This is a genomic window from Microbacterium sp. B19(2022), assembly GCF_012030385.1.
Classification (GTDB): Bacteria; Actinomycetota; Actinomycetes; order Actinomycetales; family Microbacteriaceae; genus Microbacterium; species Microbacterium oxydans_B.
The window spans coordinates 1-57,671 of sequence record NZ_JAAUVO010000017.1 but is presented as its reverse complement, the minus strand read 5'-3'; the positions used below and the strand labels follow the sequence as shown (position 1 = coordinate 57,671).

45 protein-coding genes, 1 pseudogene and 1 riboswitch (1 of these 47 running past the window's edge) are annotated in these 57,671 nt (G+C 69.6%); of the genes and pseudogenes, 28 read left to right on the top strand and 18 right to left on the bottom strand.

Annotation, left to right across the window (positions count from 1 at the left end; genetic code table 11):
• The 6 genes from hpaE to HCX50_RS15080 form a co-directional block, all read left to right on the top strand.
• Positions 1-448: the end of a 5-carboxymethyl-2-hydroxymuconate semialdehyde dehydrogenase gene (hpaE, locus tag HCX50_RS15105; RefSeq protein WP_091034674.1), read on the top strand. The gene continues 1,049 nt to the left of window position 1, outside the view; 448 of the gene's 1,497 nt are visible here — the last part of the coding sequence; the start codon falls outside the window, past its left edge; its stop codon occupies positions 446-448.
• A gap of 33 nt (positions 449-481) precedes the next feature.
• Positions 482-1,645, top strand: a complete 1,164-nt coding sequence (gene hpaD, locus HCX50_RS15100) for a 3,4-dihydroxyphenylacetate 2,3-dioxygenase (protein WP_167634930.1) — start codon at positions 482-484, stop codon at positions 1,643-1,645.
• Between the two features lie 9 nt (positions 1,646-1,654).
• The gene (locus tag HCX50_RS15095) at positions 1,655-2,440 is read left to right on the top strand and encodes a fumarylacetoacetate hydrolase family protein (RefSeq protein ID WP_091034677.1); all 786 of its coding nucleotides are present in this window, start codon (positions 1,655-1,657) and stop codon (positions 2,438-2,440) included.
• Positions 2,425-3,225 (top strand): HpcH/HpaI aldolase family protein, encoded by an 801-nt coding sequence (locus HCX50_RS15090; RefSeq protein ID WP_091034679.1) that lies wholly within the window; start codon positions 2,425-2,427, stop codon positions 3,223-3,225. Before HCX50_RS15095 ends, HCX50_RS15090 begins: the two co-directional genes overlap by 16 nt.
• 62 nt (positions 3,226-3,287) lie before the next feature.
• On the top strand, positions 3,288-4,007 hold the full coding sequence (locus HCX50_RS15085; RefSeq protein WP_167634929.1) for a DUF6882 domain-containing protein: 720 nt from the start codon (positions 3,288-3,290) through the stop codon (positions 4,005-4,007).
• A 57-nt stretch (positions 4,008-4,064) separates the two neighbouring features.
• The gene (locus HCX50_RS15080; protein WP_167634928.1) at positions 4,065-4,634 is read left to right on the top strand and encodes a hypothetical protein; all 570 of its coding nucleotides are present in this window, start codon (positions 4,065-4,067) and stop codon (positions 4,632-4,634) included.
• Positions 4,635-4,722: 88 nt separating this feature from the next.
• On the opposite strand, the gene HCX50_RS15075 is transcribed toward HCX50_RS15080, so the two are convergent.
• Together HCX50_RS15075 and glyA are read right to left on the bottom strand one after the other, a co-directional pair.
• On the bottom strand, positions 4,723-5,601 hold the full coding sequence (locus tag HCX50_RS15075) for a bifunctional methylenetetrahydrofolate dehydrogenase/methenyltetrahydrofolate cyclohydrolase (RefSeq protein WP_167634927.1): 879 nt from the start codon (positions 5,599-5,601) through the stop codon (positions 4,723-4,725).
• On the bottom strand, positions 5,598-6,872 hold the full coding sequence (glyA, locus tag HCX50_RS15070; RefSeq protein WP_167634926.1) for a serine hydroxymethyltransferase: 1,275 nt from the start codon (positions 6,870-6,872) through the stop codon (positions 5,598-5,600). Before glyA ends, HCX50_RS15075 begins: the two co-directional genes overlap by 4 nt.
• A 40-nt stretch (positions 6,873-6,912) precedes the next feature.
• A riboswitch (ZMP/ZTP riboswitch) is annotated at positions 6,913-6,997 on the bottom strand.
• A gap of 106 nt (positions 6,998-7,103) precedes the next feature.
• Here glyA and HCX50_RS15065 point away from each other — a divergent pair.
• From HCX50_RS15065 to HCX50_RS15040, 6 genes are all read left to right on the top strand, one after another.
• Positions 7,104-8,615, top strand: a complete 1,512-nt coding sequence (locus HCX50_RS15065) for a family 20 glycosylhydrolase (RefSeq protein WP_167634925.1) — start codon at positions 7,104-7,106, stop codon at positions 8,613-8,615.
• Positions 8,612-9,784, top strand: a complete 1,173-nt coding sequence (locus HCX50_RS15060; RefSeq protein ID WP_167634924.1) for an N-acetylglucosamine-6-phosphate deacetylase — start codon at positions 8,612-8,614, stop codon at positions 9,782-9,784. Before HCX50_RS15065 ends, HCX50_RS15060 begins: the two co-directional genes overlap by 4 nt.
• 684 nt (positions 9,785-10,468) lie before the next feature.
• On the top strand, positions 10,469-12,580 hold the full coding sequence (locus HCX50_RS15055) for a sigma-70 family RNA polymerase sigma factor (RefSeq protein ID WP_167634923.1): 2,112 nt from the start codon (positions 10,469-10,471) through the stop codon (positions 12,578-12,580).
• 9 nt (positions 12,581-12,589) lie between these two features.
• Positions 12,590-12,961, top strand: a complete 372-nt coding sequence (locus HCX50_RS15050) for a YrdB family protein (protein WP_091034699.1) — start codon at positions 12,590-12,592, stop codon at positions 12,959-12,961.
• A gap of 22 nt (positions 12,962-12,983) precedes the next feature.
• Positions 12,984-14,348 carry an FAD-binding oxidoreductase gene (locus HCX50_RS15045; protein WP_167634922.1) on the top strand — a complete coding sequence of 455 codons (1,365 nt, stop codon included), beginning with the start codon at positions 12,984-12,986 and terminating at the stop codon, positions 14,346-14,348.
• Complete coding sequence (locus tag HCX50_RS15040; protein ID WP_091034704.1) at positions 14,341-14,748, top strand: NUDIX hydrolase; 408 nt, start codon at positions 14,341-14,343, stop codon at positions 14,746-14,748. The genes HCX50_RS15045 and HCX50_RS15040 overlap by 8 nt, the downstream gene beginning before the upstream one ends.
• 16 nt (positions 14,749-14,764) lie before the next feature.
• Here HCX50_RS15040 and nagB read toward each other — a convergent pair whose 3' ends face one another.
• From nagB to HCX50_RS15015, 5 genes are all read right to left on the bottom strand, one after another.
• A complete protein-coding gene (gene nagB, locus HCX50_RS15035) occupies positions 14,765-15,544 on the bottom strand; it encodes a glucosamine-6-phosphate deaminase (RefSeq protein WP_091034706.1) in 780 nt (259 codons plus the stop codon).
• Positions 15,537-16,502, bottom strand: a complete 966-nt coding sequence (locus HCX50_RS15030) for an ROK family protein (RefSeq protein WP_205829272.1) — start codon at positions 16,500-16,502, stop codon at positions 15,537-15,539. Before HCX50_RS15030 ends, nagB begins: the two co-directional genes overlap by 8 nt.
• Before the next feature lie 43 nt (positions 16,503-16,545).
• Positions 16,546-17,733, bottom strand: a complete 1,188-nt coding sequence (locus HCX50_RS15025) for an ROK family transcriptional regulator (RefSeq protein WP_167634921.1) — start codon at positions 17,731-17,733, stop codon at positions 16,546-16,548.
• Positions 17,734-17,812: 79 nt separating this feature from the next.
• On the bottom strand, positions 17,813-21,076 hold the full coding sequence (locus tag HCX50_RS15020) for a family 20 glycosylhydrolase (RefSeq protein ID WP_167634920.1): 3,264 nt from the start codon (positions 21,074-21,076) through the stop codon (positions 17,813-17,815).
• A complete protein-coding gene (locus HCX50_RS15015; protein WP_167634919.1) occupies positions 21,067-22,284 on the bottom strand; it encodes an alanine racemase in 1,218 nt (405 codons plus the stop codon). The genes HCX50_RS15020 and HCX50_RS15015 overlap by 10 nt, the downstream gene beginning before the upstream one ends.
• A 26-nt stretch (positions 22,285-22,310) precedes the next feature.
• On the opposite strand from HCX50_RS15015, the gene HCX50_RS15010 reads away from it, so the two are divergent.
• Together HCX50_RS15010 and HCX50_RS15005 are read left to right on the top strand one after the other, a co-directional pair.
• The gene (locus tag HCX50_RS15010) at positions 22,311-22,715 is read left to right on the top strand and encodes a RidA family protein (RefSeq protein ID WP_091034715.1); all 405 of its coding nucleotides are present in this window, start codon (positions 22,311-22,313) and stop codon (positions 22,713-22,715) included.
• Positions 22,716-22,819: 104 nt separating this feature from the next.
• Positions 22,820-24,310 carry a L,D-transpeptidase gene (locus HCX50_RS15005; RefSeq protein WP_337749832.1) on the top strand — a complete coding sequence of 497 codons (1,491 nt, stop codon included), beginning with the start codon at positions 22,820-22,822 and terminating at the stop codon, positions 24,308-24,310.
• A 63-nt stretch (positions 24,311-24,373) separates the two neighbouring features.
• Here the strand turns inward: HCX50_RS15005 and HCX50_RS15000 are convergent, their stop codons facing one another.
• Positions 24,374-26,593, bottom strand: a complete 2,220-nt coding sequence (locus tag HCX50_RS15000; RefSeq protein WP_167634917.1) for an NADP-dependent isocitrate dehydrogenase — start codon at positions 26,591-26,593, stop codon at positions 24,374-24,376.
• 176 nt (positions 26,594-26,769) lie between these two features.
• On the opposite strand from HCX50_RS15000, the gene HCX50_RS14995 reads away from it, so the two are divergent.
• The 7 genes from HCX50_RS14995 (at position 26,770) to HCX50_RS14965 (ending at position 35,464) form a co-directional block, all read left to right on the top strand.
• On the top strand, positions 26,770-27,228 hold the full coding sequence (locus HCX50_RS14995) for a GNAT family N-acetyltransferase (RefSeq protein WP_091034723.1): 459 nt from the start codon (positions 26,770-26,772) through the stop codon (positions 27,226-27,228).
• Positions 27,229-27,433: 205 nt separating this feature from the next.
• Complete coding sequence (locus HCX50_RS14990; protein WP_167634916.1) at positions 27,434-28,447, top strand: LacI family DNA-binding transcriptional regulator; 1,014 nt, start codon at positions 27,434-27,436, stop codon at positions 28,445-28,447.
• 128 nt (positions 28,448-28,575) lie between these two features.
• On the top strand, positions 28,576-29,883 hold the full coding sequence (locus HCX50_RS14985; protein ID WP_167634915.1) for an ABC transporter substrate-binding protein: 1,308 nt from the start codon (positions 28,576-28,578) through the stop codon (positions 29,881-29,883).
• A gap of 58 nt (positions 29,884-29,941) precedes the next feature.
• A complete protein-coding gene (locus HCX50_RS14980) occupies positions 29,942-30,907 on the top strand; it encodes a carbohydrate ABC transporter permease (protein ID WP_091034730.1) in 966 nt (321 codons plus the stop codon).
• On the top strand, positions 30,907-31,794 hold the full coding sequence (locus HCX50_RS14975; RefSeq protein WP_091035857.1) for a carbohydrate ABC transporter permease: 888 nt from the start codon (positions 30,907-30,909) through the stop codon (positions 31,792-31,794). Before HCX50_RS14980 ends, HCX50_RS14975 begins: the two co-directional genes overlap by 1 nt.
• A complete protein-coding gene (gene yicI / locus HCX50_RS14970) occupies positions 31,794-34,028 on the top strand; it encodes an alpha-xylosidase (RefSeq protein WP_167634914.1) in 2,235 nt (744 codons plus the stop codon). Before HCX50_RS14975 ends, yicI begins: the two co-directional genes overlap by 1 nt.
• Positions 34,025-35,464, top strand: coding sequence for a GH1 family beta-glucosidase (locus HCX50_RS14965; protein WP_167634913.1), 1,440 nt, complete (start codon positions 34,025-34,027; stop codon positions 35,462-35,464). The genes yicI and HCX50_RS14965 overlap by 4 nt, the downstream gene beginning before the upstream one ends.
• A gap of 29 nt (positions 35,465-35,493) precedes the next feature.
• Here HCX50_RS14965 and HCX50_RS14960 read toward each other — a convergent pair whose 3' ends face one another.
• From HCX50_RS14960 to gabT, 8 genes and pseudogenes are all read right to left on the bottom strand, one after another.
• Positions 35,494-36,309 carry a hypothetical protein gene (locus tag HCX50_RS14960; RefSeq protein WP_167634912.1) on the bottom strand — a complete coding sequence of 272 codons (816 nt, stop codon included), beginning with the start codon at positions 36,307-36,309 and terminating at the stop codon, positions 35,494-35,496.
• Positions 36,310-36,430: 121 nt separating this feature from the next.
• Positions 36,431-38,256, bottom strand: a pseudogene (locus HCX50_RS14955) (ABC transporter ATP-binding protein).
• Entirely contained in the window at positions 38,253-40,178 is a 1,926-nt protein-coding gene (locus tag HCX50_RS14950) for an ABC transporter ATP-binding protein (RefSeq protein WP_167634911.1), read from the bottom strand. Before HCX50_RS14950 ends, HCX50_RS14955 begins: the two are co-directional and overlap by 4 nt.
• A gap of 360 nt (positions 40,179-40,538) precedes the next feature.
• A complete protein-coding gene (locus HCX50_RS14945; protein ID WP_167634910.1) occupies positions 40,539-41,036 on the bottom strand; it encodes a methylated-DNA--[protein]-cysteine S-methyltransferase in 498 nt (165 codons plus the stop codon).
• Positions 41,033-42,553: a DNA-3-methyladenine glycosylase 2 family protein gene (locus HCX50_RS14940; RefSeq protein WP_167634909.1), complete on the bottom strand. Its 1,521-nt coding sequence runs from the start codon at positions 42,551-42,553 to the stop codon at positions 41,033-41,035. The genes HCX50_RS14945 and HCX50_RS14940 overlap by 4 nt, the downstream gene beginning before the upstream one ends.
• A gap of 83 nt (positions 42,554-42,636) precedes the next feature.
• Positions 42,637-44,088: an aldehyde dehydrogenase family protein gene (locus HCX50_RS14935; protein ID WP_167634908.1), complete on the bottom strand. Its 1,452-nt coding sequence runs from the start codon at positions 44,086-44,088 to the stop codon at positions 42,637-42,639.
• The gene (locus HCX50_RS14930; RefSeq protein ID WP_167634907.1) at positions 44,088-45,269 is read right to left on the bottom strand and encodes an acyl-CoA dehydrogenase family protein; all 1,182 of its coding nucleotides are present in this window, start codon (positions 45,267-45,269) and stop codon (positions 44,088-44,090) included. Before HCX50_RS14930 ends, HCX50_RS14935 begins: the two co-directional genes overlap by 1 nt.
• Positions 45,266-46,591 carry a 4-aminobutyrate--2-oxoglutarate transaminase gene (gabT, locus tag HCX50_RS14925; RefSeq protein WP_167634906.1) on the bottom strand — a complete coding sequence of 442 codons (1,326 nt, stop codon included), beginning with the start codon at positions 46,589-46,591 and terminating at the stop codon, positions 45,266-45,268. The genes HCX50_RS14930 and gabT overlap by 4 nt, the downstream gene beginning before the upstream one ends.
• Before the next feature lie 89 nt (positions 46,592-46,680).
• Between gabT and HCX50_RS14920 the strand changes: the two genes are divergently transcribed.
• Entirely contained in the window at positions 46,681-48,030 is a 1,350-nt protein-coding gene (locus HCX50_RS14920) for a PucR family transcriptional regulator (RefSeq protein WP_167634905.1), read from the top strand.
• On the opposite strand, the gene HCX50_RS14915 is transcribed toward HCX50_RS14920, so the two are convergent.
• Together HCX50_RS14915 and HCX50_RS14910 are read right to left on the bottom strand one after the other, a co-directional pair.
• Positions 48,027-49,178, bottom strand: a complete 1,152-nt coding sequence (locus tag HCX50_RS14915) for a CaiB/BaiF CoA transferase family protein (protein WP_167634904.1) — start codon at positions 49,176-49,178, stop codon at positions 48,027-48,029. The genes HCX50_RS14920 and HCX50_RS14915 overlap by 4 nt on opposite strands.
• Positions 49,175-50,194 carry a LacI family DNA-binding transcriptional regulator gene (locus tag HCX50_RS14910; protein ID WP_167634903.1) on the bottom strand — a complete coding sequence of 340 codons (1,020 nt, stop codon included), beginning with the start codon at positions 50,192-50,194 and terminating at the stop codon, positions 49,175-49,177. Before HCX50_RS14910 ends, HCX50_RS14915 begins: the two co-directional genes overlap by 4 nt.
• 141 nt (positions 50,195-50,335) lie before the next feature.
• Here HCX50_RS14910 and HCX50_RS14905 point away from each other — a divergent pair, with 141 nt between their 5' ends.
• Genes HCX50_RS14905 through HCX50_RS14880 form a run of 6 tightly spaced genes read left to right on the top strand, consistent with a single transcriptional unit; the run spans position 50,336 to position 57,645 of the window.
• Positions 50,336-52,363: a primary-amine oxidase gene (locus HCX50_RS14905; RefSeq protein WP_167634902.1), complete on the top strand. Its 2,028-nt coding sequence runs from the start codon at positions 50,336-50,338 to the stop codon at positions 52,361-52,363.
• 37 nt (positions 52,364-52,400) lie between these two features.
• On the top strand, positions 52,401-54,011 hold the full coding sequence (locus HCX50_RS14900) for an ABC transporter substrate-binding protein (RefSeq protein ID WP_167634901.1): 1,611 nt from the start codon (positions 52,401-52,403) through the stop codon (positions 54,009-54,011).
• A gap of 1 nt (position 54,012) precedes the next feature.
• Entirely contained in the window at positions 54,013-54,978 is a 966-nt protein-coding gene (locus tag HCX50_RS14895) for an ABC transporter permease (protein ID WP_167634900.1), read from the top strand.
• Positions 54,975-55,859, top strand: coding sequence for an ABC transporter permease (locus HCX50_RS14890; protein ID WP_167634899.1), 885 nt, complete (start codon positions 54,975-54,977; stop codon positions 55,857-55,859). Before HCX50_RS14895 ends, HCX50_RS14890 begins: the two co-directional genes overlap by 4 nt.
• Positions 55,856-56,851, top strand: coding sequence for an ABC transporter ATP-binding protein (locus HCX50_RS14885; RefSeq protein ID WP_167634898.1), 996 nt, complete (start codon positions 55,856-55,858; stop codon positions 56,849-56,851). Before HCX50_RS14890 ends, HCX50_RS14885 begins: the two co-directional genes overlap by 4 nt.
• The gene (locus HCX50_RS14880) at positions 56,848-57,645 is read left to right on the top strand and encodes an ATP-binding cassette domain-containing protein (protein ID WP_167634897.1); all 798 of its coding nucleotides are present in this window, start codon (positions 56,848-56,850) and stop codon (positions 57,643-57,645) included. The genes HCX50_RS14885 and HCX50_RS14880 overlap by 4 nt, the downstream gene beginning before the upstream one ends.
• Positions 57,646-57,671 lie beyond the last annotated feature (26 nt).

Sequence of the window (57,671 nt, the reverse complement as noted above, 5' to 3'; positions counted from 1 at the left end):
CGGCAAGACCGAGGGGCGTCTGGTCGCCGGCGGTGGTCGCCCCGAGGGCTTCGACGAGGGCAACTTCGTCGCGCCGACCGTGTTCGCCGACGTCTCCCCCGACGCCCGGATCTTCCAGGAGGAGATCTTCGGCCCGGTCGTCGCGATCACGCCGTTCGACTCCGACGAGGAGGCGCTGTCCCTCGCGAACAACACCAAGTACGGGCTCGCGGCCTACATCTGGACCAACGACCTGAAGCGCGCACACAACTTCGCGCAGTCGGTCGAGGCGGGCATGGTGTGGCTGAACAGCAACAACGTGCGCGACCTCCGCACCCCGTTCGGCGGCGTGAAGGCCTCGGGCCTCGGTCACGAGGGCGGCTACCGCTCGATCGACTTCTACACCGACCAGCAGAGCGTGCACATCACGCTCGGCGGTGCCCACAACCCGACCTTCGGCAAGAACTGAAACCCGTCTGCCCGATCACGCAAGGACGCTGACATGACACACCGCGAAGACATGACCCTGACCTCCTCCGGTTTCTACGTCTCCCAGGAGGCGCCGATCCACCCGGAGAACCCCGTGGCGACGCCGAAGAGCACGCCGCCGGACATCCTCCGCTGCGCGTACATGGAGCTCGTGGTCACCGACCTCACGGCCTCCCGTCAGTTCTACGTCGACGTCCTGGGTCTCTACGTGACCGCAGAGGACGACGAGGCGATCTACCTGCGCTCGACCGAGGAGTTCATCCACCACAACCTGGTGCTGCGCAAGGGACCGATCGCCGCCGTCGCCGCCTTCTCGTACCGGGTCCGCACGCCGGAAGAGCTCGATCGCGCGGTCGAGTTCTACACCGAGCTCGGCTGCGACGTGCGTCGGAACGAGAACGGCTTCGTCAAGGGCATCGGCGACTCCGTGCGCGTGGTCGACCCGCTCGGCTTCCCGTACGAGTTCTTCTACGCCACCGAGCACGTCGAGCGGATGTCGTGGCGCTATGACCTCCACATTCCCGGCGAGCTGGTGCGCCTCGACCACTTCAACCAGGTCACCCCCGACGTGCCGCGGGCCGTCGGCTTCATGCAGGACCTCGGTTTCCGCGTCACGGAAGACATCCAGGACGAGGAGGGCACGGTCTACGCCGCGTGGATGCGTCGCAAGCCCACCGTGCACGACACCGCCATGACCGGCGGCGACGGGCCCCGCATGCACCACGTGTGCTTCGCGACGCACGAGAAGCACAACATCCTCGCGATCTGCGACAAGCTCGGCGCGCTCCGCCGCTCCGATGCGATCGAGCGCGGCCCCGGCCGCCACGGCGTCTCGAACGCGTTCTACCTGTACCTGCGCGACCCCGACGGACACCGCGTCGAGGTGTACACGCAGGACTACTACACGGGCGACCCCGACAACCCGGTCGTCACGTGGGACGTGCACGACAACCAGCGCCGCGACTGGTGGGGCAACCCCGTCGTCCCCTCCTGGTACACGGATGCCTCGCTCGTGCTCGACCTCGACGGCAACCCGCAGCCCGTCGTCGCCCGCACCGACTCGAGCGAGATGGCGGTGACCATCGGCGCCGACGGCTTCTCGTACACCCGCGCCGAAGACGACAAGACCATGCCCGAGTACAAGCAGGGCGAGTACAAGCTCGGCCACCAGCTCTAGGAGGCACGGATGCTGTCAGACGAGACCATCTCGGCGATCGCGGCAGAGCTCGCCGAGGCCGACCGCACGCACAGCGTGATCCCGCGCATCACCGCACGGTACCCGGAGGCGACGGTCGAGGATTCGTACGCGATCCAGGGGGTCTGGCGCGACCAGAACCTCGCAGCGGGCCGTCGGCTCGTCGGGCGCAAGATCGGGCTGACGTCCAAGGCGATGCAGCAGGCGACGGGCATCACCGAGCCGGACTACGGCGTGATGTTCGACGACACGGTCTACGAGTCCGGCGCCGAGATCCCGGTGGACCACTTCTCGAACGTGCGCATCGAGGTCGAGCTGGCCTTCGTGTTGAAGACGCCGCTGGAAGGCCCCGACTGCACCCTCGAGGATGCTCTCGCGGCGATCGATTACGCCGTCCCGGCGCTCGAGGTGCTCAACTCCCACATCGAGCTCGAGGGTCGCACGATCGTCGACACCATCAGCGACAACGCCGCCTACGGTGCGATGGTGCTCGGCACGGAGCGTCGACGTCCGGACGAGATCGACCTGCGCTGGGTACCGGGCGTCCTCTCCCGCAACGGCGAGATCGAGGAGACCGGCGTGGCCGCCGGAGTCCTCGGCCACCCGGCGACCGGTGTCGCCTGGCTCGCGAACAAGTTCCATCAGCACGGCGCGCGTCTCGAAGCAGGCGAGATCATCCTGGCAGGATCGTTCACGCGCCCGATGTGGGTGTCGCGTGGCGATGAAGTGCTGTGCGATTACGGACCGATGGGAACAATCGCATGCCGCTTCGTCTAGACCCCTCCTTCCGCGAACAGCTCGCGGACTCCGATCGCCCGTTCGTGGGCATGTGGGTCTGCTCCGGCAGCCCGCTTCTCGCGGAGGTCGCCGCAGGGTCTGGGCTCGACTGGCTGCTGATCGACATGGAGCACTCGACGAACACGCTCGAGTCCGTGCTGCAGCAGCTGCAGGCCGTCGCCGCCTATCCGATCGCCCCGCTCGTGCGGGTGCCGTCGAACGACACGGTCGCGATCAAGCAGATCCTCGATCTCGGGGCACAGAACCTGATCGTCCCGATGGTGTCTTCCGCAGATGAGGCCCGCGCCGCCGTGGCTGCCACCCGCTACCCGCCGGAGGGTGTGCGCGGAGTGGGAAGCGCCCTGGCCCGCAGCGCCCGATGGAACCGCGTCGACCGGTATCTGCAGGAGTCCGCGCAGCATGTCTCGCTGACCGTGCAGATCGAGACGTCCGCAGGGGTCGAGGCCGCGGCCGACATCGCCGCGGTCGACGGCGTGGATGCCGTCTTCGTCGGACCGTCCGACCTGTCAGCATCGATGGGACTCCTCGGTCAGCAGACGCATCCTGATGTCACCGCTGCGGTCGAAAAGGTCTTCGCTGCGGTGAAGGCCGCGGGCAAGGCCGTGGGTGTGAACGCGTTCGATCCCGCCGCCGCCGACGCGTACGTCTCAGCAGGCGCCGACTTCGTGGCCGTGGGCGCCGACGTCGCCTTGCTGGCCAGAGCATCCGAGGCCCTGGCCGCCCGCTTCATCGCCGCGGATGGAACGGCGCGCGCCAGCTACTGAACTGCTCACACGAACAGTGTGCGAGCTAGCGGATTCATAGCATTTGCCGCGAGACTGTCGGCATGACCTTCGCCGCGCTCCAGCCCCTCGCCGACCGTGCCGCCATCTTCGTGGCACTCCGACAGGACGCCCTCTCCGCCGCCGCCGATGCCCTCGGTGAGCACCGCTGGGACGCGGACATGGCCGCCGGCACGCTCACCTTCACGGCGAACGACGACCCCTCGAGGCAGCTCGTCGCCCGCGCGCACCTGATCGCGACGATCGCGCCGGGCCCCCGTTCGCTGCTGTGGGCCTGGGCGCACCCCAACGGCGACCCCCAGGGTGTCGCCGCACAGCTGCACGCATACGGCACCGAGCACGGCATCGCCGAGTTGACGACCTCGGAGTTGCCGTTCCCCGAGGGCGCCGGCGACGACGACTGGATCGCACAGGCGGCGCACACCATCGGCGGGGTCGCCGTCGAACTGACCGGACGCTCTCCGTACTACTCCGCCCCCGTCGGCAACGGCACCCGCGCGGTCTTCCTGCTCGACGCCCCGCTCGCGCCGCTCACCGTCGCCGACGCGGTCGTCGCCCTCCCCCGTGTGCTCGCCGGAGCAGACCTGCCCGACGCCCGCACCGCGGTGTGGGACCTCGCACGACTCGCCGGCTGGACACTGACCTGGACCGATGAGGCCTTCTCGGGCGCGTCCGTGTCGGACACCACCGGCACGGCGACGTTCCGCTTCGACGAGCAGGCCCGCATCAGCGGCATCGAGAGCACGCTGCACCCACAGGGCTGACCGCACGGGGCGTCCGCTCCGCATCCGCGTCACCACGATCTGTGGGATTCTGGTCGCATGAAGAACGGAATCGTCCGGTTCGCGGCGCTCTACGTGTTCAATGTCGCGGTGCTGCTCCTGATCGGTCTGCTGCTGCCCGGCGTCTCCGTCGGGTTCAATGCCCTGTGGGCATCGGTCATCCTGACCCTCGCCGCACTCTTCGTGAAGCCGCTGATCGCCGGCGCCTTCCGCAAGTCCGCCGCGAAGTCGGCCGCCGAACGCACGAAGACCGGCGAGAAGATCGTCCAGTACGTGCTCGTCTACCTCGTCGAGCTCATCGTCTGGGTACTCACCGTGTGGCTGAGCGGCGTGCGCGCCTCCGGCTTCTGGGCGTTCGTGCTGCCCCCGCTCGCACTGTTGTTCGGCTGGATGATCTACGACCAGATCGACGACAGGATGCGGGCCAAAGCCGGGGAGATCTACGACTCCGTGCAGGCGCGGGTGAACGGCGGGCGCGCGAAGCCCGCATCCGCGACGACCGCCGCCACACGCGCCGCACCGGAGTCCCCCGAGACGACCGCGGCACGTGAGGAGCTCGCCGACGGACTCACGCCCGAGCAGCGCCGGATGCTCGACGAACTCGGCTGACCGGCCCTACGTCGCGGGTATACGACGATGTCGCAGGAATCTCACGGATTCCTGCGACATCGTGCGTATCTGCGACGACCCGGGGGGGCTACACGACCCGCTCGGCTGCCTCCACGACATTCGTCATGAGCAGGGCGACCGTCATCGGCCCGACACCGCCGGGGTTCGGCGAGATGTAGCCCGCGACATCCGCGACCTCGGGGGCCACGTCACCGAAGACCAGGCTCTTGCCGGTCTCCGGGTGCGTCTCGCGCGTCACGCCGACGTCGAGCACGGCCGCACCGGGCTTGACGTCCTCGGCGCGGATCAGATGCTTGACACCGGCCGCGGCCACGATCACGTCGGCCTCGCGCAGGTACCGCGGCATGTCGATGGTGCCGGTGTGCGTCAGCGTGACCGTCGCGTTGAGGTCGCGGCGGGTGAGCAGCAGCCCGATGGAGCGGCCGATGGTGACGCCGCGCCCGACCACGACCACGTGCTTGCCCTTGAGGTCGTAATCGTTGCGCAGCAGCAGCTCGATCACGCCGCGCGGCGTGCAGGGCAGCGGCGTGTGGATCGGACCGTTGACGTTCAGCACCAGTCGGCCGAGGTTGGTCGGGTGCAGTCCGTCGGCATCCTTCGCCGGATCGATCCGCTCGAGGATGGCGTCGGTGTCGAGGTGCTTCGGCAGCGGCAGCTGCACGATGTAGCCGTGGCACGCGGGGTCGGCGTTGAGCTCGTCGATCAGTGCCTCGACCTCGGCCTGCGTCGCATCTGCCGGCAGCTCACGCTGGATCGAGTTCATCCCGATCGCCTCGGACTGCCGATGCTTCATGCCCACGTACAGCTGCGATGCCGGGTCTGCACCCACGAGCACCGTCGCGATGCCCGGGGTGACGCCCCGCTCCTTCAGCGCCGCGACGCGTTCCGTGAGTTCGGCACGGATCGCTGCCGACGCTGCCTTCCCGTCGAGGATCTTCGCGGTCACTGCTGGAGGTCCGGGTAGAGCGGGAACGCGGCGGCCAGCGCGTCGACGCGGGCGCGCAGCGACTCGACATCGGCACCGGGGAGCAGCGCGAGGGCGATGATGTCGGCGACCTCGGTGAACTCGGCGTCGCCGAAACCGCGGGTCGCGAGCGCCGGCGTACCGATGCGCAGGCCCGAGGTCACCATGGGCGGGCGCGGATCGTTCGGAACGGCGTTGCGGTTCACGGTGATGTGGATGTCGTGCAGCAGATCTTCCGCCTGCTTGCCGTCGATCTCGGCGTCGCGCAGGTCGACCAGCACCAGGTGCACGTCGGTGCCGCCCGAGCGCACCGCGATGCCGGCATCCTGCACATCCTGCTGCGACAGGCGCTCGGCGATGAGCTTCGCACCGCGCAGCACGCGCTCCTGGCGCTCCTTGAACTCCGGAGTGCCGGCGAGCTTGAACGCGGTCGCCTTGGCGGCGATCACGTGCATGAGCGGTCCACCCTGCTGGCCCGGGAAGACCGCGGTGTTGATCTTCTTGGCGAGCTCGGCGTCGTTGGTGAGGATGAAGCCCGAGCGGGGGCCGCCGATCGTCTTGTGCACGGTCGACGAGACGACGTGGGCATGAGGAACCGGGTTCGGGTGCAGACCCGCGGCGACCAGACCGGCGAAGTGCGCCATGTCGACCCAGAGCAGCGCGCCGACCTCATCGGCGATCTCGCGGAAGGCCGCGAAGTCCATGGTGCGCGGGTAGGCCGACCAGCCGGCGATGATGACCTTGGGCTTGTGCTCGATCGCGAGGCGACGGACCTCCGCCATGTCGATGGTCGAGGTCTCGGGGTCGACGCCGTACGCGACGATGTCGTAGAGCCGGCCGGAGAAGTTGATCTTCATGCCGTGCGTGAGGTGGCCGCCCTGGTCGAGGGAGAGGCCGAGCAGCGTGTCGCCGGGGCGGGCGATCGCATGCAGGACAGCGGCGTTCGCCGAGGCGCCCGAGTGCGGCTGCACGTTCGCGAACTCGGCGCCGAACAGGCTCTTCGCCCGCTCGATCGCGAGGGACTCCGCGACGTCGACCTCTTCGCAGCCACCGTAGTAGCGGCGGCCGGGGTAGCCCTCGGCGTACTTGTTCGTGAGCACGGAACCCTGCGACTGCAGGATCGAGACGGGAACGAAGTTCTCCGAGGCGATCATCTCGAGGAAGGTCTGCTGACGCTTCAGCTCACGGTCGAGGACCTGCGCGATCTCGGGATCGACCTCGGAGAGCGGGGCGTTGAAGTAACGGTCGGTCATGGTGACATGCTCCTCTGACTACGGATTCGAAAGGGGTGTTCCTATCGGCCCAGGCGCGCGGTCGAATTCCGTGGTCAGTCGCTCCCCGGTGGTAGTCCACCCAGACGCCAGTCGCGACGGTTACGAGCATAGCGGATGCCCGAGGCGGCGAGCGCGGTCGTTTCGACGACCGCCGCAGAATCGATTCGATTCCCCGTTCCGCTGAGAGGCCACGGCAGGTAGGTTTTGTTCATGGTCCTTCCTCATCCTCTTCCTCTCGTGCCCGTGCCCGTGTCCGCCGCCGCACGAGACGGGCGGATGCCGGTCACCGCGACGACGCGCGTGCTCGGCTCCTCCCCCGCCGCCGCCCAGCTGATCGACGCGGTCGAGCGCCGCACCGGCATCCGCCTCGCCGTCGCCGACGAGCCCTCCGCCGAGATCGAGCTGTTCGTCGACCCGAACTCGTCGGCACCGGAGGGCTACACGCTCGAGATCGGCGAGCGCGCCGTCGTCATCGGCGCCGACGAGGCAGGGCTCTTCTACGGCGTGCAGACACTGCTACAGATGCTCCGGCAGGACGACTCCGGCTGGGCGCTGCTCGGCGCCGACATCGCCGACTCTCCCCGCTTCGCCCGGCGCGGCGTGATGCTCGACGTGGCCCGGCACTTCTTCGGCGTCGACGACGTGAAGAAGTTCATCGACAGCACGAGCGCCCTCAAGCTCAACCACCTGCACCTCCACCTCAGCGACGACCAGGGATGGCGTGTGCACATCGACTCCTGGCCGCGGCTCACCGAGCTGGCCGCCGGCACATCGGCGAACGGCGACCCTGGCGGCTTCTACTCGAAGGACGACTACCGCGAGATCGTCGAATACGCCGCCTCACGCCACATGATCGTGATTCCCGAGATCGACCTCCCCGGCCACACGCACGCGATCGGCGTTGCCTACCCGGAACTCGTCGAGGAGCCGGTCATGAACGACAACCTGATCGCGGATTCGGAACGCCTCGGGCAGGCGCTGCCGGTCGCCGGCGAGAACTACCTGGGCTGGGGGGTCGGGCACTCCAGCGTGCGCATCCACGAGGAGCGCACGTACGACTTCGTGCGCGATGTCGTCCGCGAACTGGCCGAGATGACCCCCGGTCCGTATATCCACATCGGCGGCGACGAGTCGCTCGGCACCCCCCAGGCCGACTTCGACCTGTTCGCCGAACGCGCCACCGCGATCGTGGTCGAAGCCGGCAAGACCCCCGTCGCCTGGCACGAGATGGGGTCGGCGGCGAACATCGCCGAGGGCACGATCGGGCAGTACTGGGGCAAGACGACCCCGGAGGGCACCCACGCCGAAGAGGCCGCGCACTTCGTCGAGCGCGGCGGCGCACTGATCATGTCCGCGGCCGACGTCACCTACCTCGACATGAAGTACACCGAGGACTTCCCCCTGGGACTCACCTGGGCCGCGATCATCGACGTCCGCTCCGCCTACGAGTGGGAGCCGACCGCAGTCCTCGACGTGCCGGATGCCGCGATCCTCGGCGTCGAAGCGCCGCTGTGGTCCGAGACCACGCGCACGCTCGGTGACGTCGAGCAGCTGGTCTTCCCCCGCGTGGCCGCCCAGGCCGAGGTCGCCTGGTCCCCGCGACGGGCGCCCGAGCGCGTCTGGGAGTCGTTCCGCGTGCGGGTCGGGGCGCTCTCACCGCTGTGGAAGGCTGAGGGGATCGATTTCCACCCCGCAGACGAGATCCCCTGGAGCGAACGTTGAGCACCCACTCCTCCGCGACCGGTTCGCTGGTCGTCCATTCGGCCAGGATCGTCGATCGCGGCGAGATCACCGAAGACGGCTGGCTCCGCATCGAGAACGGCACGGTCACCGCTCGTGGCACCGGCGCCGACTGGTCGCCCGCCGATGAGGTCATCGACGCCGCGGCGGTTGCCGGTCCCGGCGCCCTGCTCACCCCGGGGTTCGTCGACATCCACGGACACGGCGGTGCCGGTGCATCGTTCGACGACGGGGTGGAGGCGATCCGCACCGGGCGCGATCTGCATCGCGCGCACGGCACCACCCGGGCAGTTGTGTCGCTGGTGACGGCGTCGATCGACGATCTCGCCCGCAACGTCGCCACGATCGCCGACCTGACCGAGACCGACGCGGACATCCTCGGTTCGCACCTCGAAGGACCCTTCCTCGACCCGGGCCACCACGGCGCGCACGAGCCCACGCTTCTGCGCCACCCCGTCGCGGCCGACGTCGCGCGCCTGCTCGATGCCGGGCGCGGCACTGTGCGCCAGGTGACGATCGCCCCCGAGCTGCCCGGCGGACTCGATGCGATCCGGCAGATCGTGGCCGGCGGATCCGCGGCAGCCGTTGGGCACACCGATGCCGATGCGGCGATGGCGGTCGCCGCGTTCGAGGCCGGCGCGTCGATCCTCACCCATGCGTTCAATGCCATGCCCGGCATCCACCATCGTGCTCCCGGGCCGGTGCTGGCCGCCGCGGCAGATCATCGCGTGGTGCTGGAGGCGATCGCCGACAACGTGCACCTCGACCCGCACGTCATCAAGCTCGTGTTCGACTCCGCGCCCGGTCGCGTGGCCCTCATCACCGACGCCATGGCCGCGGCCGGAAGCGCGGACGGCCACTACGACCTCGGAGCGGTGAGCGTCACGGTCGAGAACGGCGTGGCGCGGGCCGATGGCACCGGGTCGATCGCCGGTTCGACCCTCACCCAGGATGTGGCATTGCGTCGGGCGGTGGCCGCGGGCGTGGAGCTCGCTGAGGCCGTACGCGCCCTCACCGAGACCCCGGCACGGGCGATCGGCTGCTCCGCCGCACTCGGCGGACTCCGCATCGGCATGCTCGGCGATGCCGTGCTGCTGGATGCCGAGCTGCACGTCGCACGAGTGTGGTCAGGACCACGGCTGCTCGCCTAGAGGCAGCAGCGCATCGCGCGACGCGCAACCCTGCGCTCTCCGGTCATTCAGGTTCGGGTGGGGGGCCGCCGGTCCCCAGATCGACGGCCCCGTTCCCCTCTCAGAGCCGGTGGCCGGGCTCTCCTCCCCCGAGGATCCCGACCGACCGCTGCCTGAATCCCGCCCCCCGGAGGGATTCGTACGGCTGTCTCTATGGGATGAGACGGCATCCCCACCGATTCATTACGCGACTTCTCGAAAATCTTCGAGAAGTCCCTTCGGTCCGAAGACCGACCCACGCGGGAGGCCGCCGGTCCCCAGATCGACGGTCTGTTCCTCGTGTGCAGAGATGGGGGGCCGGGCTCTCCTCCCCCGAGGATCCCGACCCGCCCGACCGGTGCATGTCCTTCGCACCAGCACCTGAACTCCGCCCCCCGGAGGAGTTCGTACGGCTGTCTCTATGGGATGAGACGGCGACCCCACGAGTTCATTACGCGACTTCCGAAAAACTTTGTACAACCGTGCCCATACGAGCCGTCGACTTCCGGTCGACCTGGCGGGAACCCTCATATCTGTTCAGAATCCGTAGGGAAGGGTGGCTTAGCTGGGAGATTCGCGAGAGAATGATGAAGTCGCGTGATGAGCGGCGCCCTCACGCGTCTCCCCCTGTAGAGACGTACATGCGCCCGCGACAGATGGATGATTGTGCACGAAGAGAACACGACTCACGACGAACCGATCGGCGACGCCGACCTGATCCTGCGCGCCCGCTCGGGCGACACAGGCGCGTTCGGCGAACTCTGGCGTCGCCACTACCCGTCCGGCCTCGCAGTCGCTCGCTCGGTGACCTCGTCGATCGACCCGGACGACCTGGTCCAAGAGGCGTACACCCGCATCTACCAGGCGATCCTCAAGGGCGGCGGCCCCAACGGCTCCTTCCGCGCCTACCTCTTCACGAGCATCCGCAACACGGCCGCAGGATGGGGTCGTGCCCGCCGGGAGACCGCGATCGATGAGCTCGATACCGTCGCCGACCCCGACACCACCGACCAGGCCGCGAACGAGGCGCTCGATCGGAGCCTCACCGCGCAGGCATTCCGCAGCCTTCCCTCCCGTTGGCAGGAGGTGCTCTGGTACACCGAGATCGAGCAGATGAAGCCGCAGGAAGTCGGACACCTGCTGGGCATGAAGTCCGGCGCGGTGTCGCAGCTGGCCTTCCGCGCCCGCGAAGGTCTCCGCGAAGCCTGGATCCAGGCGCATCTGCGCAGCGCCGACGAAGGCTCCGAATGCCAGTGGACGATCGAACATCTCGGCGCGTACTCGCGCGGCAACCTCAGCACCCGTGACCACAAGCGCCTCGAGCTGCACCTCGACGAATGCGCCCGATGCATGATCGTCGCGGCCGAGGCCAAGGACGTCTCGAAGCGCCTCGCCCTCGTCCTGCTCCCCCTCGTGCTGGGTGTCACCGGCGCGGCGGGATACCTTGCGACGCTGCAGGGCGCAGGCACGCCCATCGTCGCGCTGGCTGCCATGCCGTCCAGCATCCCGGGAGCCGTGTTCGCCGGAGACCCGACGGGTCAGGCGGCGACGGGCATCGCCTCCTCGAGCGGCGGGACGACCGGGTCGGGCGGAGCAGCCGGCGGCGGTGCGACCGCGGGAGCGGGCTCGACCGGAGGTGCCCTCACGGGAATCGGCGCGCTCGTGGGTGCCGGCTCCGCAGCACTGGTCGTCGCGGGTGTCGTCGCTGCGGCCACCATCATCCCCGGACTCGCCGGGGCGGACCCGGCCACATCGCAGCCCAGCGCCGGAGACTCCGACCCGTCGTCGATCACTTCGCAGGTCGGGCCCGACGCCTCATTGAACCTCGACGAGCCGATCGTCATCGATGAGCCGGAGACCGTGCCGGATGAGACGCCCGTCGTCCCCCCGGTGGAAGACTCCTCGCGGGAGCAGCCTCTGGAAGACGCCGGTCCGGTCGTCGCTCCGCCCGTTCCTCCCGCGAATTCCGTCGACCCCGTGGACCCTGTCGACCCCGTAGATCCGGTGGACCCCGTGGACCCGGTCGATCCCGTGGACCCGGTCGATCCCGTGGACCCGGTCGATCCTGTCGATCCCGTGGACCCGGTCGACCCCGTCGATCCCGTGGACCCGGTCGACCCCGTGGACCCCGTCGACCCGGCTATCCCGACGGAAGCACCCACCTGGTCCGGTGCGAGCATCTGGTTCAGCGGTTTCACCATCCACTACAGCGTGCCGATCACCGGCGCACCGGGAACCACCGTCGAAGCGCTCCTCGATGGCAGCGGCGGCGGTGGCGACAGCATCGTCCTCGACGACGCAGGCACCGGGACGATCGATCTTCGCCCGAGCTTCCGGCAGGTCTGGAATGCCGACACGACTGTCATCACGTTCCGATACGTCCTGGCCGACAAGGTCGGTCCGTCCGCCGACACGACTCTGCTGGCACTCGAATCCGGTGCCGCCGTCGAAGCCGTCCTACAGGAGGCGGAGCAGGCCCTGGAGGGCGACGAGACCACGACTGCTGTCATCGCCGCGGAGGCAGAGCCGGCTCCTGCCGAGCCCGCACCCGCTGCACCGGCACCCGTCGAGCCCTCCCCAGCACCCGCACCCGTCGAGCCCGCCCCGGCACCCTCACCCGTCGAGCCGGCACCGGCGCCCGTGGCACCCGCACCGGCTGCACCGGCGCCTGTCGCACCTGCTCCCGAGGAGCCGGTCGATTCCGCCCCCGCCGCCGAGGCTCCCGCCGCCGACACCGTCGCCGTCGCACCGGCCGAGGACGCTCCGGCCGCCGAATAGACTGGATGCATGTCCTCGGATCCCGCACCCGTTCCCGGCGTCGAGCGCCCGACCATCTCCGCCCTCGACGTCGTCCGCACCGTCGTCCTGGTCGCTGCCGTCGCCTCTCTCGCCCTGTGGGGTTTCGCCAGCTGGGACCTGCCGTGGAACATCATCCTCGGCATCGGCGCACCGGTGATCGTGATCCTCATCTGGGCGCTGTTCCTGTCGCCGCGCCCGGTACTGCGCGTGCACCCGTTCCTCCGCGCCGCCGTCGAGCTGCTGATCTACGTCGGCGTCACGATCGCCTGGTGGTCGATGGGTCAGGCGCTGATCGGCACCGCGTTCGCCCTGGTGGCCGTCGTCGCGGGCGTCCTCAGCGGTCGGCGCGCCCTGTCGTGACCCTGCCGTCGAGCGCGCGGCCATGAGTGTCCTGACACTCCTGAAGGAGTCGCTGGGCGCGCTCGTCGACACCGACGAGGCGGTTCTCGAGCAGGCCAGAGCGGATCGCTCCGGCCATGCCGCCGCCGGACGCCCGATCGCCGTCGTCCACGCGGAACGGGTCGAGCACGTCCAGCAGACCATGCGCATCGCGTCGCACACGCGCACCCCTGTCGTCATCCGCGGCGCCGGCACCGGACTCGCCGGTGCGGCCAACGCCGGCAGTGGCGAGATCGTGTTGTCGCTCCGCCGGATGACCGCGATCCGCGAGGTGCGACCGGACGATCTGCTCGCGGTCGTCGAACCCGGCATCCTGAACGCCGACCTCAACACCGAGCTCGCGCGACAGGGGCTGTGGTGGGCGCCCGACCCGGCCAGTCGTGACATCTCCACGGTGGGCGGCAACATCGCCACCGGTGCCGGCGGACTGCTCTGCGCCAAATACGGTGTCGTCCGCGATGCCGTGCTCGGCATCGACCTGGTGCTCGCCGACGGACGGCTGCTGCACCTCGGACACCGCAGCGTCAAGGGCGTCACCGGCCTCGACCTCACCGCGCTGGTCATCGGCTCCGAAGGAACGCTCGGCGTGGTGGTGGGAGCGACCCTCAAGCTGCGCAGGCTCGTGCCGGGTGAGACCTGCACGGTGGTCGCCACCTTCCCCGACGTGCGTGCTGCTGCTGCCGCGTCCGCCGCCGTCACCGCCGCAGGGGTGCAACCGGCGATCATGGAGCTGATGGATGCCGCGAGCCTCACGGCCGTGCACGCGCTCCTCGGGCTCCCCGCCCCGACGCCGGGAGCGGCCCAGCTCACCATCCAGACCGACGGACCCGCCGCCCGTGCCGAGGCCGACGCCATCGCGGAGATCCTCCGTTCCCACGGAGGGGTCACTGTGGTCTCGCACGATCGCGCGGAGGGCGAACAGCTGCTCGCGATCCGCCGATCGATGCACGCGGCGATGGCGTCGCTGGGCACAACGCTCATCGAGGACGTCTCCGTGCCGCGCAGCGCGATGCCCGCCATGTTCGACGAGATCGCGCGCATCGAACGAGAGCACGGACTCACCATCCCGACGGTGGCGCACGCCGGCGACGGCAATCTGCACCCCAACTTCCTCTTCGAAGGTCCGGACGTGCCGCCCGAGGTGTGGATCGCGGCGGACGAGCTGTTCCGCGCGGCGATCCGCCTCGGCGGGACCCTGACCGGAGAGCACGGCATCGGCGTGCTGAAGCGCCGCTGGCTCGCCGAAGAGCTCGGTGACGACCAGTGGCAGCTGCAACGGCAGATCGCCGCGGTGTTCGATCCCCTCGGCATCCTCAACCCGGGAAAGGTGTTCAGCCCCGATGCCTGACATCCATGTGAGCGCGGCCGTGATCGTCGATGCCGAAGGCCGGGTGCTGGTCGTCCGCAAGCAGGGCACCACGCGGTTCATGCAGCCGGGAGGAAAGCCCGAGCCGGGCGAATCCGCGGCGCAGACTCTGATCCGCGAACTCCAGGAGGAGCTGGGGCTCACGCTCGACGAGAGTGAGCTTCACCCGCTCGGGACCTTCATCTCCGAGGCCGCGAACGAGCCGGGGCACCGTGTCGTCGCTGCGGCCTTCTCGACATCCGTCGACCCCGGAGCCGTCACGGTCCAGGCGGAGCTCGCCGAACTGCGATGGATCACGCCGGCAGACGTCGCGACGCTCCCCCTGGCGCCCCTGAGCGTCGAGCACCTGCTGCCGATCGCCTGGCCCACGCCGGCGGGATGAGCGCGCCGAGCAGGCGTCAGATGCCCTGCCAGGCCGGCTTGTTCGCGAACGTGTAGCGGTAGTAGTCGGCGAGTTCGAGTCTCGAAGCCGCAGCCTCGTCGACGACGATCGTCGCGTGCGGGTGCAGCTGGATCGCGGAACCCGGAAGGAGCGCGGTGAGCGGCCCCTCGACGGCACCCGCGACCGCCTGGGCCTTGCCTTCGCCGAACGCGAGCAGCACCAGGTGCCGCGCCTTCAGGATGGTGCCGAGGCCCTGCGTGATGCAGTGCATCGGCACGTCGTCGATCGAGTCGAAGAAGCGCGCGTTGTCCTCGCGGGTCTGTTCCGTGAGCGTCTTCACGCGAGTGCGCGAGGCGAAGGACGACCCCGGCTCGTTGAAGCCGATGTGTCCGTCGGTGCCGATCCCGAGGATCTGCAGGTCGACCCCACCGGCCGCATCGATGGCGGCCTCGTAGTCGTCGCCGGCGTGCTGGATCGTCGCGAGAGCGCCGTTGGGAACGTGGATCCGCTGCGGGTCGAGTCCGAGCGGTTCCACGACCTCGCGCGTGATCACGGAGCGGTAGCTCTCCGGGTGCGCCGGGTCGATGCCGACGTACTCGTCGAGGGCGAAGCCGCGCACCTGCGAGACGTCGCGACCCGCGAGCTGCGTGCGCAGCGCCTGGTAGACGGGGAGCGGAGTGGATCCGGTCGCCAGCCCCAGCACCGCGTCCGCCCGGCGTTCGATCAGCTCGACGATCTCGGTGGCGACCAGGGCCCCTGCGGCCTCGGCATTCTCGACGATGACGACCTCAGCCATGCGGGACGATCTCCTTCTCGGTGATGGATGCGCCAACCAGTGCGGCGCCGAAAGCGGCAGCGGGAGACCCGGCCGGAAGCAGTTCGATTCTCTCATCCAGGCGGAGGGACCGCATGAACGGCGACGCGTCGGCTCCGGCATGCAGCGCCGCACGGATGCCGGCCTCCAGGCGGTCGCCGAGAGCCGTGAGCCCTCCTCCGATGACGACGGTCTCGACGTCGGCCGAGAGCACGAGCACCCGAACCGCGGCAGCGGCGCCGTGGAAGAGGTCTGCGCGGAGTGCGAGACCGAGCGGATCGCCGGCGTCCGCGGCGTCGAAGATGTCTCTGATCGGCAGCGCGCCCGGGCGGCCCCACGCCTTGGCGAGCGCGCCGCCACCGCAGAACGTCTCGACGCAGCCATGCTGACCGCACCCGCACAGGCGTCCCTTCGGGTCGACTGAAAGGTGTCCCACCTCCCCGGCCGTGCCACGGGCCCCGCGCCAGATGTGGCCGTCGATCACGATGCCCGCGGCGACGCCGGTGCCGAGGTTGAGATACGCCATCGACCCTGTGACCCCGCTCAGGGCCGCCGCTCCGAGTGCCGCGGCCTTCACGTCGTTCTCCACCCGGAACGGCATACCGAGCGCCTGTTCGGCCCGATCGGCGAGTTCCAGGGATTCCACGCCGAGGTTGACCGCATGATCGACGCGCCCGGCGTCGGCATCGACCAGCCCGGGGATGCCGATTCCGACGGAGCCGATGTCCGACAGCGACAGGCCGACTTCATCGGCGAGCGCGCTGACGGCCGTCACGATGCTCTCGACGACGGCGTCGTCGCCCCAGCCGGTGACCCGGCGGAGTCGCCCGATGATCTCCCCGGAGGAATCGACGGCCACGGCGTCGATCTTGGTTCCGCCGACGTCCAGGCCCACTCGAATCCGCCGACCGGTGGGGTCGGCAGCACTCGCACCGCTCATCGGATGCTGCTCCCCGCGGTCTCGACGGTGGCGGAGAGGCTCGTCACGACACGCCCAGCTGGCCGGAGAGCACCATCACGGCGGCACCGCGCAGGACGATGTCCTCCTGATGGGTCCGGCGCACGACCACGTCCTCGAACACGCCCTCGAGCGTGCGGGCATGCAGGGTCTCGATCGCGGCGTCGATCAGGATGCCGTCGAGCAGATCTGCGGGACCGGAGAGCACGACCTCGGAGAGGTCGAGAGCAGCGACGATCGGAGCGACAGCGATCGCCATCCGCGTTCCGGCATCGCGCAGGATCTCGTCGCGGGCGTCGGGTTCGGACTCCAGCGCCGCACGCAGGCGGCTGACGCTCAGCCAGGCTTCGAGACAGCCGTCCTTGCCACAGGCGCATCGGGGACCGCCGTCGGTGCCGACGACGACGTGCCCGATCTCCCCCGCCGCGAAGCGGCTGCCCAGCAGCGGCTGGCTGCCGGTGATGAGACCGGCACCGACGCCCTTGCCGATCTTGATCAGCATGAAGTCGGCCTTCGCGTCCCCGAACGTGTATTCAGCCAGCACCGCGGCATTGGCATCGTTCCTGGCGAGGACGGGCAGGTCGAGGTCGATGCCGAGCTTCGCCTCGAGGGGGAAGTTCGTCCAGCCGAGGTTCGGCGAGCTCAGGACGAGCCCGTCGGGGCGCACGACACCCGGCGTGCCGATGCCGACTCCCAGCAGCGGCTGCGTCGAGGCGGCGACCAGGGTCCGGGCGAGTTCGTGCAGGGCCGCATACGCCGCTTCGCCGTCGGGCGAGTCCGGGCGCGGCACCTCGCGTCGTTCGAGCACGTCGCCGTCCAGGCTCAGCACAGCGCCGGTGAAAGCACTCGGACCCGACAGATCGAGGCCGAGGATCTGGTGGCCGACGCGGTCGATGTCGATCAGGATCGGCGGCTTGCCCGGACCGACCGCCTCGCGGACGCCCATCTCGACGACGATGCCGTCGGCGATGAACTCGGCGACCAGGTCGGAGATCGTGACCCGGGTCAGCCCGGTCTCGCGCGAGAGATCCGCACGGCTCATCGCACCGGCGTGATACAGCGTCTGCAGCACCAGTGCGCGGTTGTGCCCGCGCGCGTGCTCGGGGAGCACTTTCGCTCGCGAGCGCAGGTGGCGCCCCGGGCCGAAGGCATGCGTGTTCGCGCCGAGGTACTCTACCGGCGGCGCGGGACGCTGTTCATCCGAAACGGACATGTTTGTTAGTAGACCTTACGAACAAAATTTGTGCAACCTCTCCCCGCAGTGGGGCGACGAGGGTTACCGAAACGTTACATTACTTTCGAAGCTCTGCGGAGGCGTCCTCCGAACGCTCGAGAAGTCGCGTCACCAGGCCGGCGACGATGAGCTCGCGCGCCTCGACCGTGAGAGGTTTGCCGGGCACCCCGGGACGACGCTGATCGGGTGCAGGTCCGTCCAGTGGACGATACCGCACCCCCGCCGCGCGGAGGCGGCGCAGCTGCGTCGGCAGACGTCGCCCGAAGTCCGCATACGGTGCCGGGTCGCCACCCTCCCAGAGCCGCTCGGCGATCGCCGACAGGCGGGGGAACATCGCGAAGTCGACCCGATCACGGGTGGGCAGATGCTCGCTCCAGACGTTGGCCTGCCCACCGACGGCACCGTCCTCGACGCGCAGTGTGTAGGCACGCTCGATCGTCAGCGGCGGCCCGACCCGGATGGGCTCCTCCGCGGACTCGGACTGCGGGTAGTCGAGGTACGCCTCGAGGTCGGGGCAGGCGATGACCTCGATGCCCCGCGAGAGAGCCGCGCGCATCGCGACCGGGCCCCGCCAAGCGAGGATCCGGACGCCCTCGGGCACATCGCCCTCGAGCACCTCGTCCCACGCGAGCGCCGTGCGACCTCGGGCGCGCACGTGGGCGACGAAGTGGGCCGTGAACCACGGCTGCACGTCGTGCGCGGTGGCGAGCCCGAGCTCCTGCATCCGCGTGGCGGCTGCGGCGCTCTGCGCCCATTCGGTCACCGGAACCTCGTCTCCGCCGATGCCGATCCACTCCGAATCGAACACGTCGCACAGCGCGTCGATGGCCGCACGGCCGAATGCCAGCGAGGCCTCGGTCGGCGCGAGTGTGCGCGGGTTCACACCGAACCGCTCCCACGCAGACGCGACCGGGTCTCCGACATCGATGTTCCCGAGTTCGGGATAGGCGGCGAGCGCGGCCTGCACGTGACCGGGGAGCTCGACCTCCGGGACCAGCGTCACGAAGCGTTCGGCGGCATAGCTGACGAGATCACGCAACTCGGCCGTCGTGTAGAAGCCCTCATGGACGCCGGGCTCGACGGTCGCGAGCGGACCGTGGCCGCGCTGCGTCGCCGCTCGACGAGCACCGACCTCGGTGAGCCGCGGGAAGCCCGGCACCTCGAACCGCCAGCCCTGGTCGTCGGTGAGATGCAGGTGCAGGACGTTGAGGTGGTGGTCGGCCAGGAGGTCGATGAGGCGACGGACCTCGTCGGCGGTGCGGAAGTGACGTGCCACGTCGAGCATCGCGCCGCGCCACCCATAGGCGGGCGCTCCCTCCCACACCCCGGCCGGAATCGGCGTCGCCCCTCCGTCGGGGTCGCGGAGCTGCCGCAGCACGGTGGTGCCCCGATACACGCCGGCGGGACTCGCACCCCGGACCTCGATGCCCGATGCCCTCACCGTCACGCGGAACGCCTCGGTGGCGATGCGCCCCGCCGCTGCAGCATCGGCGCCGAGCATCTCGTCGACCACGAGGCGGATGCACGGCTGTCCGTCGTCGCGACCGACTCCACCCAGCCGGCCCGCGACGGTGGCGAGCTCCGCGGGGGCGAGCACGGGTGTCTTCTCCGACCAGGCGAACCCGGGTGCCATCGGGTCGATGCGTGCGTCGATGCGCGGCACCGTGGCCCGATGGGGCGCCGGCGGCATCCGCAGCGCCCGCCCCGGAGTGGCACCGGTGGGCTCGCCGTCGGAGACCACGGGCACTCCGCCGACCAGCACCTCGACGATGCCGAGCGGTGCGGTGAACGGCGCGTCGAAGGTCGCTCCCGCGGCGATGGTCTCCGGATCGAACAGCACCAGGTCGGCGGTCGCGCCGGAGCGGATGACACCGCGCGGAGCATCGTCGCGGTCGAGACCCAGCCGTCTGGCCGGCGTGCCCGCCAGGTGCTGCACGGCCTCCTCCAGCGTGAGGATGCCGAGCTCGCGCACATAGTGCCCGAGATAGCGCGGGAACGTGCCCCGGCCACGGGGGTGCGGCCGCGCGCCGATCAGGATCCCGTCGCTGCCGGCCGCATGCTGCGGATGGCGCATGATCGCGCGGACGTTCTCCTCGTCACCGATGTGCATCAGGATCCCGGTGGCACCGGCATCGGCGACGATCGTGTCGAGCACCACATCGACGGCTCGGCGCCCCGTGGTCTCGGCGATCTCGGCGACCGTCCGACCGACCAGGTCGGCGAGGGCAGGATGGGCCGTGCCCGAGATCTGGATCTGCGTCCAGTCGGCTCTCTCGCCGTGGAAGCCGTCACAGCCGACCTCGTCGAGCTCCACGCGGACCGCCTCCCGACCGGCCGCGTCGAGCTCGGCGACGGCACGCAACAGGTCGCCCGTCGCGGCGAGCCTGCTCGGCAGCAGTGCGGCGAGCGTGGTGGCCCCCGGCAGGTAGGGATAGGTGTCCAGGGTCACGTCGACGCCATCCGCGATGGCCTCATCGATGAGGGCGAGGAGTTCCGCTGCTCGCCCCCGGTTCGGGGTGAAGTTCATCGTGGCGTGGGTGAGGTGGATGGGGCACCCGGTGCGGCGGCCGATGTCGAGCGCCTCCCGATAGGCGTCGAGCGCTCCCCCGCCGTAGCTGCGCGTGTGCGGCGCCCAGTAACCACCCCGTTCCGCGACCACGCGGCACAGCGCCTCGAGCTCCGCCGTGTCGGCGTACATCCCGGGCGTATAGGTGAGGCCGCTCGACATCCCGAACGCACCGGCATCCAGCGCCGCGCCGAGCAGGTCCGCCATGGCGGAGATCTCGGCCGACGTCGCCGGACGGTTCTCATGCCCGACGACCATCATCCTGAGGTTCCCCTGCGGCACGAGCACGGCGGCGTTGGCCACGGCTGCGGCATCGATCGCGGCGAGCAGGTCGTCCATGGTCCGCCAGGGCACCTCGGCCGGCATGCCGTTCCATCCGGCGATCTGGCCGGGGATCACGGCGGCCGCGTGGTCGTCGAGCGGGGCGTAGCCGAGGCCGTCCTGACCGAGCACTTCGGTGGTGACACCCTGCCGGATCTTCGCCTCGTGGGCAGCACCGCTCAGCACGGCGAGTTCGCTGTGCGCGTGCATGTCGATGAATCCGGGCGCCAGCACCAGTCCGGCCGCATCGATCTCCGTCGCCCCATCCGGAAGCTCGAGGCCCTCGGTGGCTTCCTTCGTCAGCACTGCGGCCACCCGCGCGCCCTCGACCGCGACATCGGCGACGTAGCGGGCCGCCCCGGTCCCGTCGACGACGGTCGCTCCGCGGTAGACCCGCACCAGGCCCGCTGCGGCCTTCTCCGCGCTCAGAAGCATGTCGCGACCGCCCCGATCACGCGCGGGTCTTCCGCGTCGGGATCGTCGATCACGGCGACCACCCGCCACTTGTCGAATGCCGTGCACGGGTGCGAGAGCCCCAGACGCACCACGTCGCCGACCGCCACCGAAGCGCCGCCCGCCAACCGCAGGAACGCGTGCTGATCGTTGAGCGCCGTGATCTCGCCGTCGACCGACTGCGGGACCGGCAGATCGAGATCGAAGGGCACGTCCCGACGGCCCGCATCCAACAGGGCGAGGCCCTCTTCCGGCTGCGAGACGACACGCGACCAGGCATGCATCGCGGAACGGAGCGACGCGGTCCCGGTCAACGGGCCGAACGGCGACATGCGGGCGTAGAACCCGTCGTCGTGGATCTGGAAGGCACCCGAACGCAGCACGACGTCGGCATCGGCGCCCTCGGGCGCGAGCACCGCTGCCGCTCGATCGGGGAACGAGCTGCCGCCGGCGCTGAGCACGGGACGGATGCCTTCGGGGTACACCAGGCGCGTGTGCAGCTCGACGATGGTCCGGAGATAGGCGTCGACGGCCGCGACGGAAGCGTCGCTGCGATCCGGCCCGAACGGACCCTCGTACCCGGCGACACCGGCGAGTCGCAGCCCGGGAGCCTCCGAGATCGCCCGCGCGATCCGCTCGCCCTCCTCCACGCTGCGGGCGCCGGTGCGGCCCTGCGCGCCGCCGAGTTCCACCAGCACGTCGAGCGGCCGCACGGCACCGCGCATCCCGTCCGCCAGGATCGAGACGCCGGCGAGAGAGTCCGCCCAGCACAGCACCCGCAGCCCGTCATCGGCGGCGAGCAGTGCGCTCAGGCGGCGCACCGCCGCTGCATCCGTGACGCCATTGGCGATCAGCACCGTCGGGACACCGGCGTCGACGGCGACCTCGGCCTGCCACGGTGTCGCGACCGAGATGCCCCACGCGCCCGCATCGAGGAGCCGCTGCCAGAGCGCCGGCGCCATCGTGGTCTTGCCGTGGGGCGCGAGCAGCACCCCCTGCTCCCGCGCCCATGCGAAGACGGTCCCCTCGTTGTGCGCGAGTGCGCCCTCCTGCACCGTGAGCACCGGAGTGACCAGGTCGGAGAGGTGCAGACCGGCGCCGGCGACCTCCGAAAGAGGGAGTCCCCCAGCATGCGCCGGGAAGCCCTTCGTCCAGGTGCCGAGAACGGGATCCGGAATTTGTAGAGGCATCTAACAAGGCTACTAGGCTGGATGGCATGACCGCGAAGACCCGAGTTTCCACCGATGCCGCCCCCGCTCCCGCACACACCTTCTCGCAGGGTATCCGCAAGGGCCCGTTCGTCCAGGTGTCCGGCCAGGGACCGGTCGACCCGCAGACGAACGAGTACCTCTTCCCCGGTGACGTCGCCGCGCAGACCACCCGCACGCTCGAGAACGTCAAGGCCATCGTCGAAGCATCCGGCGCGACGTTCGACGACGTCGTGATGCTGCGCGTGTATCTCACCAAGCGCGAGGATTTCACGATCATGAACGATGCGTACGGCGCCTTCGTGACCGCGAACACCCCCAGCGGAGTGCTCCCCTCCCGCACCACCGTCTTCACCGGTCTCCCCCGCGAGGAGATGCTCGTCGAGATCGACGGCATCGCCATCGTCGACTGACCGGACGCGGGGAGGGACGATATCACGGACCGTTGCCTCCCCGTTACCTCCCATCCCGTACCATTGGACGTCAGGACACGTTTGAGATCCGGGGGGTGAAGTTCGTGACCGATCTGATTTCTGCGCCGGGCGCAGCAGCCGAGGCGCACGGCGACGACGCCACGCCCACCTCCGTACTCACGCCGCAGGAGTCGGCCACCGACGCCGTCCCACCCACCACGGGCGAGCAGCCGTTGGCTTGGGCCCCCGTCGAGCCGGCCCGCAAGAAGCGTCGCCTCGGCCTCTGGATCGGGCTCGGACTCGGCGTCGTCGCCCTCGGCGCAGGAGCAGCCTCGCTGGTGCTCATCGCCCCGGGAACCACCGTCGCCGGAATCCCGGTCGGCTGGATGACGCCCGGTGCCGCAGCCGAAGCGATCAGCACGCATCTCGCCGAGACCGAGGTCACACTCACCGGCGACGGAGACGACGCGGTACTGACCGGGGCCGACCTGGGCGCGTCCCTCGATGCGACCGCTCTCGCCGATGCCGCCTTCGCCGCCCGCCCGCTGTGGAACCTCGGCATGTGGATGGGCGACCCGGTTCCCGCCGACATCGCCCTCGACGCCGAGAAAGCCTCCGCGGCGTTGCGCAGCGCCGTGCCGACGAGCTTCCAAGACCCGGTGGACGCCGGTGTCGCGTTCGACCCCGCCAGCGGGAAGTACATCGTCACGGCCTCGGAGCCCGGCACCGGAATCGACGTCGACGACCTCACCGTCGCCTTCACCGATGCGGTCGCCGAGGGGAAGACGTCTCTCGAATACCCCGGCGGTCCTGCCGAGGCCCTGCCTGCCGTGTCCGACGACGATGCCACCGCCACCGCCACCGAGCTGAACACGATGCTCGGGACGATCGGCTTCTACGTCGGTGACGAGCGCACCGTCCCGGTCAAGCCCGCGGTCGCAGCCACCTGGCTCACCGTGGTCGACGAAGACGGACAGCTGCGCGTCGAAGCCGACCCCCAGGCCATCCAGGCCACCGTCGACACGCTTCCGGGTCTCGTCGACCGGGCGCCGGTGAACGCCACGAACATCGTCGACTCCGCCGGCACCGTGCTGCGCGCCGAGCAGGAAGGCGTCGTCGGCCGTGCCGTCGGCGACACGTCGGGCATCGCCGATCAGTTCGCACAGCAGCTCGCTGCCGGCGACGGGGTCTACAAGCTCACCGTGGGCGAGACCGCTTTCGAGACGGTGAACCTGTTCCGCCGCATCGAGATCAACCTGAGCTCGCAGCGCGCCTACCTGTTCCAGAACAACGAGGTCGTCCAGTCCTGGGCGGTGTCGACCGGCTTGCCCGGCACGCTGACCCCAGCCGGCAACTTCAAGGTGTTCGCGCACACGGCCATCCAGGACATGGGCTGCTACGAGGGCGCGCCGTACTGCACCGAAGACGTCCCGTGGATCACCTGGTTCGCACCGAACATCGGTTTCCACGGCACCTACTGGCACAACAACTTCGGCCAGCGGATGAGCCACGGCTGCGTGAACCTCCCGATCGATCTCGCCAAGTACGTCTACGACTGGTCGCCGGTCGGCCTCGAGGTCTCGGTCTACTACTGAACCGCTCTCCTGCGGACATGAAGAAGGGGGTGGATGCCGAAGCATCCACCCCCTTCTCGTGTGTCAGCGCAGTGCGTCGACGATGCCGTTCAGCGTCTCGGACGGACGCATGACCGCGGCGACGAGATCCTCGTCGGGACGGTAGTAGCCGCCGATCTCCACCGGCTTGCCCTGCACCGCGTTGAGCTCGGAGACGATCTTCTCCTCGTTCTCGGCGAGCGTGGCGGCGATCGGGGCGAACGCCGCTGCGAGCTCGGCGTCCTTCGTCTGCTTCGCCAGCTCCTGCGCCCAGTACAGGCCCAGGTAGAAGTGGCTGCCGCGGTTGTCGATCGTGCCCAGCGCGCGACCCGGGGAGCGGTCCTCCTCGAGGAACGTGCCGGTCGCGGCGTCCAGCGTCTCGGCCAGCACGCGAGCCTTCTCGTTGCCCTTGCGGTCGGCGAAGTGCTCGAGCGATGCGGCCAGCGCGAAGAACTCGCCGAGGGAGTCCCACCGCAGGTAGTTCTCCTCGACCAACTGCTGCACGTGCTTCGGTGCGGAGCCGCCCGCACCGGTCTCGAAGAGACCGCCGCCCGCGAGCAGCGGCACGATCGAGAGCATCTTGGCGCTCGTGCCGACCTCGAGGATCGGGAACAGGTCGGTCAGGTAGTCGCGCAGCACGTTGCCGGTGACCGAGATCGTGTCGAGCCCGTGGCGCAGGCGCGCGAGCGTGTAGCGCGTGGCCTCCTCGGGCGCGAGGATCGTGATCGTGAGGCCCTTGATATCGAGCGTGGCCAGCCCCTGGTGTACCTTCGCGATGATCTGCGCGTCGTGCGCCCGGTTGGCGTCGAGCCAGAACACGGCCGGTACACCGGACGCCCGCGCACGGGTGACGGCGAGCTTCACCCAGTCCATGACCGGGATGTGCTTGGTCTGCGTCGCCCGCCAGATGTCGCCCTTGCCGACCGTGTGCTCGATGAGCACCGTGCCTTCACTGTCGAGCACCTGGACGATGCCGTCTGCCGCGATCTCGAACGTCTTGTCGTGGCTGCCGTACTCCTCGGCGGCCTGCGCCATGAGCCCCACATTGGGGACCGTGCCGATCGTCGCCGGGTCGAGCGGACCGTTCGCGATCACGTCGTCGATCACGGCCTGGTAGACGCTCGCGTAGGAGGAGTCGGGGATCACCGCGAGGGTGTCCGCCTCTTCCCCGTCCTTGCCCCAGAGCTTTCCGCCGTTGCGGACGAGCGCGGGCATCGATGCGTCGACGATCACGTCGCTCGGCACGTGCAGGTTGGTCGTGCCCTTGTCGGAGTTCACGTACGACAGGCGCGGGCCCTCGGCGATGGCCTTGTCGAAGGCCGCGGCGATCTCCTCGCCACCTGCGACGTTCGCGAGGCCTGCGAGGATCGAGCCGAGGCCGTCGTTCGCGCTGAGCCCGGCTGCGGCGAGCTTGTCGCCGTACTGCGCGAACACGTCGGCGAAGAACGCCTTCACGACGTGACCGAAGATGATCGGGTCGCTGACCTTCATCATCGTCGCCTTGAGGTGCACCGAGTACAGCACGTCTTCGGCCTCGGCCGTCTTCAGCGTCTCGGCGAGGAAGGCATCCAGCTCCTTGGCGGAGAGGAAGGTCGCATCGATGATCTCCCGCGGCAGGACCTTGAGGCCCTCCTTCAGCACGGTGACCGTTCCGTCTTCGGCCGTGTGCCGGAAGCTCAGCACGTCGTCGTGGGCGGCGACCCAGGAGCGCTCGTTGTGCTTGAAGTCGTCGTGCCCCAGAGTGGCGACACGCGTCTTCGATCCCTCGGCGAACGGCTTGTTGCGGTGCGGGTGCTTCTTCGCGTAGTTCTTCACGGCGAGCGGCGCACGGCGGTCGCTGTTACCCTCGCGCAGCACCGGGTTCACGGCGGAGCCCTTGATGCGGTCGTAACGCGCGCGCACGTCCTTCTCTTCGAGCGACGACGGCTCGTCCGGGAAGTCGGGGATGTCGTAGCCCTGCGTCTGCAGTTCCGCGATGGCGCCCTTGAGCTGCGGGATCGATGCCGAGATGTTCGGCAGCTTGATGATGTTCGCCTCGGGGAGCGTGGCCAGGCCGCCCAGCTCGGCGAGCGCGTCGCCCACCTGCTGCTCCGGCGTGAGCTTCTGCGGGAAGGCGGCCAGGATGCGGCCGGCCAGCGAGATGTCACGGGTCTCGAAGTCGATGCCCGCCTGACCCGCGTAGGCCTGGATGATCGGCAGGAACGAGGCGGTGGCCAGTGCCGGCGCCTCGTCTGTGTGGGTGTAGATGATGGCTTCGTCGGTCACCGGGAGGTTCTCCGCTCTTGTGGTCTATTTGTCTCGATACCAAGATACCTGAGTGGCTTCGAGGCCGTTGCCCCGGCCACTGCCCGGCGTCCGGTCAGTGGTGACGATCGGCCAGTTCTGGACGAAAAGTTCGACCGAGACGTGTCGGTTCCGGCCCGAGGGGTTAGCCTGGGTCCATGTCCGAACTGCGCATGGTCGAACTCTCCGCTGCGACGATCGTCGCCGTGAACAACCTGTCGCTCAAGCCCGGGCAGGAGCAGTTCCTCGCTCCCGTCTCGTACGGGATCGCAGCCACAGTCATCAACCCGCAGACGTCCTGGCAGCGGGTGATCCTCGATCGCAACGAGGTCGTCGGCTTCGTCAGCGCGAACTTCGATCCCGAAGCGCCGGAGGAGCACTTCCGCTCCGTGCTGTGGCGCATCAACGTCGACGCCGACGATCAGGGTCGCGGTGTCGGCCGTTTCGCCGTCGAGGCGCTGGTCGAAGAGGCCAAGGCGCGCGACGTCGACCACGTCAACGTCATCTACGAGGCCGGCGAGGGCGGGCCCGAGAATTTCTTCCACCGCGTCGGCTTCACGCCTGTCGGCGAGACCGCATACGGCGAGGTCATCGCCGAGATCCGCGTCACGTCCTAGGCCGGCGGCGGGGTCTCGAATCCCCTCCCCCATCGAGACCTCGTCGCCCCTGATCGCGGGATCGCTCCCACGGTCAGGGAAGTGGATTTGTTGCGCGTGACCACAAAAGGCTTGCGTCGACCCCCGGGTCGTGCCTATCATCGCTGGAGAAGCGTGAGCGAAGCGCTTCGACGATTGCTTTCCGCACGATGACGATGGAGTCCCGATGACGACGATCCATGAGGTGGCACGCGCCGCCGGTGTGTCGATCAGCACGGTCTCCTACGCACTCAGCGGCAAACGCCCGGTGTCGGAGAAGACCCGGATGCGCATCGAGGATGCCGTGCAGGCGCTCGGCTACGAGCCCGATGCCGGCGCACGCATGCTGGCCGGTCGCCGCACGCACATCTTCGCCCTGACCGAGCCGCTGCGCGCCGACACGCACGCCCCCACCCACATGGCCTTCGTGCTCGCGACCGCGGTCGCCGCACGGCGACAGGGCTTCGACATCCTTCTCCTCACCGACGAACAGGCGTCCGAGGGGATGAACCGCGTGGCGGCGAGCAACCTCGTCGACGCGATCCTCGTGCTCGACGTCGCTCCCGACGACGAGCGCGTCCCCATCGCCCGCTCGGTCGGCACGCCCACCATCTTCATCGGCCTGCCCGACGACCGCGAGGGTCTGACCTGCGTCGACCTCGACTTCGAAGCGGCCGGTCGGCTGGCGGTCGACCGTCTCGCCGACGTGGGTCACCGACGCATCGCCCTGCTCGGTCAGACCGAGGTCTCGTACCGCAAATCGAACTTCCCCCGCCGTCTGCTCCGGGGCGCGCAGGAACAGGCAGCCGCCCGCGACGTCACTCTCGACTGGTCAGCCTCCGGTTCGGCGGTGACGGATGCGTCCGCCGTGCGTGCGTGCACGGAGGCCGCGCTCGCCCGCGGAGACCGCGCGTTCATCGTGCACGCCGTCGACGACGTGCACCAGGTGCTGCTGTCCGTGCTCGCCGAACACGGACTGCGGGTCGGCGACGACGTCTCGGTGATCTCCGCTGCCGCGTCCTTCGACACCTCGGCGCTGCCGGTGCCCGTCGACACGATCCCTCTCGTGCCGCAGCGATCGTGCGAACTCGCGGTCGACCTGGCGGTTCGCCGCCTGGACGACCCTCTCGCCCCCGCCGAGATCCACCTCATCCCGCCCGAGTACCGCTCGGTCGGCTCCGTCTCCCCCGCCCAGGACTGATCGTCCTCCTCACCCCCGCACAGGCATGTTCGCGGTCGAAACGCTTCGACGATGCCTCGCTCACAACTGAACAATCCGACCCAGTGAAGTGTCCGGCCCATGGGGCCATTGAGAAAGGAGTGCCGACGATGGCACGCAGCACCCGCAGGACGAAGGCGCTGGCCCTGGTGGCCGCGCTCACGACGACCGGCATCGCGCTGAGCGGCTGTACAGCCGGTTCGGGCGAAGAGGGCGGCGACGGTCAGACCCTCAAGCTCTGGCACTACGAGGGCGCCGACAGCGCGATGGGCAAGGCCTGGGCCGAGTCCATCAAGATCTTCGAGAAGGAGACCGGAGCGAAGGTCGAGTTCGAGGAGAAGTCCTTCGAGCAGATCCAGAAGACGGCGAGCCAGGTGCTCGACACCGACGCCGCGCCCGACCTCATGGAGTTCAACAAGGGCAACGCGACGGCAGGCTTCCTCGCCTCCACCGGCCTGATCGCCGACATCTCCGACGCGGTCGAGGAGTACGGATGGGACGAGAAGCTGGCGCCGTCGCTGCAGACCACCGCCAAGTACTCGGAAGACGGCGTGATGGGCGGCGACACCTGGTTCGGCGTTCCGAACTACGGCGAGTTCGTCGGCGTCTACTACAACGAGGATGCCTTCGCCGCAGCAGGGCTGGAGATCCCCACCACGTACGAGGAGTTCGTCGACGTGCTCGACGCCTTCGTCGCCCAGGGCGTCACGCCGCTCGCGGAAGCCGGCGCCGAGTACCCGCTGGGACAGCTCTGGTATCAGCTCGCGCTGCTCGAGGCCGACCGCGGCTTCGTCGACGACTACCAGCTCTACAAGGAGCCCGTCGACTGGCAGGGTCCCGAGGTCACGTCGGCGACGGAGACCCTGAAGGAGTACGTCGACAAGGGCTACATCGCCTCCGATGTCTCGTCGGTCAAGGCCGAAGACGCCGGCGTCTCGTTCATCAACGGCTCGTCGCCGATCTTCGTCTCGGGCTCGTGGTGGTTCGGTCGCTTCGTCGCCGAGGCCACCGGCTTCGACTGGTCGATGGCCGCGTTCCCCGGAGCAGACCTCTCGCTCGGCTCGTCGGGCAACCTCTGGGTCGTTCCCGAGAACGCGTCGAACAAGGACCTCGCCTACGAGTTCATCGACATCACGATGCGCCCTGAGATCCAGGCGATCATCGGCAACAACGGCGGACTGCCCGTCGCGGCCGACACCGCCGACATCACCGACGAGAAGAGCGCGGCCCTCATCGAGACCTTCAACGGGGTCCTCGACGCCGACGGCCTCTCGTTCTACCCGGACTGGCCCGCGCCCGGCTTCTACGACGTGATCGTGCAGGAGCTGCAGGGCCTCGTCACCGGCGTACAGGACGTCGAGACCACGAACAAGAACCTCGGCGAGCAGTACGACGAAGGCACCGCCGACTTCCGTTGATCGACCCGCGGGGGCGGCATCCGCGCGGACGCCGCCCCCGCACCCCCTGGAGATGAATATGTCACTCGCCACCCGCCGCGAGGGCCGCACGAAGCTGCCGCCCGAACAGCCGTCGATCCCGCAGCGCCGCGGTGGGACCGGGGCCTACTGGATCTACCTGCTCCCCGGCTTCGTGCTCCTGCTCGTCGTCGTGATCGTCCCGCTCATCTGGAACGTGTACCTGACCTTCACCAAGTGGAAGGGGGTGCGCACACCGGAGTTCATCGGCCTCGAGAACTGGCAGAAGATCCTCACCGACGACGACTTCTGGACGTCGTTCACGAACTCGGTGTGGATGATCATCGCGATGGTCGTGGTGCCCACGATCGTCGGCCTCATCGTCGCCGCGCTCCTGTTCGACGTCGTCGGACGCAAGTTCGGCGGCAAGGTCGGCAGCTTCCTCCGCGCCACCTACTACCTCCCGCAGATCCTCCCGATCGCCGTCGCCGGCATCGTGATCGGCTGGATCGTGCGCCCGGGCGGCGACGGCGCCCTCAACCAGATGCTCGGATGGTTCGGGCTGCCCGCCTACGACTGGCTCGGCCAGATGCCGTCGGCGCTCATCGTGCTGATGGTCGTCATGGTGTGGGTGCAGCTCGGCTACCCCGTCGTGGTCTTCATGGCCGCGCTCCAGCGGGTGGACCCCGAGCTGTACGAGGCCGCGGAGCTCGACGGCGCGAACTGGTTCCAGCGGTTCTCGGCGATCACGATGAGCATCATCCGCCCCGAGATCTTCGTCGTCACCCTGACCTGCACGATCGCGGCGCTCAAGGTCTTCGGACCGGTCTACATCATCACCCGCGGCGGCCCTGCCGGTGCCACCCTGGTGCCCGCCTACTACGCCTACCAGGAGTTCTTCACGAAACGGAACGTCGGCTACGGCGCCACGATCGCGACGGTGCTCACCATCGTGGTCGTGATCGTGTCGATCATCTTCATCCGCGTCCAGAACTCCCTCGAGCGCAAGGAAAGGGCGGGTCTGTGATGCACGCCACCACCGCCATCGTCACCGGAAAGCCCGTCAAGACGCGCCCGCGCGGCGGCATGACCAAGAAGCGCCCGATCGACTGGCTGCTGCTCGCGCTCGTCATCGTCGGCGCACTGCTCGTCATCGCGCCCTTCTACCTGGTGCTCGTGAACTCGTTCAAGTCGCCCGTCGACTACGCCACCTCCGGCCCCCTCGCCCTCCCCGAGACCCTCGACTTCGGCGGCATCGTCAAATTCTGGGAGCGGGTGAACTTCCCGGAAAAGGTGTGGAACTCGATCTTCATCGCCGGGATCGTGTCGGTGCTCGCGGTCGTCATCTCGATGCTCAACGCCTTCGCGATCGGCATCGGCCGCGTGCGCGGTCGCAGCTGGATCGTGCTGCTCTTCCTGATGGCGAACCTCCTGCCGCAGGAGGCCCTGCTCTACCCGCTGTACTACATGTTCAAATCGGTCGGCCTGTATGACAACGTGTGGTCGGTCATCATCGTGTTCACCGTCATCCAGGCGGCGTTCGGCACCTACCTGCTCTCGTCCGTATACGGCACGTTCCCCAAGGAGATCCTCGAGGCCGCATCGCTCGACGGTGCGAGCCGCTGGCAGATCCTGTGGCGAGTGATCTTCCCGATCAGCCGTCCCACGCTCTCGGTCCTGCTGATCTTCTTCTTCATCTGGACGTGGAACGAGTTCCTGATCCCGCTGACGTTCCTCGCGTCGAACGCGAATCAGACCGTCCCGGTGGCCATCAGCGTGCTCCAGGGCGACCGCCTGATGGACGTCACCACCACGAGCGCCTCGGCCCTGCTCGGCATCATCCCGACGCTCATCTTCTTCCTCATCTTCCAACGCACCCTCACCAGGGGCATCACCGCAGGAGCAGTCAAGTAATGAAGTTCACCGACGGGTTCTGGCAGCTGCGTCCCGGAGTCTCGGCGCTCTACGCCCAGGAGGCGTACGACATCGCCGAGACCGACGAGACGCCGGACGGAACCGGCATCGTCATCACCGCACCCACGATGGTCATCGCGAAGCGCGGCGACACCCTCAACCGGCCCGTACTCACCACCACCCTCTCCTCCCCCGCGGAGGGCGTCATCCGCGTACGGATCGCGCATCACACCGGTGGACGCTGGCACGGCGGCTTCTCGCTGCCGGGCGCGAGTTCGGGAACGGCCTCGATCTCCATCGGCGACGAGGGCGGCGTGCTGGACGCCGGGTCCCTGGTCGCCCGCATCGCCCCCGGCGATCCGTGGGATCTCTCCTTCGAGGTCGACGGACGCCGGGTGACCGGCAGCGGCCACAAAGCGCAGGGGTACATGCGGCTGGCGAACGACGCGCAGGTCGATCGCGGGATCGTCGGCAACGGACGGCAGGGCGGCGCAGCTCCGCGCGCATCCGCCTACGTCCACGAGCAGCTCGACCTGGGCGTCGGCGAACACGTCTACGGACTCGGCGAGCGCTTCGGACCGCTGGTCAAGAACGGCCAGACCGTGGAGATCTGGAACGCCGACGGCGGCACCTCCAGCGAGCAGGCCTACAAGAACGTCCCGTTCCACCTTTCGGACCGCGGGTACGGCGTGCTCGTGAACGATCCGGGCCACGTGTCGTACGAGATCGGCTCGGAGTCCGTCGAGCGTGTGCAGTTCTCGGTGTCCGGCGAGGTGCTCGAGTACTTCGTGATCGCCGGCCCGATGCCGAAGGACGTGCTCGGTCGCTACACGGCCCTCACCGGTCGCCCGCCCGTCGTCCCCGCCTGGTCGTACGGGCTGTGGCTCTCGACCAGCTTCACGACCGACTACGACGAGCAGACCGTGAACTCGTTCATCGACGAGATGTCCGCGCGGGAGCTGCCGGTCTCGGTCTTCCACTTCGACTGCTTCTGGATGCGCGAGTTCCAGTGGTGCGACTTCGAGTGGGATCCGCGGGTCTTCCCCGACCCCGAGGGGATGCTCGGACGCCTGCACGACAAGGATCTGCGGGTCTGCGTGTGGATCAACCCCTACATCGCGCAGCGCTCCCCACTGTTCCGGGAAGCCGCCGATCAGGGATTCCTGGTGAAGCGCGCCGACGGCTCGGTGTGGCAGTGGGACCTCTGGCAGGCCGGCATGGGCCTCGTCGACTTCACGAACCCCGACGCCACCGCCTGGTACCAGTCGAAGCTGCGGGGCCTCGTCGCGCAGGGCGTCGACTGCTTCAAGACCGACTTCGGCGAGCGCATCCCCACGGATGTGGTGTGGGCCGACGGCGCAGACCCCGAGCGCATGCATAACCTCTACACCGACCTGTACAACCGCGCGGTGTTCGACGTGCTCACCGAGACACGCGGCGAGGGCGACGCGGTACTGTTCGCCCGGTCCGCGACCGCCGGCGGCCAGACCATGCCCGTGCACTGGGGCGGCGACTCCACCTCGACCTACACGTCGATGGCCGAGACGCTGCGCGGAGGCCTGTCGCTCGCCCTCTCGGGCTTCGCCTTCTGGAGCCACGACATCGGCGGGTTCGAGGGCATGCCGGATGCCGGTGTCTTCAAGCGCTGGACGGCCTTCGGACTGCTGGGGTCGCACTCGCGCTTCCACGGCTCAAGCTCGTACCGGGTGCCGTGGGCGTTCGACGAGGAGGCCGTCGACGTGACGCGACAGTTCACGCACCTCAAGATGCGCCTCATGCCGTACCTGTACCAGCAGGGGCTGGATGCCGCGGCGACGGGGGTGCCGCTGATGCGTCCGATGATGCTGGAGTTCCCCGAGGATCCGGCCACCGCCTACCTCGACCGGCAGTACATGCTGGGCTCCGACCTGCTCGTCGCCCCGGTGTTCACCGAAGACGGAGAGGTCGACTTCTACCTCCCCGCCGGCGAGTGGACCTCGCTGCTGACGGGCGAGACCGTCGCGGGCGGCGGCTGGCGGCGAGAGAAGCACGGATTCGACTCGCTGCCGCTGTACGTGCGGCCGGGCACGGCGCTCCCCTGGGGTGCTCGGGTCGATCGCCCCGACTACGACTACCATGACGGACTGCGGCTCCGGGTCTTTCCCGGCGGCGCCGGCAGCACCACGGTCACCGTGACGGACCCCGATGGACGCGCCGAGGACTACACCGTCGACCTCGAGGAGATCACCGCATGACCAGCCTGCTCACGCCCCGCGACGACTACCGCGGCTCCGGCCTGGTGTTCCCCGAGGGGTTCACGTTCGGGTCGGCCACCGCCTCGTATCAGATCGAGGGAGCCGCCGCCGAGGACGGGCGCACCCCGTCGATCTGGGACACCTTCAGCAAGACGCCGGGTCGGGTCTGGAACGGAGACACCGGCGACGTCGCGTGCGATCACTACCATCGCGTGGACGACGACCTCGATCTGATGTCCGACCTGGGGCTCGAGGCCTACCGGTTCTCGATCGCCTGGCCGCGCATCGTCCCCACCGCATCGGGCGCGGTGAACCAGGCCGGGATCGACTTCTACTCCCGTCTGGTCGACGGGCTGCTCGAGCGCGGGATCCGTCCGGTGGCGACGCTCTACCACTGGGATCTGCCGCAGTACCTCGAGGACGCCGGCGGCTGGACATCGCGGGCGACGACGGACGCCTTCGAGCGCTATGCCGAGATCATGGGCACGGCACTCGGCGACCGCGTGCACACCTGGACGACACTCAACGAGCCGTGGTGCTCGGCCTACCTCGGCTACGGCCAGGGCGGTCACGCGCCGGGCCGCCACGAACCGGCGTCGGCACTGTCTGCCGTGCACCACCTCAACCTCGCCCACGGTCGCGCGGTGCAGGCGCTTCGCGCGACCTCCACCGGCGACCCGGACTACTCGGTCACCCTGAACTTCCACGTGCTGCGCGGCCAGGGAGACGGCGCCGCGGAGGCGATGCGCAGGATCGACGCACTCGCCAACCGCGCGTTCACCGGACCGATGCTGCGCGGCGAATACCCGGCCGATCTGCTCGAGGACACCGCGTCGGTCACCGACTGGAGCTTCGTGCAGGACGGCGACCTCGCCACGATCGCCCAGCCGATCGACGTGCTCGGTGTGAACTATTACTCGACCGCGACCGTGCGCCTCTGGGACGGCGTCTCGCCGAAGCAGCAGAACGACGGCCACAAGGGTGCCGCGGGCGGAACGGCCTGGCCCGGCAGCGACCAGCTGGTCGAGTTCGTCGAGCAGCCCGGCCCGTACACCGCCATGGGCTGGAACATCGCTCCGGAGGGGCTGGAGGAGCTGCTGGTGTCACTCTCCGAGCAGTTCCCCGAGCAGGCGCTCATGGTCACCGAGAACGGCGCCGCGTTCGACGACGAGGTCACCGGCGACGGTGCCGTGCACGACGTCGAGCGCACCGACTACCTGCGCCGGCACTTCACCGCGGCGCACCGGGCACTCGAGCGCGGCGTCGACCTGCGCGGGTATTTCGTGTGGTCGCTGCTCGACAACTTCGAGTGGGGGTACGGCTACGCCAAGCGCTTCGGCATCGTCCGGGTCGACTTCGACGACCTCGCACGCACCGTGAAGGACTCCGGCCTCTGGTACCGGGAACTCATCCGCACCCGCACCGTGGAGGCCTGACCGCGCACCCGGGCTTCGCCGGGCGACCGTCAGGGGCGGTCGTCCGGCTTGCCGGGCTTCTTGCGGTTGGTCCAGGCGGCGATGGCCGATGCCGCCGCACCGGCAGCACGGTCGATCGCCTCAGCCGAGCGGCTGAGCATGTCCTGCGCCGCATCCTGCCAGGCCGCATTCGGCGGGGCCTCACCGGCCTGGACCCTCGCCGCGTGCTCCGCGGCCTCGAAGGCGCGCTCGAGCTCGGCGACGGCGTCGCGGTAGGCCGCGAAGTCGCCAGGGGTGGTCTTGCCGGAGACCGCGCGCCGCATCTCGGCCGCGTGCCCGGCTGCCCGCAGGTACGCCGCCGTGGCGGGGAGCTTGACGTCGGTCATCGCGGGATAGGCGATCTGGAGCGCGGGGTCGGTCTCGTACCGCATCCACCGGACCGTCACGGCATCGTGCGCGGCATGCAGCCGTTCCACGGGGCCGGGCTCCGAGGCTGTCGGCACCGCCGCACGCGCGGCGTTCAGCCGGACCTGCCGGGCGCGCACATCGGCCGAGGCCGCCTTGGCGTCGCGCTCCCGTTCCTTGAGCATCCGTCGCGCTCCGGCCACCTGCTCGGCCGTCGCGCGCTGCGCCGCACGTTCCGCGGTGACGCGGGCCAGATCGGCGCGAGCGATCTTCAGGGCGATGCGCCGCTCGGACGCGATGCGCTGAGCCGTCCTGAGGTCGTGGCGCGCCGCGTCGACCTCGAGCCGCCGCCCGCTCATCGTGCTGCTCCGGCGACGCAGACCGATCGCACCGGCCGTTCCCGCAGCGACGGCGGTCGGCGCGATCCACCACCACTCGGCGGCGAGCAGCAAGGGGTCCATGCTTCGATGCTACCCAGGCCCGGCGACGGACGGATCCCCCGACCTGTGCTGCCCGAGCCGATCCTCACCTCTGCGAGCACGGGGAGGTCCCGCGCCCGCAGAGGTGAGGTGATCGGCATCATCAGACCAGTGTCTCCTGCCAAGCCGCATGCAGCTGAGCGAACTTGCCCGTGCCGCCGATGAGCGCGGCCGGGGTGTCGTCCTCGATGATCTGTCCGTGCTCCATCACCAGCACCCGGTCGGCGATCGCGACCGTCGACAGGCGGTGGGCGATGATGATCGCGGTGCGGTCCTTGAGCAGGGTCTGCAGCGCATCCTGGATCAACCGCTCCGACGGGATGTCGAGCGATGCGGTGGCCTCGTCGAGGATCAGCACCGCCGGGTCGGCGAGGAACGCCCTGGCGAACGAGATGAGCTGACGCTGACCGGCCGAGACCCGTCCACCGCGCTTGTTCACATCGGTGCCGTAGCCGTCGGGCAGGGACGAGATGAACTCGTCCGCTCCCACCGCACGCGCGGCGGCCCTGATCTCGTCGAGCGACGCATCCGGCTTGCCCAGCGCGATGTTGTCGGCGACGGTTCCGCTGAACAGGTAGGCCTCCTGCGTGACCATGACGATCGCGCGGCGGAGGTCCTTCGGATGCAGCGAGCGCAGATCGATGTCGTCGAGCGTGACGCGCCCCTCGGAGGGGTCGTAGAACCGTGAGATGAGCTTGGCCAGCGTGGACTTGCCCGCGCCGGTCGTGCCCACCAGGGCGATCGTCTCGCCGGCGGGGATGTCGAGCGAGAAGTTCGGGAGGATCGTCTTCTCGCCGTTGTAGCCGAAGGTCACTTCGTCGAACCGGATGTGACCGCGGGACTCCCACAGGTCGACCGGCTTCTCGGGATCCGGAACCGTGGGCACCTCTTCGAGCACGCCCGACACCTTCTCCAGTGCGGCCGTGGCCGACTGGTAGGAGTTCAGGAACATCGCGATCTCCTGCATCGGAGCGAAGAAGTTGCGCACGTACAGGACCGCCGACAGCAGCACACCCACGGTGAGCGCGCCCTCGGACACGCGGATGCCACCCCACAGCACGACGATGCCGAGCACCAGCGCGGCGACGCCCATGAGCCCGGGCTCGAACGTGCCGAACAGCAGCATTGAGCGGCGGTTGACATCGCGGTATTCTCCCGCGATCTCCTGGAACGCCTTGTCGTTGCGCGGCTCCTTGCGGAACGCCTTCACGGCGCGGATGCCGGTCATCGTCTCGACGAACTGCACGATCACCTTCGGATCACCTTCGCGCTGATCACGCGCGACTCGCGGTAGACCAGCTGCGAGCGCGAGTAGAACCACTTCATCAGGAAGAACAGCGGCACGCCGCCGATCGCGAGGATCAGGCCGGACTGCCAGTCCCAGAAGCACAGGGCGATGAAGGTGAAGAGTCCGAAGAGCACGCCGGAGACGAGCTCGTTCAAGCCTCCGTCGAGGAGCTCCTTGATGGAATCGAGGTCACTCGTCTGGCGCGAGATGATGCGACCCGACGTGTACGACTCGTGGAACTCCAGGCTCAGGCGCTGGGTGTGCAGGAAGATCCGCTTGCGCAGATCGAGCAGCACGGCCTGCGTGAGCTTGGCGGCGATGATGACGTACCAGGCGATCAGCACGGCGGCCAGGATGCCGGCGGCCAGATAGATGCCGCCGATCATGAAGGTCGGCATCCAATCGGCGTTCTTCAGCACCGCCGGCAGTGCACGGTCGAGACCGATGCTGATCAGAATGGGGCCGGCGACCTGCAGCGCGGTCGAGACGACCAGCACGGCGGCGGCCAGCACGATCTGCGGCTTCAGCGGGCGCACCAGCGAGCCGAGCAGTCGGAGGGACCGACGACGGATCTCCCTGCTCTCCTCGCGGGTGTAGTGGGAACGATCCTCGTCCTGGGTTCCGGTGATGGCGGAGCTCATCGCTGCACCTCCTTCTCGGTGATCGGGTCTTCGTCGGCGGCCTCGGCTCTGCGGCCCTCACGGACCTCGTCTTCGACTTCGAGCTGCTCGTCGCGGATGATCGGGATCGCCCCGGTCCGCGCCGCCTCCTCGGCCTCCAGGCTGGAGATGACGTGGCGGTAGTGCCGGCTGGTCTTCAGCAGCTCGGAGTGGGTGCCCACCGCCGTGACGCGGCCGGCTTCGAGCAGCGCGACGCGGTCGGCGAGCGCGACGGTCGAGGGACGGTGCGCGACGATCAGAGCCGTCGTCTCGGCGAGGACGTGTCGCAGCGCCTCTTCGACGAGCGCCTCGGTGTCGACGTCGAGCGCCGACAGCGGGTCGTCGAGCACGAGCACCTTCGGCGCCGCCGCCACCGCGCGGGCGAGGGCGAGCCGCTGACGCTGCCCACCGGAGAGGCTGAGCCCCTCCTCGCCGATCACGGTCTCGACGCCGTCGGGCAGCGAGTCCACGAAGGATGCCTGCGCCACGTCGAGTGCTTCGCGCAGCACGCGCTCCCCCTCTTCGCTGTGCACGTCGAGGTCGGCGCGGCCGAGCAGCACGTTCTCGCGCACGGTCGCCGAGAACAGCGTCGCGTCCTCGAACGCCATCGCGATGTGCTGGCGCAGCTCGGACAGCGTCAGATCGCGCACATCGACGCCGTCGAGCGTGACCTTGCCGCCCGTCACGTCGTACAGGCGCGTGGGCAGCGTCGTGAGCGTGGTCTTGCCGCTGCCGGTGAGACCCACGAGCGCCATGGTCTCGCCGGGACGGAGGACCAGGTCGATGCCGTCGAGCAGGTCGCGCTCGTGCGCACCCGCGTCCTGGTAACGGAAGTGCGCGTTCACGAACGCCAGCTCTCCGCGCGGGTTCTCGATGTGCACGGGGTTCTCCGGGTCCGTGATGCTGTTGGTCTCGGAGAAGATGTCGAACACGCGGTCGGTCGCCGTGCGGGCGTCGAGCATGAACGAGAACAGGAAGCCGATCGACTCGATCGGCCAGCGGAGCACAACGGCCATCGCGAAGAACGCGAACAGCTGCGCTTCGTCGATCTGCCCCTGCGAGATCAGCCAGATGCCGGAGATCAGGCTGAGGCCGAACGCGATCTGCGGCATCATGTCGAGCCAGAACCAGATCGACGCGATCGCGCCGGCCTTGCTCATCTCGGTCTCGCGCAGCGTCTCGGCCTGACGGCTGAAGCGGCTGAGCGCGTGCTTGCCGCGGCCGAACGCCTTCAGGACGCGGATACCGTGCACGCTCTCCTCGACGCTGGTCGCGAGGTCGCCGGCCTGGTCCTGACTGCGGCGGGTGAGCGCGCCGTAGCGCTTCTCGAACAGGTAGCCGCGGATCCACAGCGGGATCGCCGTGACCAGGAAGATCGTGCCGAGCAGCCAGTGCCAGCGGAACAGCAGCACCGATCCGATGATGATGGTGAGGACGTTGACGACGAGCAGCACAAGCCCGAATGCCAGCCAGCGGCGGATGAGGCCGATGTCCTGCATCATGCGGCTGAGCAGCTGGCCGGAGCCCCACCTGTCGTGGAAGGACACCGGCAGCGTCTGCAGGCGCGAGTAGAGCTCGGTGCGCATCTTGTACTCGACCTCGGTCGAGGGGTTGAGCACGAACTGCCGACGCAGCCAGACCATCAGCGCCTCGCCGAGGCCGAGCGCGAAGACGGCGAGCGCGCCCCAGACGATCGCGCTGAAGTCACCGGAGCGGACCGGTCCGCTGATGATCTGCTCGAGGACGATCGGGATCATCAGCGCGATGATCGCGGCGATGAGCGCGCTGGCAGCACCGCCGGCGAGCCGCCAGATGACCGGCTTGACGAAGGGCTTCAGCCGCCACAGTGCGGCCGGAGTGGACAGGGTGGACGAGGGATTCTGCGCGGAAGGCGAGGAAGACATGTCTCTCAGACGAGTTTCGTATGGAATGCGGTTGCGGAAGGGGACGGATGCGAGAGCGGACTCACAGAGTCCGGCATCCGGTGCAGAAGGGGCGGGGTGGCTCTAAATGAGCGGACGCGCCGGGGTCGAGCCGAGAGCTGCGATCCGCGCGGTGGCGATCGTGGTCATGGTGTCCTCCTCAGGGGCTCGGCTGTGTCGTCCGGTTGGCGCGACAGCCCACCAGCCTATTGCTGTGAACCAGCTGAAAGCAAGAGACATTCCCGATTTGTTCGGCGTCTTTCGCGGCGATCCCCTCTCCCCCTGCCCGCGCACGCATCCGCCGCGCCGCCGGGGATCGGTGACGCGGCGAAGTGCAGTCGTTCAGGCGGCGATGCTCTCGCGCGCGAGCAGGCTCTCCTTCACGTCGAGCCCCCAGGCGAAGCCGCCGAGGCTGCCGTCGGTGCGCAGCACGCGGTGACACGGCACGAACAGCGCGGGAGCGTTCCGCGCGCAGATCGAGGCGGCCGCGCGCACGGCGTTCGGGTTGCCGAGCCGCGCCGCGAAGCCGGTGTAGGTGAGCGGTGCGCCGGGTTCGATCGCCCGCAGCGCCGACCATCCGGCGAGCTGCAGCACGGTGCCCGACTGCTTCACCGTGACCGCGTCGATCGCGGACAGATCGCCCGCATAGAAGGCCAGTGCGGCGTCCGCAGCGTCTGTCTCCGCCTCGCGGAGCTCCTCGGGGCGGTTCGTCGGAGACAGTCGTGTGAGGATCGCCTCGACGTCGGAGGTCCACCCCGACGACAGCACCCGCTGGCGCTCGTCGGCGAGGATCGTGAAGGCCCCGTCCGGGGTCTCGATGGTCTGGATGAGAGCGGTCATGAGGTCTCCTTCGATGTCGTGTCAGCTGTGGTGGCAGCGCGGGCGGTGGGTGCCGCCCGCCGGGGTCCGGCCGGTCGCACCGGAGCGGCGCGCCAGAGGTGGGCACTTAGATAGCTGCGCCACGGTGCGGTGCGTTCCGCCCAGGCCGTGAGCGGTCGCGCCTCTCCCGGCAGCCCGGAGGCCGCAGCTCCTGCCCGCAGCGCGACGTCGCCGGGGAGCAGGATGTCGGGGTCGCCGAGCACACGCATGCGCACGTAGTCGGCCGTCCACGGGCCGATCCCCGGCATCGCGAGGAGAGCTTCGCGCTGCTCGATACCGTCGTCACCGACCGTGAGCGTCAACGAGCCGTCGGCGAGGGCCGCGGCGGCACCCGTGATCGCGCGGATGCGGGCGGCGGGTCCGCGGAGCACCTCGGCGCCGTGCTCGGCGATCGCGGTCATCGTGGGGAAGAGCAGCCCCTGCGCGGTGCGCTCCCCCAGTGCCTCGGTAAGCGCGATGAGGGCCGTGCGGGCGGCGACCACGGTGATCTGCTGCCCGACCATGGCGCGGATGAGCATCTCGTGCGGATCCGCCGAGCCCGGAACCCGGATGCCGGGAGTGCGGGCGACGAGTGGCGCGAGCTCGGGGTGCGCGGAGAGCGCCCCGTCGATCGCCAGCGGGTCGGCGTCGAGGTCGAAGATGCGTCGCACGGTCGACACCAGCGGGGCCAGGTCGCCGAGGCGCGCGACTCGAGCGCGCAGGTGCAGACGCTCGGTCGCATCTTGACTCACCTCGAACCAGGCGGGACCGCCCGCCATCCGCAGGTGCCGGGAGAACGACGTGGCCGTGGTCTCTTCGACGCCGGGCACGGCGCGTGCCGCCATCCAGGTGAAGATGCCGCTCGCGTCGAGCGGACCCCGGTACGGCAGGACCAGGTCGATGGCCCCGGGCACCGCGGAGGCCGGCAGCCGTCGACGCGCCCGGAGCTCGCCGGGGGTGAGGCCGAAGACCTCGCGGATCGTGTCGTTGCACTGGCGGATGCTGGCGAAGCCGGCCGAGAAGGCGACGTCGGAGATGGGCATGTCCGTGCCGACGAGCAGCATCCGCGCCGTGTGCGCGCGATGCGCCCTGGCGAGGGCGAGCGGCCCGGCGCCGAGCTCTGTGGCCAGCAGACGGGTGAGGTGCCTGCTCGAATAGCCGAGGCGTGCGGCGAGCCCCGGCACGCCCTCGCGCTCGACGACGCCGTCGGAGATGAGGCGCATGGCCCTGGCCGCGACGTCGCCGCGGATGTCCCATGCCGGAGACCCGGGGGCGGCTTCGGGGAGGCAGCGCTTGCACGCGCGGTACCCGGCCTCGTGTGCGGCGGCGCTCGTCGGATAGAACGTCACGTTCTGCGGCTTGGGCGTGCGGGCAGGGCAGCTCGGACGACAGTAGATCCCCGTCGAGCGGACGGCCGTCACGAACTGCCCGTCGAAGCGGGTGTCGCGCGCGCTGATCGCGCGGTAGCGCTCGTCGAAGTCGATCACGGGGAAGCTCATGCCTCCACCCTGCCACGCACCACCGACCTCGACTGGCGGAAATCGGACATCGCTGTGGGGAGCCCCGGCGGGGCTGCCACCGCTCAGCCGCGGAGGTAGACCGTCGCCGTCTCGGTGAAGAACTCCCTGGCCGCCGCGCCCTGCTCCTTGGGGCCGAGGGCGCTCGACCCGCTGCCGCCGAAGGGGACGTGCAGGTCGGCACCGGCGGAGGCCGAGTTCACGTGGACGACACCCACGCGGATGTCCTCGATCGCGGCGAGCGCCGCCGCCAACCCCGTCGTGAAGACCGCGGTGGAGAGGCCGTATTCACTGTCGTTCACGAGCGCGATACCCGCAGCGGTGGACGAGACACGTCGGACCCCGACGACCGGACCGAACAGCTCTTCGGTCCACAGCTCGCCCGGCTCCTCCTCGTCGAGCTCGAAGATCGACGGCGGGATGAAGTACCCCTCGGCGAGCTCACCGGCGGAATACGGATCCGGGGCGACGACCGCCTTCGCGGAGGAACGGGCGCGGACGAGGGCGGCCGCCACGCGGTCCCGGGCGCCGGCATCCACCACCGGCCCCACCTCCACTCGCTCGTCCTGCGCATCGCCCACGACCATCCGCTCGGTACGGATCGCGAGTCGCCGCAGGAACTCGTCGGCCACGGCCTCGTGCACGATCACGCGCGAGGTCGCCGTGCACTTCTGTCCGGCCGCGCGGAACGCTCCGAGCGCCACCTGCTCCACCGCCACGTCGAGATCAGCGTCGGCCAGGACGAGGGCCGCGTTCTTGCCGCCGAGCTCACCCTGGAACGGAATGCCGCGCGCCGCGAGCTGCGCCGCGATGATGCGCCCGACCTTCGTGGACCCGGTGAACGTCACGGCATCCACCTCCGGGTGCGACACGATCGCCTCCCCGACGGCGGCAGTTCCGTTCACGAGGTTGAGCACGCCGTGCGGCAGCCCGGCCTGCTCGAGCGCCTCGGCGAAGCGCATCGCCAGCACGGGGACGAAGGTCGCAGGCTTCCAGACCACCGTGTTCCCCCAGACGAGGGCCGGGGCGAGCTTCCACGCGGGGATGGAGATGGGGAAGTTGAAGGGGGTGATCGCCCCGATCACCCCGACCGGCCGACGGATCACGAGGATGCGCTCCCCCGGGCTCGGTGACTCGAACAGGCCGCCGCTCTGCCGCTCGACCTCCTGCGCATGGAAACGCAGGATGTTGGCGGCGTGCCCGGTCTCGGCGATCGCCTCGACGAGCGTCTTGCCCTCCTCGCGCGCGAGCTGACGCCCCCACTCGTCACGGTGGGCTTCGATGATGTCGGCCGCCCGCAGCAGGATGGCGGCGCGCGAGCGCGCGGGGGTGCGGCGCCACCCGTCGAACGCTGCCCGTGCGGCCGCGTAGGCGCGGTCGACATCCGCATCGGACGCTCCTGGGCCCTCACCGACGACGTCGCCTGGGCGGCTCGGGTTCACGTCGATGAGCTCGTCACCCGAGCCCTCCACCCATGCGCCGTCGATGAAGTGCCGGATCTCGAATGTGGTGGTCATCATGCTCCCTCGGAGGCGGTGCTGCGGAAGGCGGAGAAGCCGGTGATGTGGGCGCCGAGGACCAGCGTGTGGACCTCGTCGGTGCCCTCATACGTACGCACGGACTCGAGGTTCGCTGCGTGGCGCAGCGGTGAGTAGTCGCCGGAGATCCCGTTGCCGCCGAGGATCGTCCTGGCCTCGCGGGCGATCGCGATCGCCGCGCGCGTGTTGCTGAGCTTGGCGACGGAGATCTGGTGCGGTTGCAGCCTGCCGGCATCCTTCAGACGACCGAGCCGCAACGCGACGAGCTGCGCCTTCTCGATCTCGACGGCCATGTCGACGAGCTTCTGCTGGGTGAGCTGGAACGCCCCGATCGGCTGGTTGAACTGGATGCGCGTCTGGGAGTAGGACAGTGCCGTGGCGTAGCTGTCGCGGGCGGCGCCGATCACTCCCCAGCCGATCCCGTAGCGCGCCTCGTTCAAGCACGAGAAGGGGGCGCGCAGGCCTCTGGCCTCGGGCAGCTGGGCCTCCGCGGGGAGCCGCACGTCGGTCAGGGTGATGTCGCATTGGATCGAGGCCCGCATCGACAGCTTCGGGGCGATGGGGGTCGCCACGAACCCGTCCGAGTCCGTCGGGACGAGGAACCCGCGCACCCCCTCGTCGGTCTGCGCCCAGATGATCGCGATCTGCGCGATCGAGGCGAGACCGATCCAGCGCTTGGCGCCGTTGAGCACCCAGCCGTCGCCGTCGCGTCGTGCGAACGTCGTCATGCTCGACGGGTCCGAGCCGGAGTTCGGTTCGGTGAGGCCGAAGCAGCCGATGACCTCGCCCCGCGCCATCCGGGGCAGCCACTCCTGCTTCTGCGCCTCGCTGCCGTGCTTGTGGATCGCGCTCATGGCGAGGGAACCCTGCACCGAGACGAAGGTGCGGAGTCCCGAGTCGCCCGCCTCGAGCTCCAGGGCCGCGAGCCCGTACTCGACGGCGCTGCGACCGCCGCAGCCGTATCCGTCCAGGTGCATGCCCAGCACGCCGAGCTCCGCCAGCTCCGGGACGAGCTCCGTCGGGAAGACCGCCCGGTCGTACCAGTCGGCGATGTGCGGACGCACTCTCTCGTCGACGAAGGCCCGCACGCGGTCGCGGGTCGCCCGCTCCTCGTCGCTCAGCAGCTCGTCGAAGTCGAGCAGATCGGGAACGGTGCTCATGCGGCGGCCTCCTCGGCGGCGACGGAATGGATGGACGCGACGAGGATCTCGAGGCCCGCGTTCAGGACAGGCTCTTCGATCACGAGGGGCGGCAGCAGTCGGATGACGTTGCCGTGGGTGCCGCACGTGAGCGCCAGGACGCCCGCCGCATGGCAGGCCGCCGCGATCCGCTGCGCGAGGTCCGACCGCGGGGCGAGGGTGCCCGGGTCGGCGAACTCGACGGCCATCATGGCGCCGCGTCCGCGGACCTCGGCGACGGCATCGATCTCGGTGAGCAGCGGTTCGAGGTGCCGGCGAATGGTCTGCTCGATGCCGCCGACCCGCGGCAGGAGGCCCGGTTCGTCGAGCGCGTCGAACACCGCGAGGGCGGCCGCGCAGGCCAAGGGGTTGCCCGCATAGGTGCCGCCGAGCCCGCCGGGGTGCGCGGCATCCATGATCTCCGCACGACCGGTCACCGCGCTCAGCGGCAGCCCGCCGCCCAGCGCCTTGGCGGTCAGCGTGATGTCTCCGGCCACGCCGTCATGCTCGCTCGCGAACAGCCGGCCGGTGCGGCCGAGGCCGGACTGGATCTCGTCGACGACGAGGACGATGCCGTACTCGTCCGCGATACGTCGGAGCCCGGCGAGGAAACCCGGCGCGGGGACGACGAAGCCGCCCTCCCCCTGGATCGGTTCGACGACCAAGGCGGCGAAGTGCGCGGGACCGTGCTCGGTGATGAGGCGCTCGACCTCGGCGAGTGCGGGCTCAGCCCCCTCTCCGCGCAGCGGGTTCGCATTGGGCGCGCGCACCACGGCGTCGGGGAACGGGCCGAACGAGGTCTTGTACGGGTGCTCTTTGGCCGTCATCGCCATCGTGAGGAGCGAGCGCCCGTGGTAGGCCTCGTCGATCACGAGCACGGCAGGGCGACCGGTGTGAGCGCGTGCGATCTTCACGGCGTTCTCCACCGCCTCGGCTCCGGTGCTGAACAATGCCGTGCGCTTCTCGAAGTCGCCGGGGGTGTGCTCGTTGAGCCACTCGGCGACGCGCACGAAGCCCTCGTACTCGGTCACCATGAAGCAGGTGTGGGTGAAGAGCTCGAGCTGCGCGGCGACGTTGGCGCGTACCTGCGGGTTCGCCGCCCCCACGCTGGTCACGGCGATGCCGGACGCCAGATCGATCAGGGTGTTCCCGTCGACGTCCTCGAGTGTCGAGGTGCCCGCTCGCGCGATGAAGACCGGGAGGGTGATGCCGAAACCGGCGGCGACCGCGGCTTCGCGCTGAGCGTGGAGCTCGCGCGACCGCGGTCCGGGGATCTCGGTGCGCAGGAGAGGAACTGTCGTCATGAGGACGACGCTAGAAGGTGCAGGACTACTGCGGGTGAACACGTCGCCCAGTCTTGTCAGATTTACTATGCATCACGCACACTGAGGGCATGGTCTCCCTCGGCGAACTCGTGCGCACGGCCGGCACCTCCTTGCGTCCTCTCGCTCCGTTCGATGCCGCCACGACGATCACCGGCGTGCACGTGTCGGAACTCGACGACCCCGGCCGCTATCTCGACGGCGGCGAGCTGCTGCTCACCACCGGCATCCCGCTGCACGGCAGACCGGTCGACACCTACGTCGACAGACTCGAGGCGCAGGGCATCGGCGCGATCGGGATCGGGCTCGGCGAGGGTTGGGACGATGCGCCCGCCGCCCTCGTCGAGCGCTGCCACGCGGTGGGGATTCCGGTGTTCGCCGTGCCGGACGGCGCACCGTTCCTCGATGTCTCCCGGGCGTTCTGGTCGATCACCGGACGCAGTGGTCACGACGAGGCGCTGCGCACCGCCCACGCGCACACGCGGCTGGTGCAGGCCGCGACGGCCGCCGATCCGATCGCCGGGATCGTCCGCCAGATGGCCCAGGCGATCGGCGGGTGGGTGGCCTGGCTCCCCTTCGATCCCGGAGCATCGGGCGGGACGCTGCATCCTGCGTCATTGGCGGGACTGCTGCCGACGGTGCGGGCGGATGTCGAGAGATCGCTCCTGCGCTCCGGCGTCGAGGCCGCGTCGTTCGTGTCACAGGGTTCGGTCGTGATGGCCCACGCCGTCACCGACGGCGAGCGCACCCGTGGCGCCCTGGCGCTCGGAGCCGGCAGGCCGCTGGCCAACGCCGACCGCCAGCTCGCGCTCACGGCCACCGCTCTCCTGCGCCTCCTCACCGTGCGGGCGAACACGACGCCGGACGCCGGAGGGTGGTTCACGGCGCTCGCGCTCCGCGGTGACGCCACGGCCGCGCGGGCTCTGGCCGCGGTCGCCGATCTCACGCTGCCCCTCGAGTTCCGCGTGCTCGTCGGTGTCGAGGCCGTGACGGGATTCGCGGTCGAGCAAGCGGGTGTGCCGGTCGGACTCGTGCCCGCAGATGTGGACCCCGACGCCGGGATCCGGGCGAGCACCGGCGTGCTCAGCGCTCCCGTCGTGCTCGAGGACATTCCCGCCGCAGCCGCCCGAGCGCTCGCCCTGCACCGGAGCGCGCCGGGGGCCGCGCTGGTGATCGAGTCCGAATCGAGGGCCACCCGCTGGGCTGCCACGCTCGCCGACACGGATCCGATGTTGCAGCGCACCGTGATCTCGTATCTACGAAACCGTCAGCAGGCCGAGCGGACCGCGCGCGAGCTCGGGGTGCACCGCAACACCGTGCGGCCGCGCATCACGGCGGCCGAGCGGCTCCTCGACGTCTCGCTGGACGACCCGGACGTCGCAGCCGAACTCTGGCTCGCGCTGCGGGATCACGCGGTCTAGGCGGGTTCGTCGAGCCAGGCGCGCACGCGCTCGTCGTGCTCCCCGAGACGGGGCGGGGCGGCCACCATCACCGGTACCTCGGGGATCCACGTGAGCGGGGATCGAATCTGGCGCGACCGCCGACCGTCATCCCCCACGCTGTCGCGGACGGGGTCGAGGCCCAGGCGTTCGGCGAGAGCGATGCCCTCCCCCACACTGTTCACCACTCCGGCCGCGACGCCGATGCGGTTCAGACGCTCCGCCCAGGCCGCCGCGGTATCGCCGATCAGCGCCGCCTCCAGCTCGACCACCAGCTCCTCGCGATTCGCGACGCGGTCGGGGTTACGGCGGAAGCGCTCATCGGCGGCGAGTTCCCGACGTCCGAGTTCCGCGACCATCTTCGCGAACTGGGCGTCGTTCCCGCACGCGACCGCGATCGGCGCATCCGCGCACCGCAGCGACTCGTACGGGGCGATCGACGGGTGCCTGTTCCCGAGCCTGCCCGGCTCCGTGCCGGCTCCGAGATGGGCGGACACCTGGTTGACGAGCGCGGCCTGCAGGCTGGAGAGCAGGTTCACCTCGACCCTCGAACCGCGTCCGGTCAGCTCGCGGCGGCGCAGCGCGGCGAGGATGCCGATGACCGCATCCTTGCCGGTGAGCACATCGACGAGGGCGACGCCGGCCTTCATCGCCTGGCCGTCCGGCTCGCCCGTGATGTGCATGAGCCCGCCGACCGCCTGCGCCACGAAGTCGTAGCCGGGGAGATCCGCGCCGGCGCCGAGACCGAACCCGCTGACCGACACGGAGATGAGTCCGGGGTGGGCTGCGGAGAGGTTCTCCCAGTCGAAGCCGAGCCGGGCGAACAGCCCCGGCCGGAAGTTCTCGATCACCACGTCGCTACGCGCGATGAGCTCGAGCGCCCTGTCCCGATCGGCCGGGTCGGTGAGGTCGAGCGTGACCGACTCCTTGCCCCGGTTCGCCGACTCGAAGTACGTGGTCATGCCGGATTCGGCATACGGGGGTCCCCACGCCCGGGTGTCGTCACCGGTCTCCGGTCGCTCGACCTTGATCACCCGCGCACCCAGGTCGGCCAGCGTCATGGTCGCCAGCGGGCCGGCGAGCACGCGCGAGAAGTCTGCGACGACGATGCCGTCGAGGGGCGCGGTCATGCGCGCACCCGCAGCGGATGCGCGGTGGAGTCGCGCGCGACGACCGCGATCGGGAACTCCACATCCGTTCCGGGCTCGGCCCGCCCCTCGAGCAGATCGATGAGCAGCTCCGCACAGGCGACGCCCGAGTCGCGCGGACGAAGGTCGATCGAGGTGATCGAGGGGGTCAGGAACGGCAGCGAAGGGTGGTCCACGCAGGAGACGACCGTGATGTCCTCGCCGATCGTGCGCCCCTGTCGGCCGAGGACGGCGGCGACCTCGATCGCGCTCGAGTCCGGACCGCAGATGATCACGTCGGTCTCGGGGTGCGTCTGCAGGACGCGCTCGGTGGCCGCGCGCACCGCGGGCCATGAGGCCTCGAACGACACGGGAGCGATGACGGGTTCGAGGCCGCGCGCCGCACAGCCCGCGCGGTATCCGGCGACGAGCTGACGCGACCAGTCCGTCGCATCCGGGGCGACGAGCAGCGCGGGGTGCCGCGCGCCGGTGACGTCGATCTCGTCGAACAACCGCAGCATCCCGGCTTCGTGGGAGGACCAGACCACGCCGGCCGGCATGCCAGCGACATCTTCGGGCAGATGCTCCTGCGTGACCACCGGGATCCCCGATCCCATGAGCGAGGGCAGGCCGGGATCGCCGGACAGCGGGTCTCCGATGATGAGCCCGTCGGCGCGGATCGGTCGCGATCGTCCGGACGACACGGAGGGGCTGACGATGGTCACGTCGATGTCGTGGGCGGCCGCGCTCGTGACGATGCCGAACGTGAACGCCATGTAGTACGACGAGCGGGAGACGACTTCGGGAAGCACGATCCCGATCGTTCCGATACTGCCGCCACGCAGGTGCCGGGCGGCGGTGTTCACGGAGTATCCGAGCTCCGCCGCCGCCGCCAGGACCGCCTCGCGCGTGGCCGAAGACACGCGCCCACCGCCGCTCAGCGCATCGGACGCGGTGGTCTTGCCGACCCCTGCGCGCCGTGCGACGTCGATCAATCGGGCGCGCCGTGGCTCTTGCATGCGGCCGAGTCTAACCACACGCAGCGAGCCGTAATCCACTCGAAACAGTTCGGGTCTTGCGCTGTAACACGTTCATCGCATACTTTTGCCGGAACGTTCCGGCACACAGACGTTCCCGAACCGACATCCGATGGAGACTCCATGAACTGCAGCTGTTCCCCGTCCGACCACACCTCGCGCTCGCGCTCACTCGGCGACGAGTCCGGTGCGCCGTACGCGACGCTCTCGGCGGGCGAGCTGCAGCGGGTAGCCGAGACACTGCGTGCCCACGGCGCGCTGGACGAGGCGCACCGGATCGCGTACGTCGGACTCGACGAGCCGAACCGGGGCGAGGTCGCCGCCGGAGGACCCGTCCCCCGCCGGGCCCGGGTACAGCTCCTCGAGACCGACACCGGGCGCGCCCGCGCGATCTCGGTCGACATCGGCACCGGCGAGCTCGCGACGGACGTCGACATCGACCCGGAGCGCGACGGCCAGGTGCCGCTGCTCCAGGAGGAGCACGCGATCATCCGCGAGCTGATCGGCGCCGACGAGCGCTGGGCCACCGCCCTCGCCGCCCGCGGCATCGACGACCCGAGCACGGTCGCGTTGGCCGGGCTCTCGGCCGGCCGCTTCCCGATCGAAGGAGAGAGCGGTCGGCGGCTCGCGCGCGTGCTCGGTCACCATCAGCCCACCCCGCAGACCATGCCCTGGGCACACCCGATCGACGGGCTGGTCGCCTATGTCGACGTCGCGAGCCGCACGGTGGTCGACGTCATCGACGTGGGCGTCATGCCGATCCCCCAGGAGACCGGCGACTACCACGTGCCCGGCGCCTTCGGTCCGGAGCGGACCACCCAGAAGCCCATCGTCATCACGCAGCCCGAGGGCCCGAGCTTCTCCTTCGACGGGGACGTGATCTCCTGGGAGAAGTGGTCGCTGCGCATCGGCTACGACATGCGCGAAGGGCTGATCCTCCACGGCATCGGCTTCGAGGATGACGGACGCGTCCGTCCCATCGTGCACCGCGCGTCGATCGCGGAGATGCTCGTGCCGTACGGCGACCCCGGACCGGTACGGTTCTGGCAGAACTACTTCGACACCGGCGAGTACCTGCTCGGACGGCTCGCCAACTCGCTGGAACTCGGCTGCGACTGCGTGGGCGACATCACCTACCTCGACGTCCCGATCGCCGATGCCCGCGGCGACGTGAAGGTCCTGCCGAACGTGATCTGCATCCATGAGGAGGATGCCGGAGTGCTCTGGAAGCACACCGAGCAGTTCACCGGATCGAGCGACGTCCGCCGCCAGCGCCGACTCGTGATCTCGTTCTTCGTCACCGTGGGCAACTACGACTACGGCTTCTACTGGTACCTCTACCTGGACGGCAAGATCGAGTTCGAGGCGAAGGCCACCGGGCTCGTGTTCACGGCCGCCTACGACGAGCGCACCAGCAGGTTCGCGAGCGAGCTCGCCCCCGGCCTCGCCGCCCCGTACCACCAGCACCTGTTCTGCGCCCGACTCGACATGGCGGTCGACGACGGTCCCGCCGTGATCGACGAGGTCGACGTGCGCGCACTCCCCGTCGACGACGACAACCTCCACGGCAGCGCGATCGGCTTCACGAAGACGCGACTGCGCAGCGAGCTCGAGGGGCGACGGCGGGCGGATGCGCGGGTCGACCGGACATGGCGGGTGAGCAGCGCGACGGCGACCAACCGACTCGGCCGCCCCACCTCCTACGTCCTGACCCCCGAGAGCAAGCCCGTGCTCCTCGCGCAGCCCGAGTCGGTCATCGCCTCGCGTGCGCGCTTCGCGACCGCCGACCTCTGGGTCACGGCCTACGACCCGGACGAGCGCTACCCCGCCGGCGATGTCGTCAACCAGTCCGCGCCGGAGCAGGGGCTCCCCGCCTTCGTCGCCGACGACGCCTCCCTCGACGGTGCCGACCTGGTGCTCTGGCACACGTTCGGCCTCACCCACTTCCCGCGCACGGAGGACTGGCCGATCATGCCGGTCGACTCCTGCGGGTTCACACTGAAGCCCCACGACTTCTTCGACCGGAACCCGACCCTCGACGTCCCGGTCTCCCCCCGCGCATGCGCCTGCGATCACGCCGGCGTCGGCGATGCACCACCCGAGCACCATCTGCATCACCTCTCTGTCCGCCCGTCGTCGCACGACGCCTGACCCGGCGTCGTCCGACATCCCGAAGGGAAACACCGACATGCACACAGCAGCTCGAGCGGGAGTGGCCGCCGCCACCGTCGCGATCCTCACCCTCACCGGATGCGCCGCCGGCGCATCCCCCGACGCCGAACCGACCCAGGACGAGGTGGCGCCCGGCTTCCTCGCCGTCGCCGACGAGGGGTTCGACGCCGGCGGCGACCTCGTGGTCCAGGTCGACTACGACACCGCCGAAGCGAGCGGCCTCGACCCGCAGGGGGCCGCCACGGCGCGGTCCTGGATGCTCGAAGGCCTCTCATACGAGACGCTCACCACGATCGACGAGAACCTCGACGTCGCCCCGAAACTCGCCACCTCGTGGGAGACCCCGAGCGACACGGAATACGTCTTCACACTCGCCGAGGACGCCGTGTTCTCGAACGGTCGCCCGATGACCGCGGCCGACGTCGTCGGAAGCCTGCAGCGCCTGGTCGACACCCCGACCACGTGGACGGGACAGCTCGGTCCGATCGCCTCGATCGAGGAGACCGGGGACCTCGAGGTGACGGTCACCCTCTCCAGCCCGTACGCCCCGTTCCTCGCGGCACTCGCCAACACTCCGGCCGCGATCCTGCCCATGGCCGAGATCGAGGCCGGCGAGATCGACATCACGACCGAGATGGTCGGAACGGGGCCGCTCGTCGTGACCGCGCACCGTCAGGACGAGGAGTGGACGTTCGAGCCGAACACCCACCACCCGGATGCCGATGCGCTGGGCTTCTCGACCCTCACGATCGACATCGTCGGCGACGAGGCGACCCGTGCCGCAGCCCTCCGCGACGGATCGGCCGACTTCGCCGTGCTGAACTCCATCGACTCCGCCGAGTTGCTCGCCAATGCCGCGGACGTCACGGTGGTCGGGCAGCGGAACACCGACTTCCACTACCTGATGATCAACTCCCTGACCGGAGACGAGGCGCTGCAGGATCAGAAGGTGCGCTTCGCGATCAACACCGCCATAGACCGCGACGCGATCAACGAGCTCGCGTTCGGCGGAGCGACGGCGGCGACCGGGGTCACCCCCGCCGGCCTGCCGGATTCCTGCACGGCGGCGGACCTGCCGTCGGCAGAGCGCGACGTCGCCGCGGCGAAGGCCGTGATCGACGGGGTCGGCGGACTCGAACTCGATCTCGTCGTGTACACGGATGAGCCGGTGCTCGCGCAGATCGCGCAGGTGATGCAGCAGAACCTCGCGGAGATCGGCGTGAAGGTCGAGATCCAGCAGGTCGACTACGCCACGTACTCCGACCAGGTGTACGGCAGCCCGGCCGACTTCGACCTCGCGCTCAGCTGGTTCGCCGGCTACGCGGACCCGGCGATGGTGACGACCTGGTGGAACCCCGAGGTCGCCGGATTCTCGGCGGTCTTCATGAAGGGGAGCGACGAGCTCGACACCCTCATCTCCGACGGGTACACCACCGCGCCGGGCGAGGACCGCGCTGCCGTCTTCCAGGACCTGTGCGCACTCGCCGACGAGCAGAGCGAGATGGTTCCACTGGTCCTGCGCCCCTCCACGATCGGGTGGAACACCGAGTCGCTCTCCCCGACGCTCAGCAGCGACGAGGGCTACGGCGACTTCCTCCGCTACATCACCCAGTTCCGCGCCAACTGACATGGCCGTCGCTCTGTGGTCCCTCCGGCGCATCGGCGCCGCACTGCTGACGCTGGTCGTCGTCTCGGTGCTGATCTTCGCGTCGGTCCGTCTGATGCCGGGAGACTACATCGACCTCGTCCTGGGTCCGCTCGCCACCGAGGCGCAGCGGGCCCAGGCGGTGGCCTCATCCGGGCTCGACGATCCGGTGGTCGCGCAGTACTTCCGGTGGCTCTTCGGCGTCTTCACCGGCGACCTCGGCTACTCGTTCGTGTCGAATGTCTCGGTGTCGGAGGAGTTCGGCGCTCGCCTGCCCGTCACCGCGACGATCGCGCTGCTGACGATCGTGGTGACCCTGCTCGTGGGGATCCCCCTCGGCTTCGTCGCCGCGCTCCGCTCCGAGGGATCGGCCGGAGCGATCGGCCGCATCGTCAGCGCGCTCGGCATCAGCATCCCGGAGTTCCTGCTCGCCGGACTCGTCGTCTTCGCCGTGTCGACTCTGGGACTCGGGGTCTCGGTCGGGCGGTTCGCCCCGTTCGCCGTCGACCCCGCGCGATTCTTCGGGGCGCTCGTGCTCCCGGTGACCGTGCTCGCCGTGGGCTGCGTGGCCGTGGTCGCACGGAACACCCGGGATGCGGTCATGAACGTGCTCGTCGAACCGCACGTGCAGGCGGCGGTGGCTCGCGGCGAGACGCCCGGTTTCATCGTCCGCCACCACGTGCTGCGCAACGCGGCAGCGCCGATCCTCACGATCGTGGGCGCGCTCGTCGCCGTCCTGCTCGGCGGAACGGTCATCGTCGAGTTCGTGTTCGACATCCCGGGCATGGGCTCGTACCTGCAGACCGCCCTCGGCAGACGCGACTACGCGATCGTGCAGAGCGCGGTGCTGCTCGCCGCCATCGTCTTCATCGTCGCGAGCCTGCTCGTCGACCTCATCGCCAACGCGCTGGATCCCCGCCTGCGCCTCACCGGAGGGAGCCGCCGATGACCATCGCCCCCACGGCCACGCACCGCATCCGCGCCGCCGGAGAAGCGTCCAGGGGCGCGTGGCGCCGCAGCGACGCGGTCCTGCGCACCGCGATCATCGTGCTGGGCGTCATCGTCGTCGTCACCGTTTTCGCAGTGCTCACCGGACTGACCGGCTCCACGGATGCCACCGTGGCCGGCCGCCTCGAAGGCCCGTCCGCACTCGCCCCGCTCGGCACCGACAACCTCGGCCGCTCCCTGCTGCCGCGGCTGTTCCAGGGCACCGCGACGACGCTCGTGGTCTCCATCGTCGCGGTGCTCTGCTCCGCGGTGGTGAGCACCCTCCTCGGAATGCTCGCGGGCTACTACGGCGGAGCGGTCAACGAAGCGGTCATGCGCGTCGCCGACGTCCTCTACGCCTTCCCCGCGCTCGTGCTCGCGATCCTCGTCTCGGCGCTCCTCGGCCCTGGACGACCGGCGGCGATCATCAGCATCGTCGTCATCACGATCCCCCTCATGACCCGGGTGGTCCGCATCGCGACGCGCGCGGTCGCCGAGCGGGACTTCATCGTGTCGGCGCGCATCAGCGGCGTGCGCACACCGGTGATCTTCGCCCGCCGACTCCTGCCGAACATCTCCGGCACGATCGCGGTGCAGGCGAGCTACGCCCTCTCCGTCGCGATCCTCGTCGAGGGCGGGCTGAGCTTCCTCGGATTCGGCGTGCAGGTGCCGGAGGCCTCCCTCGGCCTGCTCATCCAGCAGGGCATGCTCTACATGACGCAGGCTCCGCAGCTCGTCATCATCCCCGGCGTCGTGCTGGTCGTCTCGATCCTGTGCATCAACATCATCGGCGACGGCCTCCGCGACCGATTCGAACCGCGAGAGACGAGGTCCCTCCGATGACCGCCGTACGCATCAGCGATCTGGCTCTGGAGTTCACCGGAGCGACGACCGTCCGCGCCCTCGACGGAGTCGATCTCGACGTCGCCGCCGGCAGCGCCGTCGCGATCGTCGGCGAGTCCGGATCGGGCAAGTCCACCCTGGCCGCGGTCATCGGCCGGCTGCAGCCCCGATCGGCGCACATCGTGCGTGGTGAACTCGAGGTCGACGGGATCGATGTGCTCGGACTCGGGCACGAGGCGCTGCGCACCTATCGCCGCGACACCCTGGCCTACATCGCACAGGACCCGATCGGCTCGCTCGACCCGACGATGCGGATCGGCGCGCAGCTGAAGCTCGTGCTCCGATCCGTCGGCGACGACGGCTCCCTGCCGCGCCAGATCGAGCTGCTGGAATCGATGCGCATCACGGATCCCGCCCGAGTGGCGCGGCTCTTCCCGCACCAGATCTCCGGCGGGATGGCGCAGCGCGTGGCGATCGCGATGGCCATGTGCCGTCGACCGAAGCTGCTGATCGCCGACGAGCCCACCGCCGCCCTCGACAGCCAGGTGCGCGAGGAGGTGATCCGGCTGCTGTTCACGCAGGCGCGAGAGCAGGGGACGACGATCCTCTGGCTGAGCCACGACCTCCCCGCCGTCGCCCGCTGGTGCGACGAGGTGGCCGTGATGTATGCGGGTCGCGTGGTGGAACGCGGACCCGCAGCGGCGGTGCTCGGCAGCCCCGTCCACCCCTACGCCCGCGCCCTGGCCGCCACCGATCCTTCCCGGGCCCGACGCGGCGAGCGCCTGTCGAGCATCCCCGGCTCCCCGCCCGTGTTGCATGGCGAGTCCGAGGGCTGCGCCTTCGCCGCGCGCTGCGCACACCGCATCGACGCGTGCGACGTGATCCGCCCCGAACCGGTGTCACCACGGCACAGCCTGTGCATCCGCACGGCCGAGCTCGTCGACGCCGACCGCCGGGCGCGCCTGCTGCCCGAGGAAGAGGTCTCCGCATGAGCGCCGCCGACGCCACACCCGCACCCGCGCCCGCACCCGCACCCGTCATCGAGCTCGACGATGTCCACGTCGCGTTCACCTCCGGCTTCGGAGCAGGGCGCCGCGAGGTCAGAGCCATGTCGCACGTCTCCTTCTCGGTGGGGCCGGGAGAGACCCTCGGCCTCGTCGGCGAATCGGGATCCGGGAAGACGACCACGGGCACCGTGGTGCTCGGCCTGCAACGCCCCGACTCCGGGAGCGTGCACTTCCAGGGCGCGCCGCTCGCCCGCAGCCTGCGGTCGCGCGCCGGCCGTATGCAGGCCGTCCTCCAGCATCCGCGCTGGGCGCTGGATCCCCGATCCACGGTGCTCTCCTCGGTCCTCGAACCCGTCCTCGTGCATGAGCGTCGCAGCGCCGAGGTCGAGGAACGCGCCCTCGCCATGCTCGACCGGGTCGGACTCCCCGCATCCTTCGCCGCCCGCCGACCGCACCAGCTCTCCGGCGGTCAGCTGCAGCGCGTGAGCGTCGCGCGGGCACTCGTGACCCATCCGGCGTTCATCGTGTTCGACGAAGCGGTCAGCGCGCTCGACGTCTCGGTGCAGGCACAGATCCTCAACCTCATCCAGGATCTGCAGGCCGAGCACGGCTTCGCTGCCCTGTTCATCTCGCACGACCTCGCTGCCGTGCGGTACATCTCCCATCACGTGGCGGTGATGCGCGCCGGCGAGATCGTCGAGCACGCGCCGACCGACGTGTTCTACGACCTCCCCAGCCATCCCTATTCGCGTCAACTGTTCCAGGAGCTCTCATCGTGACCGACACCCACCGCCTCGCCCCCGTC

What these genes read in the sequence shown, in the direction of transcription:
- hpaD (WP_167634930.1), top strand. Translation starts at nt 482, where the DNA reads ATGACACACCGCGAAGACATGACCCTGACCTCCTCCGGTTTCTACGTC.
- HCX50_RS15095 (WP_091034677.1), top strand. Translation starts at nt 1,655, where the DNA reads ATGCTGTCAGACGAGACCATCTCGGCGATCGCGGCAGAGCTCGCCGAG.
- HCX50_RS15090 (WP_091034679.1), top strand. Translation starts at nt 2,425, where the DNA reads ATGCCGCTTCGTCTAGACCCCTCCTTCCGCGAACAGCTCGCGGACTCC.
- HCX50_RS15085 (WP_167634929.1), top strand. Translation starts at nt 3,288, where the DNA reads ATGACCTTCGCCGCGCTCCAGCCCCTCGCCGACCGTGCCGCCATCTTC.
- HCX50_RS15080 (WP_167634928.1), top strand. Translation starts at nt 4,065, where the DNA reads ATGAAGAACGGAATCGTCCGGTTCGCGGCGCTCTACGTGTTCAATGTC.
- glyA (WP_167634926.1), bottom strand. Translation starts at nt 6,872, where the DNA reads ATGACCGACCGTTACTTCAACGCCCCGCTCTCCGAGGTCGATCCCGAG.
- HCX50_RS15065 (WP_167634925.1), top strand. Translation starts at nt 7,104, where the DNA reads ATGGTCCTTCCTCATCCTCTTCCTCTCGTGCCCGTGCCCGTGTCCGCC.
- HCX50_RS15050 (WP_091034699.1), top strand. Translation starts at nt 12,590, where the DNA reads ATGTCCTCGGATCCCGCACCCGTTCCCGGCGTCGAGCGCCCGACCATC.
- HCX50_RS15045 (WP_167634922.1), top strand. Translation starts at nt 12,984, where the DNA reads ATGAGTGTCCTGACACTCCTGAAGGAGTCGCTGGGCGCGCTCGTCGAC.
- HCX50_RS15040 (WP_091034704.1), top strand. Translation starts at nt 14,341, where the DNA reads ATGCCTGACATCCATGTGAGCGCGGCCGTGATCGTCGATGCCGAAGGC.
- nagB (WP_091034706.1), bottom strand. Translation starts at nt 15,544, where the DNA reads ATGGCTGAGGTCGTCATCGTCGAGAATGCCGAGGCCGCAGGGGCCCTG.
- HCX50_RS15030 (WP_205829272.1), bottom strand. Translation starts at nt 16,502, where the DNA reads ATGAGCGGTGCGAGTGCTGCCGACCCCACCGGTCGGCGGATTCGAGTG.
- HCX50_RS15025 (WP_167634921.1), bottom strand. Translation starts at nt 17,733, where the DNA reads ATGTCCGTTTCGGATGAACAGCGTCCCGCGCCGCCGGTAGAGTACCTC.
- HCX50_RS15020 (WP_167634920.1), bottom strand. Translation starts at nt 21,076, where the DNA reads ATGCTTCTGAGCGCGGAGAAGGCCGCAGCGGGCCTGGTGCGGGTCTAC.
- HCX50_RS15015 (WP_167634919.1), bottom strand. Translation starts at nt 22,284, where the DNA reads ATGCCTCTACAAATTCCGGATCCCGTTCTCGGCACCTGGACGAAGGGC.
- HCX50_RS15010 (WP_091034715.1), top strand. Translation starts at nt 22,311, where the DNA reads ATGACCGCGAAGACCCGAGTTTCCACCGATGCCGCCCCCGCTCCCGCA.
- HCX50_RS14995 (WP_091034723.1), top strand. Translation starts at nt 26,770, where the DNA reads ATGTCCGAACTGCGCATGGTCGAACTCTCCGCTGCGACGATCGTCGCC.
- HCX50_RS14990 (WP_167634916.1), top strand. Translation starts at nt 27,434, where the DNA reads ATGACGACGATCCATGAGGTGGCACGCGCCGCCGGTGTGTCGATCAGC.
- HCX50_RS14985 (WP_167634915.1), top strand. Translation starts at nt 28,576, where the DNA reads ATGGCACGCAGCACCCGCAGGACGAAGGCGCTGGCCCTGGTGGCCGCG.
- HCX50_RS14980 (WP_091034730.1), top strand. Translation starts at nt 29,942, where the DNA reads ATGTCACTCGCCACCCGCCGCGAGGGCCGCACGAAGCTGCCGCCCGAA.
- HCX50_RS14975 (WP_091035857.1), top strand. Translation starts at nt 30,907, where the DNA reads ATGCACGCCACCACCGCCATCGTCACCGGAAAGCCCGTCAAGACGCGC.
- yicI (WP_167634914.1), top strand. Translation starts at nt 31,794, where the DNA reads ATGAAGTTCACCGACGGGTTCTGGCAGCTGCGTCCCGGAGTCTCGGCG.
- HCX50_RS14965 (WP_167634913.1), top strand. Translation starts at nt 34,025, where the DNA reads ATGACCAGCCTGCTCACGCCCCGCGACGACTACCGCGGCTCCGGCCTG.
- HCX50_RS14960 (WP_167634912.1), bottom strand. Translation starts at nt 36,309, where the DNA reads ATGGACCCCTTGCTGCTCGCCGCCGAGTGGTGGTGGATCGCGCCGACC.
- HCX50_RS14950 (WP_167634911.1), bottom strand. Translation starts at nt 40,178, where the DNA reads ATGTCTTCCTCGCCTTCCGCGCAGAATCCCTCGTCCACCCTGTCCACT.
- HCX50_RS14945 (WP_167634910.1), bottom strand. Translation starts at nt 41,036, where the DNA reads ATGACCGCTCTCATCCAGACCATCGAGACCCCGGACGGGGCCTTCACG.
- HCX50_RS14940 (WP_167634909.1), bottom strand. Translation starts at nt 42,553, where the DNA reads ATGAGCTTCCCCGTGATCGACTTCGACGAGCGCTACCGCGCGATCAGC.
- HCX50_RS14935 (WP_167634908.1), bottom strand. Translation starts at nt 44,088, where the DNA reads ATGACCACCACATTCGAGATCCGGCACTTCATCGACGGCGCATGGGTG.
- HCX50_RS14930 (WP_167634907.1), bottom strand. Translation starts at nt 45,269, where the DNA reads ATGAGCACCGTTCCCGATCTGCTCGACTTCGACGAGCTGCTGAGCGAC.
- gabT (WP_167634906.1), bottom strand. Translation starts at nt 46,591, where the DNA reads ATGACGACAGTTCCTCTCCTGCGCACCGAGATCCCCGGACCGCGGTCG.
- HCX50_RS14920 (WP_167634905.1), top strand. Translation starts at nt 46,681, where the DNA reads ATGGTCTCCCTCGGCGAACTCGTGCGCACGGCCGGCACCTCCTTGCGT.
- HCX50_RS14915 (WP_167634904.1), bottom strand. Translation starts at nt 49,178, where the DNA reads ATGACCGCGCCCCTCGACGGCATCGTCGTCGCAGACTTCTCGCGCGTG.
- HCX50_RS14910 (WP_167634903.1), bottom strand. Translation starts at nt 50,194, where the DNA reads ATGCAAGAGCCACGGCGCGCCCGATTGATCGACGTCGCACGGCGCGCA.
- HCX50_RS14905 (WP_167634902.1), top strand. Translation starts at nt 50,336, where the DNA reads ATGAACTGCAGCTGTTCCCCGTCCGACCACACCTCGCGCTCGCGCTCA.
- HCX50_RS14900 (WP_167634901.1), top strand. Translation starts at nt 52,401, where the DNA reads ATGCACACAGCAGCTCGAGCGGGAGTGGCCGCCGCCACCGTCGCGATC.
- HCX50_RS14895 (WP_167634900.1), top strand. Translation starts at nt 54,013, where the DNA reads ATGGCCGTCGCTCTGTGGTCCCTCCGGCGCATCGGCGCCGCACTGCTG.
- HCX50_RS14890 (WP_167634899.1), top strand. Translation starts at nt 54,975, where the DNA reads ATGACCATCGCCCCCACGGCCACGCACCGCATCCGCGCCGCCGGAGAA.
- HCX50_RS14885 (WP_167634898.1), top strand. Translation starts at nt 55,856, where the DNA reads ATGACCGCCGTACGCATCAGCGATCTGGCTCTGGAGTTCACCGGAGCG.
- HCX50_RS14880 (WP_167634897.1), top strand. Translation starts at nt 56,848, where the DNA reads ATGAGCGCCGCCGACGCCACACCCGCACCCGCGCCCGCACCCGCACCC.